A 57,671-nucleotide genomic window follows, 5' to 3' on the forward strand; every position below is an offset into this window, starting at 1 on the left:
CTTGGCGTTTTTTCTTATCGAACTATTTATTCGTGACCACGGTAGGATTCAAACCTACGACCGCTGGAGCCGAAATCCAGTGCTCTATTCAGCTGAGCTACGTGGCCAATTTATTTTATGAACTCAATTTTGCCTTAACAATGCCAGAAATGGTTTTCCCGTCAGCTTGACCGGCCAATTCCTTGGAGACAATCCCCATCACCTTTCCCATATCCTTCATTCCTTCTGCTCCCACCGCGTCTATAGTCTGTACCACTACTTTTTCAATTTCCTCTGCGGTTAATTGCTCGGGCAAGAATTTTTCGATGATCGCAGCTTGGGCCAATTCCGGCTCCGCCAAATCCTCTCTCCCTTGTTCTTGGAATATGGTAGCGCTATCCTTTCGTTGTTTTACCAGCTTTTGCACAAGTTTAATTTCGTCAGCTTCGCTAAACCCCTCGGACGCACCTTTTTCAGTGCTTGCCAACAACAATGCCGATTTAATGGCACGTAAAGCTTCCAAAGCAACAGTGTCTTTGGCTTTCATCGCGGCCTTCATCTCAGTCATAACTTGTTCCTGCAATCCCATTTCCATTTATTTTGGGCAGCGAAGATAAAAAATAAACCCGAAAGTTTCTTAACTAACGGGTCTATCATTTCCATTTAAAATGGATACCATTTAAACACTACTAATCAACATTATCGTGCAAAAAAGAGTTGTTGGATCGCAACTGCATTTCATCATTGCTATCCTCACTCAATGTGGTGCGTGATACTTTTTGCTCTTTCGGGCTGTCCTCCAAATCTACCCCTTGCCTTTTGTAGGCAGGCTGTTTTTCTATTTCATCAATGCTGTTTCGGTTGTTCTGAAACTTATAGTTGAAATTCTTTAGCTTTTTTCTTCGTTCATCGGCCCTATCTTTTAGCATGTCGCCAATGGAACTATTGGTAGGGTCCATATTCCCAGATGAAGCTCCATCTCCAGTGGAGGCTTCAGGGGCTATTGTTTTCTTCTCGAAAACCAATTCATCCTCGACCAGCTTGGGCTCATGGGTTTCGGCTACGGAACGGGCACCCGTCAATTGGGTTTCCAGTTCCATGTATTCTTCCAAATTGTATCGGGTCTCCCCTTCTTTATTGTATTCCAAAACGGGTTTAACCTCTACGAATTCCTGCACATCAATCTCCTTGATGGAATCATCATCCAAATCGAAGGTAATCGTATTTTGTGTTTCTTCCTCTTCAACTTCTTCAGCGTTCAGAGGCATATCAAAGGTCAAAGCAAACTGGTCTTCTTCAGCTTTTGGAGATAGCACTTCTGGATCTACTACTTCAATGTCGTTTAGAATACTCTTGGCTTCGATGATCACAAAGTCATCTTCCACATTTTCTGGCACCACTTCTTCGTAGAACACATTAAAATTCTTGATATAGTTGGTGGTCGGAATCAAATCGGATTCCGGTTCGTTGGAAACTATTTCAGGCTCATTTGGCTCCTCTTCCATTTCCAAAGTGTGGCGAACTACTTTCGGTTCTTCAGTTACTGGTGGTTTTTCCAGTTTAATTTCCTGTACCGATGTGGCCTCTGGTGTCAATTCCTGTTCCGCGGTTTGTTCGTCCTCGAGGGTATAGAACACTTTTTTGCTTTCCGTGTTAACGATGTGATCTTGTTGATCCACATTAAACCCCGTGGCAATCACCGTTACGGCAATGGCATCTCCCAAATTCTCGTCTTCCCCAACACCCATAATGATATTGGCTCCGTGACCAGCTTCTATTTGAATGTAGTCATTGATTTCACCGATTTCATCGATGGTAATTTCCTGTGTTCCAGAAACAATCAACAAGAGAACATTCTTGGCCCCATTGATTTTATTATCGTTCAACAATGGCGAATCCAAAGCCTTCATGATGGCCTCGCTTGCCCTAGCAGATCCTGAAGCAGTGGAAGAGCCCATTATGGCCGTACCGCTATTGGAAAGCACCGTTTTTGCATCTCTAAGGTCGATATTCTGGGTATAGTGATGGGTAATAACCTCCGCAATTCCCCTTGCTGCAGTTGCCAATACTTCATCTGCCTTGGAAAAACCGGCCTTGAACCCCAAATTTCCGTATACCTCGCGGAGTTTGTTGTTATTGATCACAATCAAGGAATCCACATTGGCACGCAGTTTTTCTATACCTGCCTGGGCCTGTTTATTCCGCATCGCCCCTTCAAATTGAAAGGGAATGGTTACAATCCCTACCGTAAGCACATCCATCTCCCTGGCCACCTTTGCAATGATCGGGGCAGCACCTGTCCCCGTTCCACCGCCCATACCTGCAGTAATGAATGCCATCTTGGTATTGGTTCCCAGCATGGCCTTAACTTCTTCCATACTTTCCAAGGCGGCTTGCTCTCCAACCTCCGGATTGGCCCCGGCACCCAAACCTTCCGTAAGGGAAACCCCTAACTGGATTTTGTTGGGAATGGGACTGTTCTGAAGGGCCTGTGCATCTGTATTGCAGATCACAAAGTCCACTCCATTGATTCCGGCCTGGAACATGTGGTTGATGGCGTTTCCACCACCTCCACCAACGCCGATTACCTTAATTACGTTGCTCTTGTTTTTGGGGAGATCAAAAGCGATGTTGTCAAATTCGGTGCTCTTACTCATGACAGTTGTGTTTCGTTTTAATGGGGTTATTATTCTGCGTTATCCAAAAAGTCCTTTAATTTCTCGGACCATTTGTCAAATATCGATTTGCGTTCTTTGTTCGCCGGGCTTCCTCCATGCTCCTGTCCTACCAACACTCGCTCCTCTTCCGGCACAGCGTCTTCTTCCTGCATAGTTTGCTTGTTCGTAGTTTCTAAGGCGTTCATCAAAAGCCCAACAGCTGTTGCATACAAGGGGCTGGCAATTTCCTCATCGGAATCTCCGGCCAAATGTTCGTTGGGATATCCAATTCGGGTGTCCATACCGGTAATATATTCCACCAATTGCTTTAAATGTTTCAACTGGCTTCCCCCACCTGTAAGGACAATTCCTGCAATCAATTTCTTCTTTTGATCTTCATGTCCGTAGTTCTTTATTTCTACATACACCTGTTCCACAATTTCCACCACACGGGCATGGATTATCTTCGACAGGTTTTTCAGGGTAATTTCTTTAGGCTCACGCCCTCTTAATCCGGGAATGGAAACAATCTCATTGTCCTTATTTTCTCCGGGCCAGGCCGATCCAAATTTTATCTTAAGCAGCTCCGCTTGTTTTTCAATAATGGAACAACCTTCCTTGATATCTTCGGTAATTACGTTTCCGCCAAAAGGAATCACAGACGTGTGACGAATTATACCATCCTTGAAAATGGCCAAATCAGTGGTTCCACCTCCTATGTCAATCAAGGCCACCCCAGCTTCTTTTTCTTCTTGGCTCAAAACCGCTTCTGCTGATGCAAGCGGCTCCAAGGTGATGTTTCCTAGATCTAGTCCGGCACTTTTAATGCATCTTCCAATGTTTTTGATGGATGAAACCTGTCCAACCACCACATGGAAATTGGCTTCCAGGCGACCGCCATACATGCCTTTGGGCTCCTTTATCTCGGATTGGCCGTCCACCTTGTATTCTTGTGGCAGTACATGGATGATTTCCTCTCCAGGCAACATGACCAATTTGTACACCTGATTACACAGTTTTTCCAAATCGTCGTCATCAATGACCTCTTCGGAATTGGGGCGGGTGATATAATCACTGTGTTGAAGGCTTCGGATATGTTGTCCGGCGATACCCACGACCACAGAACCGATTTTAAGTCCGGAGTTTAACTCCGCCTGTTCCACTGCTTGTTGGATGGAGGAAATGGTCTGGGTGATGTTATTGACCACGCCCCGATGTACACCCAAGCTTTTGGATCTACCGGTTCCTAAAATTTCTATTTTTCCATAGTCATTTTCCTTACCAATGATTGCTACGATCTTGGTAGTTCCAATGTCCAAACCAACCGAATAATTACCCTGTTCCATACTTTAAATTTTGGTACAAACCACTTGATTGCTGAATTCTAAACTTACTACTGCATACTTCTCCAAGGACTTGTCCTTGGCAGCTTTTGCATAAAAGGCCATAAAATTTTTAAACTTCTCGTTGAGGTTGTCCACCCCTCCCAAATTCACAACAAAATTCTCTAGGCGGAACTTGAGTTGGTATTTCCCTTCTTCCTCAATATGTATCCCAATGACATTTTTCCTGAGAAAATCGTCTTCGTTGATATAATTCAAAATAACATAGGCATCCTCTAGGGTCTTCCCAGTAATTTTACCTGTAATTATGGGCACCCTGGCGGAATGGTGTTTGGATAACGGCATGCGTTCCCCCAAATCATCCAAATAAAATTTGGAGACTCCCTCTACCCTTCCAATTGGTTTTCGCTGAACAATCTTGGATATAAGTTCTCCGTTTACAGTAAGATAGACTTGGGCATTTTTCACCATTTCGTTGGACTGTAGTACCTCCTCTATGGTATTCAAAACTAATTGTTCTTTGGGCCTATTTTTTACGGTGCCATAATTTTGTATTAACAATTTATTAACTGAGGCCTCGGTTAGATATAAATTGCTGTCTCCCAAAAATTTAATGGAAATATCTTCCACGTTTTTGTTGTTGCTCCTGTAATCGGCAAAACCGTAAAGGGCAACCACCACGAGGGACAAAAAAATCAATTTTACATTGTTCCAATTAACTCGCATAGGCCAATTCTTTTTTTATTTTGGGCACTTCCAAACCTATATCCCCTGCTCCCATAGTCACCAAAACATCTGTTTTACTTTGCTTTATCTCATGGATCAAGTCCGATTTTGAAACCAATTTCTTATTTGGATTTTCAATTTTGTCCAATAGCCATTCGGAATTGACCCCGGCAATAGGTTCTTCCCTTGCCGGATAAATTTCCAACAATAGGATACCATCAAACTTGGACAGACTTAAGGCAAAATCTTCCACAAAATCCTTTGTCCTGGAAAATAAATGGGGTTGGAAAACAGCGATTACCTCCTTGCTCGGATGCATTTCCCGAACCGCATCATGTACGGCATTGATTTCTGTAGGATGATGTGCATAGTCGTCTATAAACACAAAGTCCTTTTCCTTGATTTGATATGAAAAACGGCGTTGGACACCTTTAAAGCTTCCCAAAGCTTCGGCAAGACGGTGCGGAGGGGAACCAGCCTGCACCGCCATCGCAAAAGCCGCTAATCCATTGAGCAGATTGTGCCTGCCCGGTTTGTTAAAACGAACTTGCTTCAACACCTCTGCAGGTGTGACCAAGTCAAATAGGTAGGTCCCATGTTCAATCGTTATATTCTCTATTCGAAAATCCGAATCACCCCCAATTCCAAATGTGTTACCCTGTAATGGCAAACCGCTCTTGACAAACAATTTCCCACTCGGTTTCAAACATTCCGTAAAATCTCGGAAAGATTGATGCAATTCCTTCTCGGTTCCATAGATGTCCAAATGGTCGGCATCCATGGAGGTTATACAGGCCACATCCGGGGAAAGTTGTAAAAATGAACGGTCGAACTCATCAGCCTCAACAACGGAATACGCTGTGCCATCCAAGACAAAATTGCTGTTGAAATCCTCCGAAATTCCGCCTAAAAAGGCTGTAAATGGTGTACCTGTTTCCTTAAGCAAATGTGCTAGAATACAAGATGTGGTTGTTTTGCCATGAGTTCCGGCCACTGCGAAGCAGAAAGTGTCCCTAGTGATAATGCCAAGCACTTCGGAGCGCTTTTTGACCTCAAATCCATTCGCCCTAAAATAACTAAGTTGGGCATGGGAATCCGGTACTGCTGGTGTATAGACCACCAAGGTCTGCTCCGAATTCCTAAATGCAGTGGGAACCAAGTCCATGGAATCCTCAAAATGGACAGTAATCCCCTTGGTCTCCAAGGTATCCGTAATAGGGCTTTTGGTCCTATCGTAGCCAATAACTTCCTTCCCGACAAACTTGAAATAGCGCGCCAACGCGGACATACCGATTCCACCGATACCGATAAAAAAAACGTTATGTATGTCCTTCATATTCATTTTAGCAACTTCTCTATTTCATCAACAATATGTTCTGTGGCTTTTGGCAATGCCAGTTTTTTAATGTTCACACGCAGTTCAGCCTGTCTTTGTCCTGAATCCAGCACTTCCGAAAAGCTTGTTTCGAACTTGGCATCCAATTCGGATTCCTTCAATAAAATAGCCGCGTTCCTGGACGACAAGGCTTCCGCATTTTTGGTTTGATGATCCTCCGCTACATTCGGGGATGGAATAAAAATCACGGGCTTGCCCACCAAACAAAGCTCGGATACCGAACTTGCCCCTGAACGGGAAATAATAAAATCCGCTGCGCTGTAGGCATGATCCATTTGATTGATAAAGGCCACAACTCGAACCGAGTCCGAGTCGTACTTTTTATATTCATCGTGATACAATTTTCCGCATTGCCACAGCAGCTGTATGTTCTTGTTTTTAAAGAAGTCCAGTTCCTTTTCAATCAGCTGATTGATGCGTCTTGCACCTAAACTCCCTCCCAAAACCAGTACTGTCTTTTTCGCTTGGTCCAAGCCATAGGTGGTAAGGGCCTCATCCCTACCCACGTTTAAGTGGACCAAATCCTGGCGCACGGGATTTCCTGTCTTAACAATTTTCTCCTTTGGAAAGAATTTTTCCATACCTTCATAGGCCACACAAATGCTATGGGCCCTGCTAGCCAAGAGCTTGTTGGTTATGCCGGCAAAGGAGTTTTGTTCTTGAAGTACACAAGGCACCTTGGAGCCTGCTGCCATACGCAGTAATGGCCCACTGGCAAACCCTCCGGTGCCAATAGCTACATCAGGTCGAAACTGTTTTACTATGTTGCGTGCTCTCAACAAACTACTTATCAGTTTAAAGGGAAACATGAGATTTTTCAATGTCAGTTTCCGTTGTATTCCACTTATCCACAGCCCTTCAATTTTGTATCCGGCTTGCGGTACTTTCTCCATTTCCATTTTATCCTTCGCTCCAACGAACAAAAATTCAGCATCTGGGTGCCTTAATTTTAGCTCATTTGCTATCGCAATAGCTGGATAAATATGTCCGCCTGTTCCTCCTCCAGAAAGTATGAACCTATAATTGCCCACTCAATATTTCTAAAGGGTTCGTCTCATCTATTTCATGGGATTGCTCCTCCAAATTCTCTTTTTTATTGCTTGCGCTCAACACAATACCGATGGCCATACAGGTCATCCATATTGATGTCCCTCCCATACTGATCAGCGGCAAGGGCTGACCCGTTACCGGGAACAATTGCACCACCACTGCCATGTTGATGAAGGCTTGAAAAACTATCGGTAAGCCCACTCCTATGACCAGGAGTTTTGAGAATACCGTCTTGGCCGAATTGGCCACTACCACAATCCGAAACAGTAACAACAAATAGAAAAATAGCAGCGCTCCACCTCCCAACAATCCATACTCCTCGATAATGATCGCAAAAATGAAATCCGAGGTGCTTTGGGACAACATGTTCTTCATCACACTTTTTCCAGCTCCTTTGCCCACAACCCCGCCTTCGGCTATGGCAATCTTTGCTAAGGTAAGTTGGTGCAAATCGTCCTTATCTGCTTTTTCAGGGCTCCAAAAAGTCTCTATTCTCGATTTCCAGGTAGTCGCTCTTTGTCCCGGAATTACCTCCGGTGTCTTGAAAATGACAAACAGGAACATGGCCCCAAGAATCAATCCCGCCCCTACGATACTGAACAGGTATTTGAGCGGATATCCTCCTAAAAAACACAATACCAACACCAGAAAACAGATAATGGCAGCGGTTGAAAAGTTCTCGGGCAATATCAACAGCACCACCAAGGCCGAGGGCAGCCAAAGCGGCAAAATACTCTCCTTGAAAGTGATGGTCGTATCCTTGATCTTTGTGAGGTATCGGGCCACCCAAATCATCAATACCACAGAGGCCAAGGTGGACGTCTGAAAATTGACGCCTACGAAGGGAATCTTAATCCATCGGTTGGCCGTGATCCCGCCAATTTTAGTCTCTACCGTTAAGGTATAGGCCAATAAAATGAGTACGATGGGCATTGCAATTATCGACAGGCCTTTAAAGTAATGGGTAGGGATGCGGTATACCGCGTAGATTATCCCAAATCCAAGAAATAACAGGACCGCATGTTTCACCAAATGCCCAATCGTGGTACCATCGTCATTGACATAGACCAAATTGGTACTGGCACTATATACCGGTAAAAATGAGAAAAGGGCCAGCAGGGCCACGAGTCCCCAGATGGCTTTATCCCCTTTCAAATTTTTAAATACCGATAACATTCCTATAAGTTTTTAATTGCTGTTTTGAATTGATTTCCCCTATCCTCATAATTTTCGAAGAGGTCGAAGCTTGCACAGGCAGGTGACAACAGCACCGAATCTCCCCGTTCTGAAATTTTATAGGCCACTTTTACTGCTTCCTCCATGGAATAGGTTTCCACCATGAGCTCAATAACATTACCAAAGGCTTCTTTGAGCTTGGAATTGTCCATTCCTAAACAAATAATGGCCTTTACCTTTTCGCGTACCAGGGGCATCAATTCGGCATAATCGTTTCCTTTGTCCACTCCTCCAACAATCCAAACAATGGGTTTTTTAATGCCATCCAACGCATAGTATGTGGCATTAACATTGGTGGCCTTAGAATCGTTTACATACTCTACATGATTGATTTTCAAGACCTTTTCGAGCCTATGAGGAACACCTTGGAATGACTGGATGCTCTTACGGATAGTTTCCTTTCTCACATTCACCAATAGGGCGGCCAATCCAGCTGCCATGGTGTTTTTTACGTTGTGCTGGCCTTCCAAGGCCAAAATATCAGTGCTCATTTCCAAGGTTTTATGTTCTACGTTCAGTTTAATTATGTCCTTATCCAACCAAGCTCCTTCCTTTTGCTTCTCCCTAAGGGAAAAGGGTAACAATTTGGATTGAACAGGGTGCTTTTCCAACCACGCCGTGATTACGGCATCATCGGCATCGTAAATCAGGTAATCGTACTGATCTTGGTTCATCGCTATCCTAAATTTGGAAGCGATATAGTTTTCGAACTTATAATCATAGCGATCCAAATGGTCGGGTGTAATGTTGGTGATGATGGCAATTTTGGGTTTAAAATCCACGATACCATCCAATTGAAAACTGCTGATTTCCAACACATACTCTTCCCAATCCTGGTCAGCCACCATTTTGGCGAAACTATCACCAATGTTTCCTGCCATTCCTGCCTTCAATCCACCTTCCTTTAGCAAGTGGTGGGTTAGCATGGTGGTGGTGGTCTTACCGTTGCTACCAGTGATTCCAATAAGGGTTGCATTGGTATACTTTGATGCAAACTCAATCTCAGAAATTACCGGAATCCCAGTCTTAACCAACTGCTTAACCAAAGCAACTTTGTCCGGTATTCCCGGACTCTTCATCACTATATCCGCATCAAGAATCTTAGCTTCGGTATGCTTTCCCGACTCCCATTCAATCTCAAAATGTTCAAGAACCTGTTTATATTCTTCTTTGATTTCGCCTTTGTCCGAAACAAAAACCTCAAAGCCTTCTTTTATTCCCAAAATTGCGGTACCTACACCGCTTTCGCCTCCACCAAGTATCACCAAGCGAGCCATCTACCGAATCTTCAAGGTGACGATGCTCACAATGGCCAGAAATATTCCAATGATCCAAAAACGGGTCACTATCTTGCTTTCGTGGTACATTTTCTTTTGAAAGTGGTGGTGCAACGGAGCCATCAAGAACAAACGCTTTCCTTCTCCATATTTCTTTTTGGTGCGTTTGAAATAGCTCACCTGAAGCATCACCGACAGGGTCTCTGCAAAGAAGATTCCGCACAAAATGGGAATCAACAGTTCCTTTCTCACAATGATGGCAATCACCGCGATCACACCTCCAATGGTAAGGCTGCCCGTATCGCCCATAAACACTTGGGCAGGAAAGGCGTTGTACCATAAAAATCCAATCAAGGCCCCAACAAATGCCGCTATAAAAATCAAAAGCTCGCCTACCCGTGGGATATAAAAAATGTCCAGATAATCCGAGAATTCAATATTCCCGGATACCCAGGCAAAAATGCCCAGGGTTAATACAATTATTGCCGAAGAACCTGCCGCCAATCCATCGATACCATCCGTAAGGTTGGCCCCATTGGATACCGCGGTAATAATAAAGATCACTACGGGAATAAAAATGAGCCAAGCATAGCTTTCCATTCCTTCCCCGGCCCACGAAATCCATTCTGCATAGTCCAGTTCGTTATTCTTGAAAAAGGGAACATTGGTCATTACGCTCTTGGTCTCCTGGCCAAACACTTGCTCCACATTGAAGTCTTCGGTTATCCGGGTCGAGTCTTTTTCCTTGATGGTAACTTCAGGGTGGAAATACATAATGGAACCAACAATCAATCCAAGCACAACCTGCCCCATGATCTTAAATCGGCCTTTGAGTCCCTTTTTATCCTTTTTGAAGATTTTGATGTAGTCATCCACAAAACCAATGATTCCCATCCAAATCGTGGTGATGATCAACAAGATGATATAAATGTTCTTTATATCAGCGAACAACAATACAGGGATTAGGGTCGAGATGATAATGATCAGTCCGCCCATGGTGGGTGTTCCAGCTTTTTGTTGCTGTCCTTCTAATCCCAAATCGCGGATACTCTCCCCAATTTGCTTCTTTTGAAGAAAGAGAATGATACGCTTACCATAGACCATGGCAATCAAAAGAGACAGCATCACGGACATAGCGGCCCTAAAGGTGAGGAACCCAAAGAGTCCTGCTCCAGGCAGTTGGTATTGCTTCTCCAAATATTCGAACAAATAGTATAGCATTGCTAGACTTTAAACTATGGATTCAAGACAAAAGATGTTAGAATCAAGACGCTAATATTCTTAATTTGGAATCTTGTTTCTTGTCTCTTGTTTCTTGGTTCATTCCTGTTATTACAATTACTTTCCGAGGTCTTCGAGAGCCTCCTTTACTTCCTTGAAATCATCAAAATCAACGCGCACACCATCAGTTTCTTGATAGGTTTCGTGCCCCTTGCCGGCCACAAGGATAATATCGTTGGCCAAGGCAAGTTTACAGGCAGTTTTAATGGCCTGTTTCCGGTTTTCGATGGACAATACTTTTTTGGTGTTTTGAGCTTCGACCCCTGCTTCCATTTCCTCAATGATCGTGGTCGGGGACTCCGTTCTGGGGTTATCGGAAGTAAAAATGGCCTGAGTACTCATTTCTGAAGCGATATGACCCATAACCGGACGCTTAGACTTGTCACGATCACCACCACACCCCACTACGGTGATGACGTTTTCATTTCCAGTCCTCAATGCGTTGATGGTAACCAACACATTTTTTAATGCATCCGGTGTATGGGCATAATCAACAATTGCCGTAATTCTCTCTTTCGATATAAAATATTGGAACCTACCGTCAACGTTTTCCAGTTCACTGATAAGTTTCAAGGTTTCCATTTTTTCAAGGCCCAAAAGGTCCGCGGTGGCATAAATGGCCAAAAGGTTGTAGGCATTAAAATCTCCTATCAACTTGGACCAAAGCTCATTTTCATCAATCTTCAGCAGTTGCCCATTGAACTGTTTTTCCAAAATTTGGGCTCTGTAATCCGCGTAGCTCTTTAGGGCATAGGTCTGCTTTTTGGCTTTGGTGTTCTGTAACATCACCTTCCCATTCTTGTCATCGATATTGCTCAAGGCAAAGGCCGATTTTGGAAGGGCATCGAACAACTTTTTCTTGGTATCCCTGTATTCTGCAAAGGATTTATGATAATCCAGATGATCATGGGAGAGGTTGGTAAAAATTGCTCCGGCAAAATGTAATCCTTCCGACCTTTTTTGATGGATTCCGTGGGAGCTCACCTCCATAAAACAAAATTCCACACCCTCCCCGTTCATTTCGGAAAGGTGTTGGTTTATGGTCATTACATCTGGAGTGGTATGGCTTGTTTTATATTCCTTGTCATCCACCATAATTTTTATGGTTGAGATCAATCCTACCTTAAATCCGGCTTTTTTGAAAAGGTTGTACAAAAGGGTACTGACCGTTGTTTTTCCATTGGTTCCTGTAATTCCAACCAGTTTCAGGTTTTTGGAAGGGGAATCGTAAAAATTGGAGGCCAGTACTGCCAAGGCACTTGCACTATCCGGCACCTTTATATAGGTAACCCCATTGACCACCAATTCCGGTAGTTCTTCGCACACCACGGCTTTGGCTCCCATTTCAACAGCCTTTTGCAGGTACTGGTGCCCATCGGTTACCGTACCTCTCACCGCCACAAAAACATCGTCCATTTCCACTTTTCGGGAATCGAAATGAACCTGATTTACCATAACATTGGTATCTCCACTCACTGCAGAGAGGCTAACACCAAACAATATGTCCTTCAATAACTTCATGAAAGTTCCAGTACAATTTTTGTTACTTGACCAATGTCCGTTCCCTGGGTGACGGATTGAGCTTTAACTTTTCCATTTCCGCGTACTTCCACCTCAATACCCAGATTTTCCAACAGGGAAACCGCATCCATACCGCACATTCCCTTTACGTTGGGTACTTTGGGGTACTCCTTTTGGATGTGAGCATAGTATTGCTTGTATTTTTTATCCAGGATTTCCTCGTTAAAAGCCTTCCCTTGAACTTCATCGACAATTGGAGATGTGGCATATATTTTTTGCGCCATGGATTTAAATACCGGGCCGGAGACATCGGCACCATAATAACCTACGCTCTTATCTGGCTCGTGAATGACCACAATGCAGGAATATTTGGGATTATCCGCTGGAAAATAACCGGCAAATGAGGAGATATAGGCCAATTTATCGGGATCCTTCGCCACATAATTCTTTTGGGTGGTCCCTGTTTTTCCTGCCATGGAAAAACTCTTGGAGTACAATCCATGCCCTGTACCAAAGTCCTTCTCCACCACTTCCTTCATCAGTTGGCGAACTTTGTTCACCGTCTCCTGAGAGCATATTGAGGCATTGGTCACCTCCTTGTCAAACTTTTCGAGCACTTTGTTGCCTTCCTTAACTTCTTTGATGAGCCTTGGTTTTACGAATTCACCATTGTTGGCAATGGCATTGTAAAAGGCCAAGGTCTGCATTGGTGTTAGGGACACCTCATACCCATGGGACATCCACCCCAAGGAGATTCCTGACCAACCTGGGTCTCCCGGATAACGAATTACCGGCTTGCCTTCTCCAATGATCGGTAGATCCAATTTTTTATGAAGTCCCATATTCATCAATCGATTGACAAATTTTCCTGGGTCTTCCTTATAATTCTCATGAATCATTTTGGCAAAGGCAGTGTTCGAGGAAACGGCAAAGGCTTCGGAAACCGAAATTTTACCATACCCGCCCCACTTGGAGTCTTTGACAACCCTGTCATAGATGCGGTATCTCCCTTTTTTGGTATCGATTACCGTGCTGGTGTCCACCACCTTATCTTCCAACGCAGCCACAAGGGACATCAATTTAAAGGTAGATCCAGGTTCATGGGATTCACCTACTGCATAATTTAGTTTTTCATAATATTTGCCCTCGGAAGTCCTTCCCAAATTGGAAATGGCCTTAACTTCTCCAGTGGCCGTTTCCATAACCACAACACAACCATGATCTGCCTGATATTTTTCCAATTGGGCCAACAGTTCGTGGTGGGCAATATCCTGAATGTTGATATCAATGGTCGATACTACATCCAAACCATCTTGGGGCTCCACAATATTATCCAAGCCAACAGGTTTCCATTGTTCTTTGGCAATTTTCTGCTTAAGGCGCTTGCCTTCCTTCCCTCTTAGATATTGTTCGCCAAAGGCGCCGTCCAGTCCAACCCTGGTATAGTACCCATTTTCGTCCACACGCTCATAGCCAATGCTTCGGGCAGCCATTTTGCCCAATGGATATTCCCTCACCACTCGGTGCTTTTCAATAAATCCACCCTTGTACGGCCCTTTGCTAAAAAGTGGGAATTTTTTAATCCTTACATAATCCAAGTAATCCACATTACGGGCCACCAGTTTATAGCGGTTGCCATTGGCCCTTGCTTTTCTAAAAAGTTGCCGGTAATAGGACGATGGTCGGTTGAACATAAGCCCCAAAGAATCTGAGAGCGCACCAACGTGATTTTGAAAATCGTCTTCATCCACGGTTTTTGCATCAAACCGAATCTCATATTTAGGTACGGACGCAGCTAGGAGACTCCCATCGTCGGAATACAGATTTCCACGATTGGGCTCTATAGTGAACATTTTCTCGGTCTGACTCAGGGCAAGTTCCTTGTATTCCTCACCCTTAACCATCTGAATGTCCACCAACCGGACCACTACCGCTATGGCAAACACCAGTAAGCACCCGGCAATCAGGTACAAGCGATTCATGATATTTTTTTCGGTGATGGCCATTAATCCGTTGACTTTACTTTTATTTTTTGAGGTGGGTTTTCTGAAGGTTTAAGCCCTTCCAAAGCAACCGTTTCCCGAAGCGTGGATTCCAACTTGAGTTGTTGCACGGTGGAACGATGCTTAAAGAATTCACTTTTAAGCTTTCGCACCTCTTCGTTCAAAGCGGCGATCTCATGTACTTTTTTATCGGCATTATGGCTGCTCGAAATCATCATGGCCGCCAAAAAGGAAGCGAACAAAAGGAATATCCAATTTTTGGGAGCATCCCCGCTCACCAAAAACTTTCCTTTTAGTATGTCCAGTAATCCTTTTTTCATATTCTAGTCTCCATTTATCATTCCCGCGAAGGCGGGAATCCTAATGCTCATATTCTTTATCCCTGCTCCGTGCTCATTCCCAAGGTCAATCATCGGCTTGTCACGAATTCCACAAATACCCTTAACTGGGCATAAATCTTATATGCGTTCTGCAATGCGGAGCTTTGCACTTCGCGCCCTGTTGTTCCTGGCTATTTCTTCTGCTGATGGTATTATTAACCCGCCTACTTTTTTTAAAGGGACATTGATGTTGCCGTAAAAATCCTTTTCGGGCTCCCCCTCGAACTTTCCTGCCCGAATAAACCGCTTTACCAATCGATCCTCTAAGGAATGGTAACTGATCAGGCTCAACCTTCCCCCTTCGTTTAGCAAATCGGGAGTTTGAAGCAATAGCTTCTTTAACACCTCGATCTCTTGGTTGACCTCAATCCTGATCGCCTGATAGATTTGGGCCAAAATCTTGTTTTCTTTCATTTTGGGCAAAAACCTTTGCAACACAGTTTTTAACTGGTCCGTAGTCTTTATGGGCTCCCCAGTTCTTGACTCGACAATCGTCTTTGCCATGGCATTTGCATTGCGCAATTCACCGTATTGGAACAAAACCGATGCTAAATCTTCTTGGGAATACCTATTGACCACTTCGAAAGCAGAAAGGTCACTACCTCTGTTCATCCGCATATCCAAGTCTGCATTAAACCGAATGGAAAAACCGCGTTCCGCCTCATCGAACTGATGGGAAGAAACCCCGAAATCAGCCAAGATTCCATCAACTTTCCGAATGCCATAGAACTTTAAATACTGTTTGAGAAACTGGAAATTTTGGTTGATCAATTGAAATCGTTCATCATCAATGGCATTGGCCAGTGCGTCCTCATCTTGATCAAAGGCAAACAACTTACCTTCGTTACCCAGCCTTTTCAATATTTCTTTGGAGTGTCCCCCGCCACCAAAAGTGACATCCACATAAACTCCATTTTCTTTTATGTTCAACCCGTCCACCGATTCTTGCAGTAAAACGGGATCATGGTATTGACTACTCATCTTCAGCAAAAATCTCCTCCGCCAAGTCGGCATAGTCCTTCTCACCTTCAGCCAAGACCTTTTCGTACCTGTCCTTGCTCCAAATCTCAATTTTGTCGAATACGGCATTGAGCACCACTTCTTTTCCGATGCCCGCATAGTCCACAAGATTTTTTGGAATTTGGAGCCTCCCCGTATCCCCATCAATAGATACCTCCTTCATCCCTGCCACAAAGTTTCGCACAAAGGCATCGTACTTGCGACTGATCTTGCTTTTCTTCATCACCTTCTGCATCAAAACATCAAATTCCTGTTTTGGATACAGCTCCAAACACTGCTGAAAAACAGACCTTTTGATTACAAACCCATCCTTCAAAACAGGCAAAAGCTGGTTCTTTAAGGATATAGGCAAAATCACCCTACCTTTGGTATCAGCTTTACAATCATGTTGTCCTATGATATGGGTCACTAGAAATCAATTAGTTATAAACCATAACTCAAATATATAGATTTTATTTCCACATTTCTCCACCAAAATCCACTTTTGTTAATAAATTCTCCACTTTTTAGATGAAAAGCGGAAATCTGGGTATGAAATCATACCTAGAATCTATTTTACCTGTTCTACGATCAAAACCCGTTCTTGAATTGCTCATTTCAGCAGGGTGTCCAAAGTCCAATTTTGTGTGGTCTGAATTGTCTATATTTGCCTACCAAGGACCAACGGACTATAGATGGAAGACCAAATCATTAAGGAAGGTAAATTCAGGTATATTGAAATAGGCGAAGGCACCCCAATGATCATCTTGCATGGCTTGATGGGTGGATTGAGCAACTTCCAAGGGGTTTCTGAGTACTTCCCCTCCAAGGGATACCAAGTGCTGATTCCCGAACTTCCCATCTACGATATGCCCATGCTGAAGACCACCGTGAAAAACTTTGCCAAGTTCTTGGAGGAATTCATAGAGTTTAAAGGGCTTAAAGATGTTATCCTTTTAGGCAACTCCTTGGGCGGGCACATTGGACTACTGCATACCAAATTGTTTCCTGAAATGGTAAAGGCCTTAGTAATTACAGGTAGCTCTGGGCTTTACGAGAGTGCCATGGGAGACGGATACCCGAAACGCGGCGATTACGAATTCATAAAAAAGAAGGCACAGGACGTTTTTTATGATCCAGCCGTTGCTACCAAGGAAATTGTGGATGAAGTATTTGCAACGGTCAACGACCGCATGAAACTGGTAAAGACCTTGGCCATTGCCAAAAGTGCTATTCGCCATAACATGTCCAAAGACCTACCCCACATGAATACCCCTACTTGCATTATTTGGGGCGAAGACGACTCCGTTACCCCACCTAATGTGGCCAAGGAATTCCATGAACTTCTTCCAGATTCCGATTTGTTCTGGATAGAAAAGTGTGGTCATGCTCCTATGATGGAACATCCGGATGAATTCAATACCATCTTAGAGGCTTGGTTGCAAAAAAGGGACTTCTAGGGGCTATTTTAGTTAACAGTTTACAGCTTTTAGTTTACGGCATACCGTTTTCAATTCTTGGTAATTGTTAATTGATCATTGGAAATTGGTTATTGGTTATTGGTTATTGGTTATTGGTTATTGGTTATTGGTTATTGGTTATTGGTTATTGGTTATTGGTTATTGGAATTTGGAATTTGGAATTTGGAATTTGCTTAAAGTATGCATAGCTAAAATCTACCCAACCCTTGCCTTTATATCTCCTTAAGTCCTATTCCCCACCAGTCTTGTATCTTTGCCCTTGATTTTTAAATCTTGAAATGAAAATTACCTCCGCCGAGTTTGTAATGAGCAATTCCAATGTGGCCAAATGTCCGAACGAGCCCTTGCCGGAATATGCCTTTATTGGTCGTTCCAATGTGGGAAAGTCCTCCTTGATCAATATGCTAATGGACCGCAAGCATTTGGCAAAGACTTCTGGCCGGCCCGGTAAAACCCAGCTCATTAATCATTTTAAAATCAACAAAAATTGGTTTTTGGTTGATTTGCCCGGATACGGCTATGCCCGCGTTTCCAAAAAGGACAAAAAGACTTTTCAAAAGTACATTACGGAGTATTTTCTAAAACGCAAACAGTTGGTATGCGGTTTTGTTCTTGTGGATATTCGACATGAACCCCAGCCTGTAGATGTTGAATTCATGGAATGGTTGGGAACCAACGGGATTCCTTTTTCCCTTGTGTTCACCAAGGCGGATAAGCTGAAACCAGGGGCGATTGACAATTATGTCAAGACCTATCTCAACAAACTTTTGGAAGGTGCCTGGGAAGAAACCCCTCCCCACTTTGTCACCTCCTCTTCAAAGCACATGGGGCGTGAATCACTGTTGGGTTATATAGACAACATCAACCAAGAGTTTTTTGCCTCCTAAAATGGCATTTAGATTCGCTCCTGAATTAATCCAATAAGCTCCTCTGCGTTGTTAAGCCTGTTGAGTTCTTCGGATGATATCAATATATCCAAACTTTCATCTTGCCTTGTATAAACGGAAGGGAAATTAAACTGTGGGCCATACTGTTGGATAAATTCATCCCTATGGAGGAATTCCATCTCCAAACCGCGCTCCCTCCTGAATTTATTCCAAACCTTGTTTTCGGAAACTTTTCCAAAAGTAATATCACATAGACTACACTGATAGGTGGAAGGGCTTAGCACCTTGTGCATACTATCCAAGATTGCATTGCGGATACCTGAATCGGCATTGTACACAAACAACAGATGGGTCGGGCTCGTTTTCATTGATTTGTTTCGTCTTAAGCGATCTACACTCCTTACACCCATGTTTGCACATATGGGTATAGCTTATCAGATTAAGGCTATGCAACTTACGACCATTTACTTTCTTGAGTAAACAAACTCATCCACATTCCCTTGCTTTACAGGAAAGAGGGCACTGAATAGCACGCCCCCGATTACGCAGGTAGGGATTGCGATCAAGGGATAAATATAAAAGTTGATGGATGTATTATATTTTACAAAAGCGAGGACGGCCACACTCAAAAGGGCTCCGGCCAAGGTACCTTTCCAGTTGGCCTTTTTAATGAAAATCCCAAGGATAAAGATTCCCGCGATAGCGCTTCCCAATAAGCCCACCACTTCTTGAAAAAAGAAAAACAGGGATTTAACCGGGAACGCTGCCATTAAGCAGGCAATTGCCGTTCCCAGGGTGCCCACAAAAACTGTAACCCATTTTGCCAAATTCAAACCTTTGACCTCCGAGTATTTTTTGGAAAATCGCTTGTAAAAATCAACAGTGACCACGGTGGATACACTATGCATGCTACTATCCAAACTCGACATGGAGGCGGAATAAATGCCTGCAATCACTAGTCCAGCGACTCCCGGGGGTAGGTGTTTGGTGATAAAAAGCGGAAAAATACTATCGTTTTGCATGCCTATGGACAAAAACTCAGGATGTTCCTTGAAGTAGACGTACAGAAAAGTTCCCATACAAAAAATCAGTATCCCAGCTGGAATGGCCATGATACCATTGAGCCAAATACTTTTCCTGGCCTCTTTTTCATCCGCAGTGGTCATGTAGCGCTGCACTACGGCTTGGTCTGTGGTATAAGGTGCAAAATTGAGTGCAAAAGAGCCCAAAAACAATGACCAAGTCACCACTTCGGTAAAACTTAGTCTAAAATCGAACAATTTCATCTTGCCGTCGGCAATTGCTGTCTCAAAGATGTACCCGACATCCCCAATCTCCAATGCAATAAAAATCAAGCCAGCGACCAATCCCAAAATAAGCACAATTACCTGAATCACATCAGTCCAAATCACAGCCTCCATTCCCCCCAAATAGGTATACACAATGGCCAATATGCCCATAATTACGATCGCTAAATATATATCCATTCCAACCACAGTGGACAGCGCCAGTGCCGGCAGATACACCACAATCCCCATCCGCACCAGTTGAAACAGCACAAAGGAGACACTACCAAACATTCTAATAACGATGTTGAAACGCTTTTCCAGATATTCGTAGGCCGTTGTAACCTTGAGCTTCCTATAAAATGGCAGGTAGAAGGCAACTACAACCGGTACCATAAGCAAAATGGCAAAATATCCCAAGTAGGTCTGCCAGTCAAAAGCATAGGCGAGTGCAGGTTGGGATAGGTAAGTGATGGCACTCAACATGGTGGCATAGATACTTAGGCCTGCCGCCCACCATGGAATTCTACCGCCACCCAAAAAGTAGTCGTCGGTTGTTTTATTTCTCCGGGAAAAATACCATCCCATTAAGATCATCAATACCAAATAGGTTACCAACGTGATGTAATTTGCAGTTCCAAAACTGGCCTGATAGGGCCTGAATGCCCCCACCATAATTTCATTGGTACGCACTCCGGGGCTTACTTCCCCTCCAGGAATTACAATAGCTCCATTCCAGTCCAAAGCATTTGTCACGACTTTAGTTTGTGGGAGATTCCCGCGTTGGGTCCAAGTATCTGTTATAGTGTGATAAGCCCAAACGGATGTTGAAAAGGCAGTTGTTCTCAATAATTCTCTTGCCCGGTTTTTTAAAGTGCTTAATCGAAGATTGATGGAATCATTACGGTCCGTGGTGGATTCCAGTTCTCGAATTTGGCGTGAGATATCCAAGCGTTTGGCCAAATGTTGTTGTGCGCCACCCGCTCCCCCAAAAATCAAAATATGTGAGTCGCCTTTTTTTATGGCCGGCGCTGCGGCCAAATATCCGCCTTGGATTCCGGGTGTCCCATTGCTGGGAATCCTTTCTTTTTGCGTCCACTTTTCTTGATGTGGGTCAAACTGATACACATCGTCCAGCATGGCTATTTCGGGTGATTTGGATGGATTTATCTCCAATCCGCTAAAGACGTAAAGACAATCTTGGTGCCCATTACTTTGTCCGATAACCACCGGTTGTATTCGAGCTATTCCCGGAAACTCGTCCAACTCCTTCCAAGTGTGAACTGCTCTTCCCAAAGAAGGTGATAGGTTGAACGATAAAAACGTTTGTGAGGAAGGACCTCCCTTTGTGCTTTGCCCACCGACCAGGTACAAGTTGTCGCCTACCACTGCCCCGCCCATTCCAGCCAAGGGCACGGGCATGGATGGTAATTCGTTCACCACAACTTGCTGCAATACGGAATTCCAACGCAGTTGAAAAACAGCATTGAACACTTCCCCTGCATTGTCACCCCCAAAACAATACACTCCTTGAGCTGTACTGATGGAGACCCCATTGGCCATCGGAAACGGTAGTTCAACAGTCTGATCTATCCATTGTTTTCCATTGCCGTTGTCCACCAACACATAAATGGATTTATACCATCTTTTTTCTCCACCTTCCCAAACAGCTTCTTCGGGAAAATTAGTGCCCCCGGCAATAATCAAGGCATTGTTATGGATTCCGGTGAAAGCCCCATTAAGACCAACTTTGTTTGGGATATAGGCTTCGTTGGACCAATCCAAAATGCTATCATCCTCCTGAGTAAATCCATTTAGGACTGATATAACGAGCAATAAAACTGTAGTTACATATCTCATTTGGTGAATTTTGAAGCTAATATAATTGAAAAATATTGAATGTATTATGTTATACATATTAATATTTGACTCAGTGAATTGAATTCAATTATATATAGGCCGCTCATTTGGAAAAAAACTATTCGGAACGCAAGGGACTCTTGTATTGAAGCCCTATCAGTTTGGCACCTTAAATCTTTTTGTGAATATTCCTTCATACGGATTCTCCAATCCAGCTTCGAATACCACCAGAATTTCATTGTTGGACAATTGGGCTAAATCTGAATAGGCAGCGGCTCCCTCAAATATTGGAATTCTTTCATTCCAAGACCTACCCCCATCCCTGCTCAATGAAACTGTCATGTTTACTCTTGAAATGCTATCGGAAGGATTGCTGAACAGCAAGATATGTTCTTCGCCCCTTTCTATATCCAAAAGCGCGCCCTGGCAAACCGGTTCGGGTAGTTCTGCCATAATATGTTGGTTTTTCCATGTGGCACCCCCATCATCGCTATACGCCACTTGTCTTCCCTTAATACTGTCACGGGCATAATTTCTCATATTTAAGACGAGGTCTCCATTTTTGAGTTCTGCAACGGCACACTCATTTACCTGATCGTTTGGTGATATGCCTCCCAACTGCCAGGTCATCCCGTGATCGTCGGAATATATGGAATGGGAATACATTTTCCTGGATTCGGCCCGTATATGATCACAGGCAACCAATAATCTTCCCTTGTTGGGTTCCTTCTTTTTTTGAATACCATGTACAGGACCCGTTGCATACCAGGTCCAGTCGGGTAGCTTAACAGCTTTGGTAATGTTTTTTGGGTTGCTCCAAGTTTCCCCATTGTCCTCCGAAACCATATGAAAAACTTCTCTGGTCCCCTTGCTTGTTCCAGCGATGATTTCGGATTCGTGATCTTCCCCCAAATTCCTGGTAAGCAACAAATGAATATTCCCGGTGGTTTCATCCAGTACAGGCGCCGGATTACCGCATACATTGTTGCCATCGTCCCAGATAACGCTTATCGGTCCCCATGATTTTCCGTTATCGTCGGATTTTCGCATCACCAAATCAATGTCCCCAGTATCTGAACAGCTATTTTTTCTTGCTTCCGCAAAGGCAAGTATACTCCCATTTTTGCCAGGCACTACGGCTGGAATCCGAAAACAGTTGTAGCCCTTGTCCCCTTTTTTAAACAGGGTATCCATCACCGCTTCTGCCTTTTGGGGTTCCTGGGATTTCTCGTTCGATTTATTTGAGCTGTACGGTTTACAACAGATTAAAAAGACGGAAATCATTAAAATTATCGGGAAGGATATTGGCTTTTTCATTCGTTTCTCTTGGACAGTTATCTTGCCCATAAAAATACAAAGGTCTGTTTTACAAATCCACTCGCGAACTGGGGCAAGGATTTACTGCTGAAGACCCAAAAGTTGGGGCAGTGGTACCAACTGATAACCCTTACCCTTTAAACTGGAGATCAGACCATCCATTCGGTCATAGAATTTATCCGTACGATCAGGATGGGTTCCCAAATGGGAAAGCAACATAAACCCATTTAATCCTTGCTGTTCCTCAAAAGACGAAATGGACTTTAATATAACATCACTATCCCGATAGATTTCCATTTCCGGGATGGTGTAATCCGCATGTGACAAGGTTCCTGGGGTATAATTGATCATGGTTACACCCATTAGGTCTGCCCATTGCGTAATTACTTCGTCATTCCATTCATAAGGGGGTAAAAAATAAGGCGCCTCTTCTTTTTTTATACCAAACTTTTCCATTACTGCATAATTGGCCGCCAAATCCGATTGGAATTCTTCCTGACTCACCAATCTTTTTTTATCCTCACCCCAATCGTTGTAGAGCAGGTGTTTATCTGAATGCGCCCCTAGGTAATGCCCCCGAGCCTTGGCTTCAGAAATGAAAGCATTAAAATCACTGTTTCGATAGAAATTCCCTGTAAAAAAGAAGGAAGCCTTGACTCCGTGTTTTTCCAACACCTCAAGAATCACATCTGCGCCATCCCCAAATTCATCCGCGGAAAACATAAGGTTGATTTGCTTCTCCGTCGTATCACCACGGATTATAGCCCCTGTGTTATCGTATTCCAAGAATCTCTTTTTACGCCCTTTGGACAAGCTTTCATGTTCCAAAGTGGAAAGGTAATAGACGAGACTTGCCGTTCCATCCATGGTAGGTTCATTTGTGGAATAATCTCCCACATCGTCGTGGTACACGACCAAATCCGACTGAAACTCCGCATATTCATCAGGCTCAATTAGCTCAAGCCCAATTAAACTGTTGAAAATAGAACCATAAACAGGGCCATCCACGAGACCGCCGTTGGTTGGATATCCTTCCAATACTGTTAGTGAAGAGTGGGGCGCGATTGGATAATCCGCATGTTCTGGTAGCCCTACGATCATACTGGTTCCCCATGGATTGGTTCCAAAGAGCCAATCGCGGAGGGCGGCCTCCATTTCCAGGTACGTATCATCTCCGGTCAACTTGTGGTACAACCTACTTTGTGTTACTGCGGCCGTAACAAAATTATTGGAGCACCAAACAAAGGGGACTCCCATAAAGAATGGATTGTCCTTGCCCCTTTCATGCAATTTTTCCAATCCCTGCCGATAATAATCCGCGACCGTTTCACCATTAGCTTCATCCTTTATGGCATCTGCTATTTGATAATGCCCCACATTCAAAAAGGGGTAATACTGGTAGTGCCTCACAGTATCACGTCCAATCCAAGGGGTTGTCTTTTCTTCGGAGGCATAGAACAAAGCGTCTTTTTTGAATCCATCTTCTTGGGTAAGTTTGTACAAGGTACCTGCAGCAAGTTCCATATCGTCCACCCAATTTTCTTCCTCATAAAAATAGGGAGCCTTACAAGGAGCTGTTTGGCTAACCCCTGGATTTTGCTTGCCATATTCATATGCCGCCTTGGCCCGTGCGGGTAAATCCCCCGTATATGCTTCGGGAAAGAAATCCTTGAGAACAACCGAACCTAGCGCAAAAGCGGAGGCGTATTTTCCCGCTGTATTGGCTACACCCGTGGACCTGTTTTGGTACTTTTTAAGGCCCTGTCTTTCAGCAGAAGCAAGATAAACCGGCCTACCTTTTTGATTGGGGTCATATACCACCGTGTCCTTATTGGGAAGACGATAACCGGAATGATCCCTGTCGTCTGCAATCTGGTTGTAAAATTCAGTCGATGATGGATTCATTTTCTTTAACCAATCCATACCCCATTTCGCCTCATCAATGACATCTGGAATGCCATTAGGTCCGGGTAAACCATTAGCCCCGTATGTATCTTCGAATGCTCCTGGGTTTTGTTGATAGGCGAATAAAAGTTGATATACCGCATTGGCAGATGTCGCGGTATATTGGAGATAATCCGTAGCATCGTGCCAACCACCGGTTACATCCAAACGTTCCCCGGTCTTGGTAGGATGGTAGAGGATAAATCCGTCATCCAAATGGCACGAATCGGCAAGATAGGGATTGTACCCACAGCGCTGTTGCCGCATGTATTCCAGAAGAAAATCGGCAGTCCGGTCATAAACATCTGCATTTATGCGAAAGACCTTGGATTTCACCCCGTTGGCCATGATATAATAGGAACCCGGGGTTTGCAAGTCGCTAAAGTTTAGACGGAAAGAAGATTTGAAAGGTCCGTACGCTCCCTTGGACTTTACTTTATCTGTATGAAAAACCGCTTCGCCAGTGGATTGGTCATGAACGGTAAATTCGGTAACTTCTTTAGTTCCAAACGACCCAAAAACCGCTACTTTTTTTGCTTGGGGCTGGTACCCCAACAGGTTGGTCCTGATTACGGCATTTTCCTTTTCCGAACTACAGGAAATCAACGCAAAAACCGCAATTGCGACACTCAAAATATTCTTCATGGTTCCATCCATTTTATTGTTGAATTATCCTTGGGAACAATTTCTTGGTTTCAAGTTGTTTTGAACTAATTGATTAAAGCTCACTGGGTTTATCTGATACGTCTCCATATTTTCAAATATCCTCTGAATATGTTCGATATCACGTTCCCGTTCCTTGTTTAAACTGGAAGGGCAAACAGGGTCGTATGTTCCTGGATGAAATACCAATTCGGAGTATTGCGCTGGCTCCAGGTCCCTAAGCCAAGCATCTATGGGGTTAAAGGAATCCAAAGTACCAAAAAAGTACTTCTTACAGGTTGTAGACACTCCATCATAAACAGTTCCATGGTTTCTGAATGGCAGCTGCTGTTCTTTGCAAAACCCTGCTACTACCTCATGATAATTGGTGTGCAAATGCTCCTTATGAATATCCAGATGTGAAGGAGTTTGGTCAAAAATCCGGCTAAACTTTTCAAACTGGTTTTTTACCTGCTCCAAGTGCCTATCATACGTAAACTCTACATGGAGTCCGACACTTATCTCTGAATCTCGCATGAGATATTTTAAGTGCTGTACTTGTACCTCTTGATAATCACTTATCCGGTCGACCATTACTGTAGTTGAAGTAATTTTACGTTCTTCAAGAAGTTTGATTATGGTCTGATTGAACTTTTTGCTCAATCCAAAATCATCAGCATTGATAATCAATTTGGCCATGCTATCCGGAGTTTATGATGTAGTAAGTCTTCGTTTATATTCCCCAAGTGCATCCGCCAGGCGTTGTTTGGAAGTTGAATCCCCAGGAACATTATGAGACGGATGAATATGAAGTTGCACCCCACGATCAGCCAGAATTTCAGCCACCGTGGTCACCGTCATCCACACAGCGGTTACAAAAGCCATGGTAGAGACGGGACCAACTTTGTCGATATGGTTTTTTAAGGGTACCGAGGCATCTTCGGAGGGAGCGCAGGTGTCCACAACCAAGTCTGCCAATTCAAACAAGGTTTTGCCGCAAGAGTGTTTAGTAGTCTTGCCTTTGGCTTCGGCCGCCGAACCAAATACTACGACCTTCATCCCCTTATCCTTGGCTTCTAAAGCAATGTCGATGTTCACCTCATTTACCCCGGTATGGGAGAATAACCACATGGTATCCCTGGTATCAAAATTATGGCTTTTCATAATTTCACGACCGTAGCCTTCCACCCGCTCCAAAAATATAAATTGGTCCACGCCCATCTGCCCTGTAATGTTGGTGAAAAAGGTAAGAGGTAACTCCACTATGGGATGGAATCCGACGAACCCGCCAATTCTAGGATACATTTCTTCTATGGGAAGTGTAGCATGGCCACAACCAAAGGTGTGTACCCATCTACCCTTTTCAATGGAATCTGCCATAAGGGTAGCAGCCTTGGTTATATTTTCCATTTGTGTGGCCTCTATTTTGTCCATCACGCTCCTTGCGTTGTTCAGCCATTGTTTTGCCAGCATGTTTTAAATTTTATTGGTTTTTAAATGATATCTATTCTTGACAGTAAAAAGTAGTAGCAGAACTGCCACTATAAATGCGGTCATAAAATAGGGGAGCACTTTTACCCCGTAATGTTGCGATACTTGCCCCATAAAGTAGTTGGCCAACACATTGCCCAACAAGGCAATGGTAATGGCGATGCTAAAGGCAGTTCCTGCCAATTTTGTGTACAACTGCCCAATATATCCAAGAATAACAGGGAATACTGCTGCTATGCCAAAGCCAATTATGGACATCCCTGTTATCAGTGAGATTTCTGTGGAACCATAAAGCACAATGATGCAACCAAGCAGTGCACCTACCAAACCTATGGCGGTGACCTTAAAGGGGTCAAATACGCGAAGAAATTTGCCCAACATTAATCTTGCCAAGGTTATTCCGGCCACGAAGGAGGATAATATAAACAGTGCTTGGGACGACTCCACTTCCTTGATCTTTTCCAAATAGGTGGTGGTCCAGTTATTGGTCAACCCTTCAATCCCACTCTGAAAAAAAAGTAGCAAACCAAACAGCAATAAGGTTGTGTCTTTAAGCATGGCCAGGCCATCTTTAAGAGGGAATCCCATGGCTTGGGCAGATTTTGGAAATGCAATGACCGTAAAGAAAACAGTGGCGAGCAATACAAAAACCCCAATACTGCCAAAAACGACCTCGAAGGGGTAAACATCCTTTAATAACCCTAAAAGAACCGGTGTTCCCAAGGCACCCACTCCAAAAAACACGCCCAAAAGGCTAAGGTTTGCCGCATGGTTGGTTTCGCTGATTTCAGAAACCAAGGCATTCGTAAGTCCATTCAGAATACCTCCGCCCATACCAATGGCAAAAACCGAAAGATGCAACAAGGTAGCCGCATTGGAAAACACGATACCCTCTAGTCCAACAAATGTCAGCAGACTTCCGGTGATCAAGATTCTTTTATAGGAAAGCCAATCAACCAAGGGTCCAAACACCAAGGATCCCGCCAAAATACCAGAGGGTAACAAAGTCAACAATAATCCTGTTTTTGCATCATTCAATTTGAACTTGTCCGTCACCTCCGGGAGAATGGAGCCGAGAGAAATCATAACAATGCCGAACAGTAACATCCCAATACAGGCTGCCGCGAACACCAATCCTTTGTTATATCCTTTAACTTCCATTTGTGGTTTTGGTTATTTCTTGAATCGCCAGGTAGGCCGCACCAAAAAGTCCAGCATTGCCACCTAAATTGGAGGCCTCCAGGGACATTTCCTGCATGGATATGGGTTGCGCCCATTTTTTGGCTTCCTCCAGAATCTGATCAAAGAATTGTATCGCCGGACCAAACACCCCTCCGCCAAATATCACCTTCTCTGGATTAAAAATGCTTACCAAATTGGCAACCGCCATTCCCCAGTACAAAATAGCTTTGTTTATGACCTCAATGGCCACGCGGTCTTGGTTCTCATAAGCCTTAAATATATCTTGTGCGGTAAGTTGCGAGCGGGTTATTTCCCTAAGGGAACTTCCCTTCCCAACGGGTTTGTCCATTACTTCTATAGCGGACCGGACAAGTCCATTCCCAGAGGCGTAAAATTCAAAATTGCCACAGGATTGATAATGCTCCGAAAATGGGGGTTCCATGCCCAACCAGCCAATGGCACCTCCAACCCCGCTTGCACCACTTATTATCACATTTTTAGATAAGATTCCAGCCCCGATTCCCGTCCCAACAGCAAGAAAAATAGCATCAGAACAGCCCTTTGCACAACCTTGCCAAACTTCACCAAGAATATAGCAAGACCTATCACTTTCAATAATCAAATGGATGGAGGGATCTTCAATGAGCTCGGTAAGCTCATCCCAAAGTGGAATCTGGTCCCATTCGGGAATGTTGGGTGCCCAAACCGTTTTTTTTGAAGGATTGTAAATCCCAGGAACGCAAGCTCCTATTGCATTTACCTCATAATTGTTATCTCTCGCAATGCTGATAAGGGACAAGGCCATTTCGGCAATTTTACCAATCAGCTGTTTCCCTTTTTTTTGGCCCACTGGTTCAATCTCCTGCTTTAAAATGGAGCCCCCAAACTCAAAAAGGGCTGCGGAGACCTTGGTTCCACCAATATCAATACCAATTACGGCGAAATTTTGTTTCATTTTTGCAGTAGTTCGAACTAAAAATAACTATAAATGAATTAAAAAGGCATTATTTTATACAATGCATGCAGGTTTCATGCAATTTTAATCAAGACGTCTTAACGCGACAAAGGGTTTACCTGTTGCGCAGTTATACCCGTGGCGACAAGAACAATCAGATCAAATGGATACCTAGATCCTTATATGGGGATAATTTGGTGTCTTTTGGATTAAGTTCCGTGACCAAAACATCGATTTGCTTTGGCTTACATATGGTAAAAGCTTGTTTTAAACCCAATTTTCCTGAAGTAGTCAAGGATATCACCTTGTCCGAAGCTGAAACCACGGCCCTCTTAATAAGCGAAACATCGTAGGAGCCCTCGGTAATTCCTTCCTCATGGCCAATGCTCCCAGTGCCTAAAAAACACATGTCAACATGAAGGTTGGAACACCTCTCAACCACATCCGCGCCAACAGCCACCATTGATTTTTTATGGATTTTTCCACCCAACAGAATAATTTCAATCAGTGGATGATCGGTGAGTTCCATGGCAATGGGCAGGCAGTAGGTAAAAACCGTGGCCCTTAAATCCTTTGGAATGGCCCTGGCAAAAGCAAGATTGGTGGTGCCGTCACTAATAATCATAGTCATTCCATCCTTTATTAAGGGAATGGCCTTTTTGGCAATCAAGTTCTTCTCTTGCTGGTTTTTGACGACATTGTCGTTATAGTAGTAGAGTTTTTGGATTGAGGATACTGCACCTCCATGAACCTTGGCAAGCAATCCCTTTTGGGCCATTTCATTCAGGTCCCTTCGAATGGTATCCTCGGATACCAATAATTCATCCGCTAACTGTTGGGTAGAAACTTTTCCTCCCAACTGGAGTTTTTCTAGAATAGAGTCCTGCCTTTTGTCTTTCTGCATTTGGGAATTTATGGTGTTCCAATTTACAAATTAGCGCGAATATGTTATTGGCAATCCCAAAATTCCTGGATGACAGTAGGATTTACTGCAATATAAAGGGAGGTCCATAGCCTTCAAATTAGCCTAATAAAGTTTGTCCTTGCCGTCGGTCAGCCAGTCAAGCGAAAAACTTGTAAACACGTTCTGGGAATGTTCGTCTTTTTCAAAGACAAGTCCAATTTCGCCATTTTCCAAAACGGTTAACGTGGAATAAGCGGAACTTCCTTCATAGATAGTTTTTCCCTCGGTCCAAGTTTTTCCTTCGTCATAACTCACCCGAACGGTCATATTGGTGCGCCCTTTTTCGGATTTGGCATTGGAAAACAGTAAGCGGTTGCGCTTAAAACCATCTTTTTTGGACGTATATCTGATAATGCTGGCATTACAACCAGGGTCAATTAGGGTGGAGTCTGGTTTGGATTGCCATGTCTTGCCTTCATCATTGGAAGTGTGCACATAGCGCAATCCACCTCCATTGACCCTGGCGTTGATCATCCAGGACCCATTATCCAATTCAACAATTTTGGACTCGTTGGCCGGTTGGATGGGGGTATTGATTAAAAACCATGATTTCCCGTGGTCATCACTTCCAAAAACATGCATGCCACTATCCAAATTCACCATGCAATGCACCAATTTTCCGGTACTGGTTTGTATACCTCGACCTGAGGTAATGAACTTGAAATCGTTTTTCCAATCCGGTTTGGCAATTTGGGTGGTAATATCTTCTGGTTGACTCCAGGTTAACCCATTGTCCGAACTTTTTATCACATGTAGGTAATACACGTCTTTTTCCTTATCCAGGTCCATGTAATTGTAGAACATAAAAATTTCATTGGTCTCCCTATCTACTATCATTGAAGGGTCTGAGGCGGACTGGCCTAATGGATAGTCAATAATAGTTGTAGTGGGTGACCAAGTCTTGCCATTATCGGAACTTCTTCGAACAACAATGTTGATATCCTTGCTCCATTTTAGGTCTCCACAAGAAGGTACCCGCTCATCAATGGCCACCACCAGGTCGTTGTTTGGAGCCGTTACCAATGCCGGTATCCGATAGCATGAAATTTCATCATTTTGGGTAGCATCAAATAGGTTCTTGAAACTAACCTCTTCCACCATCTTGCTTTTTGAGGATGCTGTTTTTTTAGAGTTTGATTTGTTTGATTCCATACATGAGGAAATAAGAACCATTCCGATTGAAAGAATTACCAAGTTTTTTATTACCATTGCAATATTAATTATGTCCTACATAATGCAAAAATAAAAATTATATTTTTGCTCATGATATTTATTGGAACTTTTATTTGACAGATGAAAAAACTAACCAAAATAGCGCCCATTGAAAACTTGTCCTTAGTGGATAAAGTGGAATTACGCCTAAAGGAATACTTTAAAGAGAACAATCTTAAAATAGGTGACTCCATACCCAAAGAACTAGAATTTGCCCAGGCCATGGGGGTTAGCAGAACATCTGTTCGTGAGGCCCTACTGCGGTTAAGGACCATTGGAATCATCGAATCCAAAAAACATAGGGGCATGGTGCTTACCCAACCCGATATCATTCGAAATTTTGAAAAGGCCATTGATTTCAATTTATTGGGCGATCAAACTTTGAAAGATATTTTTGAGCTACGCCTAATTCTTGAAATGGGAATGGCCGACCTACTGTTCGCGAGAAAAACGGAACAAGACCTCAAAATCTTGGACAAAATTGTAAGTAAACAGGAAAAAGAGGAGAAGAATACCAACTTTTTCAGCTTGGAAAATGAGATTACCTTCCATGGCAAGTTGTATCAAATGTCCAACAATTCCACCTTGCAACGTTTTCAAGATTTGTTGTTACCCGTGTTTCAATTTGTACATGACAATAAGTTGCCTGAAGCCAAAAACTTCAAGTATTCGTCTGGAAAGTTTGTGACGCATCGCGATTTATTGAACATTTTGGACAAGGGTACTCCTGATGCGTTTAGGGAAGCCATGCGAAAGCATTTGGAGCCACATTTTGAGCAAATTTTGGAAGCATAGACCCTACTTAGCGCTTGAAACTTGTTTCAACTGCTAAACATTTCGCGTTTTAAACCAATAGCATCAAATTGGGCACTTAATACGTCTAGATCCATATCGGAAAGTGTGCTATGAGGGAACCTGCTAGGGCCACATTCAACCCCTAAAATCTTCATAAAACTTTTGGCGGCTCCGTTATACCCTCCATGGTTTTGTAGCATTTCCACAAACTTAATGGCTTTCGACTGCAGTTCCATGGCTTGTTCCATTTCACCTCCTTCAAACTGTTCCATGATTTTGTGGTAAAGTGGGGCCAGATGGTTGTACGTACTCCCCACCCATCCTTTTGCCCCAACCGGCAAACTATTTAGGAAGAGTTCGTCGTAGCCAAATAAAATATTGAACTTACCGTTCTGCGATTTTTTGCATTGACCAAAACCAATTAAATCGTTGTCCGTAAACTTAATTCCAGCCAAATTGGGAATCTGCTGTGCTCCCATTTCCAAAAAGGCTTCCATATTTAGCCGGGCTCCCGACAAGGCCGGGATATGATAGTAGTAAAATGGCAAGTTGGGAGCGCTCCTGGCTATTTCTCTGCAATATGCTATCAACTTTGCGACACTATCCAACTTAAAATAATAAGGAGCAATGGCGGCAATGGCATCTACCTTATCGGAAGCATGGGTGGCCATCTCCTTAGCTTCTTCCAAATTGGTGTGTCCAACGTGGTCTATAATCTGGAGATTTGGAGAACGATGTTCAGACCAGGCCTTTGTGATTTGCTTCCGTTCTCCTACGGACAAGGAGGTGAAATCCCCTGTGGTCCCATTGATAAAGGCCCCATTCACCTTGTTCCTAACCAAGAAATCCCTATATCCCGATATGGCCGATGTGTTTATGGTTCCATCCCCGTGCATGGGAGAATAGGTTGCTGCTATTAAGTTTTTGATCATCATATTTTTTTATAAAAAATAAAAAAAACCACCATCCTTGGTCCTAGCTTATTTGAGCATTATGACATACATAAGTCAATATTATATGAAAATCATAGAACGCCAAAATTTTTAACCAAAAAGTCAAGATTGGATAGTTTTGATATTGAAGGTTCAACATTTCAGTTACGCTGTTGAATTTGGAGTGTTCCTACCAAATTGGTATTGGAGGATTAAGCTTGATTTGACTACCAAGCCATTAGGTAATACCATATCGATATACTATCTTAATCCCATGACTTTCGCGCTAATTTTGGTGGCCCATTGGGTAGGGGACTACGTATTTCAGACCAGTAGAATGGCTATGGAGAAAAGTTCCAAACTCAAATGGCTTTCTCTCCATGTGCTTATGTATATGGTTACCCTAGGCGTATTTTCAGCTTTTCTTTTTCCGGCAAAGCAGGCTGTTACCTATGTGGTTGCAAATGGTCTTTTGCACTTCGTAACAGATTTCTTTACCAGCAGGCTGGCTTCAAAATATCAGGACAACCCCAGAATCTTTTATCCGGTACTCGGTTTTGACCAACTGATTCATGGCCTTTGCCTGTATCTAACATTCATTAACTTAGAAAACCTAATTTAACTAAATGGAAAATAACAGTCAGGCAACTCCCAACGGTTTCATTAAAACATTAACCATTATCCATCTAGGTTTAATGGCTGGCCCAACCATTTTTGGTTTTATTGCCTATTCCCAAGCCGAGAATTCCGTTTTGGATTATTCCAACACAGAGGATGTCTTCATATTCGTAGTTCCCATTTTTGCCTTGACTGGGATTTTTGTGGGCAATCTTATCTTTAAACAAACCATGAACGCTGCCAGTACCATAGAGGGGCTTCGTGCAAAATTGACCCGCTTTCAAACGGCATCCTTGGTTAAATATGCCCTTGTTGAGGGTCCGGCCCTTTTAGGGTTTGTGGCCTTTTATATTTCCGAAAACCTTACCTATCTATATATAGGAGCTGTTCTGATTCTTTACCTGTACTTGCTCAGGCCCACCAAGGACAAGATTGAAAGGGGTTTGGGACTTAGGGGCCAGGAAAGAGATCAATTTAACAGGCTAAACCAGCCAATTCCTTAATTATTCTTTCTTGAGTTCCAGTTTTTCAGCAAAATAATCGCAGAAATCCCGCATGGTTGCAGTCATCTTTTCGTCTTGGGTGGCCTTCATAAAAGTATCGGCCATGGTGACCAAGGTTTGATGAAAAAACACTTTCATCTCGTCAACAGGCATATCCTTGGTCCAAAGGTCAATTTTTAAAGATTCCTTATGCTTGCTGTCCCATACCGAAAGCATCATGGCCTTTGCCTCCTCATTTTCGATTCCGCCATCTTGGGCCGACCAGTTCAATGCTTCAGGTACTCGATTTTCATCAAGCCCAACTGTTAATTTTATTTCAGAAGTATGTGCTACTGCCATCTATTTTTTCGGTTTGTAGTTTGATTTTTTAAAAATTTCATCCGCTGGTATAGCCAACATTTGTTCCAGGGTCACCTCGTTCTTGTCCATAAATGCCCTAACAATCTGCCACCCCATATACCTGCCCAATCTTCCAGGGGAATCCCGGTCCAATTCCAATTGAAACTTGGAAAAGGGTGCCGGATCCAGAAAACGCCTATCCAGTTTGGCATCCGTACTGTATAGTAATTCATTTTCTACAAAATGTCGCCAAATTTGGGATTCGCTGTCACGGGCCCAGGCGAGGTCTTCTGGAGAATAACCAATTTTCTCCCCATCGGTTGCATTGGGCAACAATTTGTCCTTGAGGTACAGCTCTTTACCATAATATACCATTCGAGCCAAGAATGTCCGATTTCTAGGGAACTTCAACACCTGTTTGGAAAAAGCACTTGCCACATCTGAGCACAGGTATCTTTTATCCAGGCCTTCCGCTATATACCTTTGGATGCTCCCATAAAAATGATGGTCCGGTCCCAAATAGTTGTCCAGACCCAAAAGCAATAGGGTATCCGTAAGTATAACCCGATCATTGTATCTAACGTCCGAAGTTACCGTGACCACCTTGGGCACCTTCCATTTGGGAAAGTAGTATTTGATGTGTTGGAAAAGGGATTTTAAATCTTCCGTCTCTTTATCAAAATTGCCAAAAGCCTTATCTACTTCTTCGGACAGCTCTGTTTGGATGGTATCCGAAAACTTGGCCACCCACATGCTATCCGGAAATTGGGAAGGGAAAAGGTAAGGATATCTTTTCTTCAATCGCGGTAAATCTGCGGGACTTGCATCCGCAAAATCCCGATCAAACCTGGAAACGGAAAGTTCTAGGGGAATCTTGGAGATCTCATCTGCCTTTTTATCTCGATTATCACAACCGATTACCAGAAACAGCAGTCCAAGCAAAATAAGGCCACTTCGCGATAGAATTCCAAAGTATTTTGGGAAGCTCTTTATTATTAGCACGTCAGCATTTAAATTTACAGGGCACAAAGGTAAATTATAGAAACTAAAAACTAGGAAATGCAAACTGAAAAGGTGATAGAACATATTGTTGATTGGTTAAAGGACTATGCCACAAAAGCAAACTGTAAGGGGTTTGTGATAGGTGTATCCGGAGGGATAGATTCTGCGGTCACCTCTACCCTTTGTGCCAAGACAGGGTTAGATCTTTTATGTCTGGAAATGCCCATCCACCAAGGTAAAAACCAAGTTACCAGGGCAGATAGACACATCGCTTGGCTCATGGAACATTTTCCCAATGTAAACCGGCAAGAGGTAAACCTCACCCCGGTTTTCGATAGTTTGGTTGACGCACTCCCAGGGGTTGAGAAGGAAGAAGACCGATTTATGTCCTTGGCCAACACCCGGGCACGACTTCGAATGACGACCTTATATTACTTCGCAGCGCTCAAGGGCTATTTGGTTGCTGGTACGGGGAATAAAGTGGAGGATTTCGGTATAGGATTCTACACCAAATATGGTGATGGAGGTGTAGACTTAAGCCCAATTGCGGATCTATTGAAGACGGAAGTATATGAAATTGGGGGAGCACTGGGAGTTAACCAAGATATTATGGAAGCCGCCCCAACAGATGGTCTCTGGGGAGACCATAGAACCGATGAAGATCAGATAGGAGCCAGCTATCCAGAATTGGAATGGGCCATGCAAATGAACGAGGAAGGAAAGACAATTGACGACTTTTCTGACAGACAAAAGGAAGTTTTCGTTATTTTTAAAAAGTTTAATACTTCCAACAAACATAAGATGATTCCGATACCTATTTGTGAAATTCCTGAGGCCTTAAAATGACGTTTTGACCGAAAAACCCCAACTTAAGACGAAAAAAACCCCAGAAATTCTAAGGTTTTAAGAAAAAAATTACAGTTTTACGTTCTCAATTTGTTAACTTGCCTGCTACGCCACGTAAGGATTTAAGTACTAAACAACGTAAAACTCAAACCAAATGATTAAAGTATTAATAGCTGACAACCATCCCATTGTTCGCTTGGGCCTTAAATCGGTCCTGGAACATAGTTCAGATATTGAGGTCATTGCCGATGTTTCCACAACTTCAGAGCTTTTTGAAACATTGGAGGATGTTTCCCCGGATGTAGTCATGTTGGAAATGGACATTCCAGAAATAAACGGAATTGCCACCTTAAGAAAACTGAAACAAGATTTTCCTGCCGTAAAAACCTTGATGTACAGCGGACAGTCTGAAGATGTGTATGCCCTGAGCACCATTCGGGCAGGAGCCTTTGGCTACCTTTCCAAAAGTGCAGATCTGGACTACATTATCACTGCCGTTAAAAAAGTAAGTCAGGGGAACATGTTCATTACCAATGAGCTGGCACAACGCTTAGCCTTTGATGAAGGAACCCAAAAACCAAGAAGATTCTTTAGAAAACTATCTTCAAGGGAAGTGGAAGTCCTTAAACTTCTCGCCAGCGGAAAAAGAAACAAAGAAGTTGCGGAAGGATTGAACTTGAACGAAAAAACGGTTAGCACCTATAAAGCACGTTTGATGAAAAAACTAAACGTGGACAACTTGGTAGACTTATTACAGCAGGCCAAAGCGCTGGAACTGTACTAGACTGACCCACATATACATTTCAGAATCCCGGACTATGTTCCGGGATTTTTTGTTACGAGAGCACGCGGTTCAATTTGGCATTCAGCAGTTTGTTCAGTTGGAGGTAATTCACAATTTCTTCCAGAACTTCGCTATTGTCGCCATTATTGTCCTCGGTATCTTTTTGGAGTTTTTTGATCCTGCCCTTGATAAGATTGCAGCGCAAGGTTAAGATGGTTTCAGCTACCAATTGGGCCACACCCTGATTCTTTGCTTTGGGATAAATGTCCTTTCGTTCCCAATCATGCAGCGTATAGCGTTCCTCTTCCATTAAAATTGAAGAAACCTGATTGACCATTCCTTGATCTAAGTTGGCCAAAAAAGAGTTGGTGGTAAACTCTTCTTTTTCATTTAAATCCTCGATAAGTTTATAATAAATAGTACGAAATTGTTCATTGGTAAGTTCAATTTCATCCTCCTGAAGGTCTAGATAGACTTTTTCGTACACCTTGGCCTCCACAATTTCAGGTTCCAAAACCAAATCCCCTTCTTCATTTTCCTTCAGCACCAAATCTTCGAACTCCTGTTTTTGACTTCCATAAAGCAGCAGCAATTCGATGATCTGTTTTTCCAGTTCGTACTGCACATCCACCTTTTGGGTCGTCTGCTCAGACTTGACCACTTCAAAAGCCTTTTGCTCTTGCTTCCGTTTTTTGGTGGCATCAAGTACATCCTTTTTATTGATTTGAGCCAGGGTATTGTAGAGCACCTCTTCCGAAATCTGCATGATCTTTGCACATTCCTGAATGTAGATTTCCTTTTTGATCTGGTCGGGTATCTTGCTTATGCTATTCACGATATCCCTCACCGTATCCGCCCTTTTTATGGGGTCGTTCGCAGCTTCCTTGGCCAACAACGAAGTTTTGAACTGGATAAAATCCTTGGAATTTTCTTCCAGGTACAGCACCAATTCCTCATAGGTGTTGTTTTTGGCAAAGCTATCGGGGTCTTCCCCTTCGGGGAAGGTACACACCTTAACGTTCATTCCCTGTTCCAAGATCAGGTCAATGCCCCGCAGTGAAGCCCTTAGACCTGCAGCATCCCCATCGAAAAGTACCGTAATATTTTTGGTTAGCCTATTGACCAACCTAATCTGCTCAGGGGTCAGTGCGGTACCACTTGAGGAAACCACATTCTGCACCCCCCTTTGGTACAACTGGATCACATCGGTATAGCCTTCCACCAAGTAACAGTTGTCCTCTTTGGCAATGGCCTGCTTGGCATAGTAAATCCCGTAGAGTACCTTGCTCTTATGGTAAATCTCACTTTCGGGTGAGTTTAGGTATTTGGCAGCTTTTTTGTCATTGGTCAAAATTCGGCCTCCAAATCCCAATACCCTTCCGCTCATGGAATGGATGGGAAACATGACCCTACCCTTAAACCGGTCAAATTTTTTGGACTCTCCTGAAGTTTGCTCCTTAACGATGGTAAGTCCCGTTTTTTCCAAAAACTCCACTTGGTATCCTTGTTCTTGGGCTTCTTTGGTAAAAGCCTCCCATTCATCCAAACTATATCCAAGGGCAAATTTCTTGATGGTCTCGTCCGAAAAGCCCCGTTCCTTAAAATAGGTTAGCCCGATGGCTTTGCCGGGTTCTGATTCCCAAAGGGTCTCAGAAAAGTATTGCTGGGCATATTCGGAAACCAAGTACATACTCTCACGTTCATTGGCTTGTTCCTTTTGCTCATCTGTCTGCTCGGTCTCCTCTATTTCAATATTGTATTTCTTGGCCAAGTATTTTATCGCCTCTGGGTAGGAGAAATGTTCGTGCTCCATTAAAAAAGCAACCACATTGCCTCCCTTGCCACTACTAAAATCCTTCCAAATCTGCTTTACCGGGGACACCATGAAACTCGGGGTGCGCTCATCGGTAAAAGGGCTAAGACCCTTAAAATTGGAACCCGATTTTTTCAATTGTACAAAGTCCCCAATGACCTCTTCAACCCTAGCGGTCTCGTACACTTGATCTATGGTGGTCTTGGAAATCAAATTTTGGATTTAAACAGGCTTTAAAGGTAGCGAAAAAACGAAATTTTTAGTGAAATACCCCATACGTCAATTGAAAAGGGGCATCCGTCAACCCAACCCCTTGAATTTTACATCCTTGACCTACTTTATGGAAGTTGATTGGAGACCAGAAACCACAAACGGGGCGGAACCGAAAAGCCATACGAGTAGGACAACCAACAAAACATAAATATGAATTGGTATTTAAAAGTATTAAAACAATATGCAGATTTTAAAGGAAGGGCAAGACGTAAGGAATTTTGGATGTTTGAGCTGTTCCACATGATTTTCATGGTGATTGCCATATTCTTGGATGTTGTACTGGGGTTGGCAGATACCGGCGTCGGTATTCTTTACCCCATTTATCTGCTGGGTACTTTTGTTCCCACCCTCGCCGTAACTGTAAGAAGGTTGCAAGATATTGGAAAAATTTGGACATGGATATTTATTGGCCTGGTTCCAGCAATAGGCGGGATTTGGTTACTTATCCTTTTGGCTAAGGACAGTGATCAAGGTGAAAACAATTATGGGATAAATCCTAAACTGGCAGCCGCTTAGTATCCTTGATCAACCTCCCCTCCTTTTACAACATAACCCTAAACAAGAGAAAATGGAATGGTATAAATACTGCACAAATTATAAGAGCATTACCCATAATAAATACATTTATAAATGACTAGAAAAGATTACAATTCAAAAAATATACAATATGCGAGTTTTACAACTAGGATTGGAGCCATGATTTTGGATTTTTTAATCGCCTTTTTTATCGCAATAATTCTAGTCACCCTTGTTCTCGTTCCAATTGCACAAAATTATACTGGTTTAAATGAAGAGCTAGATAAATCGATTGTGGTAACTCTATTACTCGTGTATTTTTTTGGAGTTCCAATATTAGGAATACTCTATAGGTCTTTATTTGAATGTTCAAAACTGCAAGGAACTCCTGGAAAGGCAATCTTAGGTGTTTTGGTTGTCGACGATGAATTTAGGAGAATTTCGTTGGGCAAGGCCCTTATAAGGAATTTTGTTAAAATATTTTCATCATTGATTTTTTATGTTGGATACCTGGTAGCCGCAGGAAATGAAAAATGTGTAACATGGCATGATTCAGCGGCAGGAACATTTGTTATAAAAAAATAAAATGGAATGGTATTTACAAGTTCTAAAAAACTACGCAAATTTTAAGGGCAGGGCCCGCAGGGCTGAATATTGGATGTTTACCCTGTTCTGCCTGTTCTTTAGTCTATTTGCCGTTGCCCTGGACAATGTTTTTGAAATTGCCATAACAAATTTAGGTTTTGGCCCACTCTATATATTGTATGTACTAGCAGTTTTTCTCCCTGCCCTTTCTGCCACAGTAAGGCGTTTACACGATGTTGGAAAAAGCGGATGGACCCTTTTGGTATTGGTTATTCCAATTGTAGGGGTTCTTTGGGTTTTTATCCAGTTGATAAAGGACAGCGAACTTTATGATAATCCTTATGGGCCATGTCCCAAGGAATTTTAGAAAGCTCCATCTTTAAGGCGTCAGGCGCATCTGGGAAATTTGTAAATTCCCTTAAAAATGACATGTTACTCTTCTTCGGAACCAGACCGGGCAAAAAAGAAACCAAGGTTTTAGCCGAGGTCCAATGTCCGCATTGCGGACAAAATGGAACTTTGACCGCCGTTTCCCAAGCCAACTACATTCATCTATTCTGGATTCCCTTGTTCAAAATTGGTGTTTCCCAATTTGCGGAATGCACGCATTGCAAAAGGGGTTTTTATAAAGAAGAGTTTTCCAAGGAAATGGAAGGGGCCATGTAAATACTTGACCCCACCGTCCTTCGGACACCTCCCCTATCTTCAAAATTTTAATTAGTGTCCAAAACAAGAGAGGAGTACTTCAGGGCTATAAATCGAACCTGAGACCCAAAGAAATATTGTGTTGTTCTACCACGGCATCTTTAAAAATGGGATTCAAATCATATTTTACATATAGAAGAATCTCATCGAAACCTATATACCCGCTAATCCCATATATCAAATCGCTGGTGTTATAATCCCGTTTAAATTTGTCCTTTACGTTTTCTCCGTCACGTGAATATTTGAGCTTCTGCCGTGTTCCCAGATTAATTCCACCATAACCTCCAATACCCAATCGAAATTGGTTATGAATGGAGTAACGGATACTCTTTTCTGTTTCCCGAAATCGGGACGGGCCAAATTCAAAATGTACTGGAAAGACCAAATTGTCCATCCGAAGTTTGGATTTATCCAATTCGGACTCAAATTCCTCCAAAACCGTTTGATCTCCATTTTGGACAAACACTTGATTGTCATCAGGCTTTAGACCATTGAACTGAAAGGAAAATCCATAGTTAAAACGTAACCAATTGGTATTCTTAAATACCCGTGTACGCCACTGCCACCCCATCTCAAAAAAGCGACTGCCTCCTATTTTATAGGGGGAGTCATCTAAGGATTGACCATCAATCAAAGCATTGTTAAGCCCAATCGCAAAAACGGGGTCGGAATACGTTCTGCGATCATATTTAATATCATCCTTCCATCTTCTAGAGTTGGTAAAGAAAATAGGCTCCCCATCAATTCGAATTGAAAACCCATCCTCATCCTCCCATCGGTCCCTCTCCTCTGCAATGGTCAAGGTCTCCCCTTGATTTCGCTCCAAAAGTGAAATTTGATGGTCTATTATGGCCACTCTATTTTCAATATTCAATGCCCTTTTTTTAGCTGCTTCCGTTTTCAATAATTTCGCCTCCTCAACATTTAAATCCCCCTTTTCCAGTCGCTTATTGATACTCTCAACCTCTTCCTTTAGAGCCTCCTTCTCTTGCTTGGTAATTTTTTCCTTTTTTTCCCTTAAGTCTTCAATTTTTCGCTGATAAGGTTCTTGTCCGACAAGATTTTGTGATAGCAACAACAATACAAATGCTACCAGGTAAAAAGTAATTGTTCTCATGATTGATTTGATTTACCCCTCTTAATCTCCCCTCCCGTGTAATTCCGGGAGTGGGAAACTAAAAAGGTATTTTGATTGATGAATAAGTTCTAGTTGTTTCTGTCTGCCACTGCGGTTCGTAATTTGAAATACCCATCCTTGAGCGCATCAAAGATTTGATCCCTAAAAGATCCGTCCAGTTCGTCTTCGACTTCGGTTAACAGGGCCATGGCGTCGACTTTACCATTTTCGACAAACAATTTTTCTTTGAGGATATCATTCTGGGCGGCCCGAAGCAAGGAGTCCACTTCGGCATCGCTCACCTCGGTGTTCACAGCTTCCAAAAGCGCTACCTGGGCCATTACTTGATTTATTTTTTGAGCGATTAGCGGGTCGGTTTCTTGTATAAGATTACTTTGAATGGATTGTTTGGAAGCTACTTCCGTTTCATCCAAAGGCATGGATTTCAAAGTTTGATTCTCCATTCCTTGCTCTTGCAAATTTTCGGTGCCATTTTCAGTAACCACCAACTCGGATTCAGTCCCATTCTCATCCACAAATTCTGTTTGCCCTTCCAAAGCAGGGATCACGGGGCGCAAAAGGGAATTTTCATCAACCACCTGGGTGGGCTCATTGTTTTCACCTGATGCAAAAAAGAAAACGGATGCCAAAAGCAAACCCACAAACCCTGCCGCAATGGCATATACATATTTTCTATTGGATTTCGTGGCGACAGGCGTATCCAACTGGCTTGAAATTTTTTCCCAAGCCCCTGGAGATGGCTTGATCTCACGATTCCCCAGTTTGTCCTTGATGTGTTTTTCCAATTTCTCCATAACTCCTTCTATTTTTGTCTTGTCTGAGCTCGACTTGTCATTCCCTGTAACTTTAAATTTTCTTGAAGCATCTTTCGAGCCTTGAACAATTGTGATTTTGAAGTGCCTTCTGATATTTGCAGCATTTCTGCTATCTCATGGTGCTTATAACCTTCTATAGCATACAACAAAAACACCATTTTATACCCTTCTGGCAAATTATCTATCAGCTGCTGTACATATTCCACATCCAAAATAGAGGATTGCTCTTCCGATTTTTCCATCTGCTGGTAAGCCTCATCATCATAAACCACGAACTGCTTTTTTCTCAAAAAAGAAATACTTTCCCTCACCATAATTTTTCGAATCCATCCTTCAAAACTTCCCCGGTGTTCAAAGGAATCCAGATTGCGAAACACTTTCACAAATGCACTGATCATTACGTCCTCCGCAAATTGCACATCCTTAATGTACTGACGGCAAACGCCCAACATTTTAGGTGCAAACTTTTCATAAAGCAACTTCTGATAATGTGGGTCACCAGAAATGGATTTTTTGATCAGCTGCTTCTCATTAGTATATAAGGAAACGATTTTCAACAGTGGTTCTCGTTTAGTTTGTTATAAAGATAGACGTGGTGGTTCTTAAAATGGTTGCCTCTTGGGAAAATTTAATGGGATATAGGTGCTGAACGAGCACTTTAACCCATCTAGCATCTAGTATCTAGTATCTAGTATCTAGTATCTAGCAAAATCTATTTTTTACGATCAACCACGTAGTTGACCATTAAGGTAAGTGCACTTTTATATTCCGAATCTGGATAAGAATCAAGCAAGGACAAGGCTTCGTCCTTAAAGGCAAGCATCTTGGTGACCGCATATTCCAAGCCTCCCATTTCCTTAACGTAGGCGATCACTTCCTTCACCCTTTTCTTGTTCTTATTGTGTTTTTTGATGGAGTTTATGAGCCATCGCCTTTTTTCCTTGTCACTTTGGTTTAAGGCATAAATAAGGGGTAGGGTCATCTTCTGTTCCTTGATATCAATTCCGGTGGGTTTGCCTATTTTTTCCTCTCCATAATCAAACAAATCATCTTTGATTTGGAATGCCATTCCACAGAGTTCCCCAAAGCGTCTAAAAGCTTCAACCGCTTGGGAATCAGGATTTACGGAACAGGCACCCATACTACAACAGGCTGCTATAAGGGTAGCTGTTTTTTGTCGGATAATATCGTAGTAAACTTCCTCCGTAATATCCAAAAGGCGGGCCTTTTCTATCTGAAGGAGCTCGCCTTCGCTCATATCCCTGACAGCATTGGATATGATATGCAAAAGATCATAGTTTTTGTTTTCCAGAGCCACCAAAACCCCTTTTGAGAAAAGAAAATCTCCAACAAGCACGGCTATCTTGTTTTTCCAAAGGGCATTAATGGAGAAAAAGCCTCTTCGCTTGTGGCTGTCGTCCACCACATCATCATGAACCAAACTGGCGGTATGGATCAACTCAATGATGGATGCGCCGATATAGGTCCGCTCGTTAACATGCCCATTATTGATCAACTTGGCGGTAAGAAAAACAAACATCGGTCGCATTTGTTTTCCCTTCCGGTTTACGATATAGTAGGTGATCCTATTGAACAAGGCCACCTTAGAGGACATGGATTTGAGAAATTTCTCCTCAAAAAGCTGCATTTCCTGCTCAATGGGTTCCCTAATCTGCGAAACTACCTTCAATACAATCCCTTTGGTTAACTTGGTTTTGGAAGCCTAAAAGTAGGGAAAATGCTAGAGTTGGTCATCGGAAGTTTCCAGTTTTAAGATGGGCGGCCTAAAGCGTCGACCAAATACAGTTAACAATTAACAATGACCCTTGAACATTGTTAACTGTTTATTGTCCATTGTTCATTGTTTATTCGCCAATTGTCCGCAGGCCGCATCAATATCCTTGCCCCTTGATCTTCTGATAGTCACGGTGATATTGTTTCGTTCCAAGGTGCGCTTATACATTTCCACTGCTTGGTCCGAAGCTTGTTGGAAATCACCATCATCTATGGGATTGTATTCGATAAGGTTGACTTTGGACGGTGCAAAGCGGCAAAACTTTACCAAGGCGTTGGCCGCCTCTTGAGTGTCGTTGATCCCCTGCCAAACCACATATTCGTAGGTGATTTTATTCTTGGTTTTGGCATACCAATATTGCAGGGCCTCCCTCAAATCTTTAAGTGGAAAAGTAGCATTGAATGGCATTATGGAGGTCCGCACCTCGTCGATGGCAGAATGCAAGGAAACGGCCAGTCCGAACTTCACCTCTTCATCGGCCATTTTCTTGATCATCTTTGGGACACCCGAAGTTGAGACCACAATTCTTTTTGGTGACATTCCCAGTCCCTCTGGAGAGGTGATTTTTTCTATGGCTTTTATAACGTTGTTGTAATTCATGAGGGGTTCTCCCATCCCCATAAATACAATATTGCTCAACGGGCGACCAAAATACAATCGGCTCTCATTGTCTATAGCTACAACCTGGTCATAGATCTCATCTGGATTAAGATTGCGCATTCGCTTTAATCGTGCCGTGGCGCAGAACCTACAGTCCAAACTGCATCCCACCTGACTGGAAACGCAGGCCGTAGTTCTTGTTTCCGTTGGTATCAGCACCGATTCCACCACTAGCCCATCATGAAGTTGGACGGCATTTTTGATGGTCCCATCCGCACTGCGCTGCATTTGGTCCACCTTAATGTGGTTGATCACGAAGTTGTTCTCCAACATCTGTCGGGTTTCCTTGGAAATGTTGGTCATGGCCTCAAAGGAATGGGCAGACTTTTGCCAAAGCCATTCGTATACCTGGTTCCCTCGAAAAGCCTTGTCTCCCTGTGCAACAAAAAAGTCACGCAGTTGTTCCTTGGTCAATGCCCGTATGTCCTTCTTTTTGATTTCCACCTTTTAAAGATAGTCAAGAAAAATCCCGAATGGCCAAAGCCAGACGGGATCATAATGTTCTGATTCCTTCAATTTGGGAATCTATTTTTTAGATAACCAACATAGCGTCACCGTAGGAGTAAAATCTATATTGCTCCAAAATGGCTTGCTTGTATGCTTTTTTCATCAAATCGTGCCCAATGAAAGCCGAAACCATCATCAATAAGGTAGATTTAGGCAAGTGAAAATTGGTAATCATACAGTTCGCAATACTAAAATCGTAGGGAGGAAAAATGAACTTGTTGGTCCATCCCTCAAAAGTATTCAACGTATGTTCCGATGATACGGCACTTTCCAAACCGCGCATTACCGTGGTGCCCACCGCACAAACTTTTCTTTTATTGGTCTTGGCATTGTTCACCACCTCGGTAGCCCTTTCATCAATGACCAATTCCTCACTGTCCATTTTGTGCTTGGACAAATCCTCTACCTCAACCGGATTAAAGGTTCCCAATCCTACATGGAGGGTCACTTCTGCAAAATCAATCCCTTTGATCTCCAACCTTTTCAACAAATGCTTGGAAAAGTGCAAGCCTGCAGTTGGGGCCGCCACTGCACCTTCGTACTTGGCGTATATGGTCTGATATCGCTCTTCATCTTCTGGTTCCACATCCCGTTTGATGTATTTGGGAAGCGGGGTCTCACCCAATTCTCTCAACTTTCTTCTAAAATCCGTATAGGATCCGTCGTATAGAAAACGTAGTGTTCTACCTCTAGAGGTGGTATTGTCTATTACCTCAGCAACCAAGCTCTCGTCCTCTCCGAAATACAGTTTATTCCCAATTCTAATCTTTCTTGCCGGGTCCACAAGAACATCCCAAAGGCGTTGCTCCTGGTTCAACTCACGAAGCAAAAACACTTCAATTCTTGCCCCGGTCTTTTCTTTGTTTCCATAAAGTCGTGCTGGAAAAACCTTGGTATTGTTCAACACCATTACATCGCCCTCATCAAAATAGTCGATAAGGTCCTTGAACATTTTATGTTCAATTTTTCCGGTTTCCCTATGAATTACCATCAGTTTGGATTCATCCCTGTTTTCGGCAGGGTATTCGGCCAATAGTTCTTTGGGTAGTTCAAAATTGAAGTTTGATAATTTCATGTAGACTTTTTTTGGAAATTTTTAAAGAGCGCAAATATACAATCTCGATATAGGGGATGTCAAGTAATTTGGTGATTAAATGCCAATTACACGGACTCTACTTGAAAACCAAGCTTTTCCAGGTCGTTCCAATAATCGGGGTATGACTTGGAAACCACTTCTGCTTCGTTGACAAGCAACTGGGTCTTCATAGCCAAAGGCCCAAATGCCATGGCCATTCTGTGGTCGTGGTAGGTATCTATGGCAACACCGGACAAAATGCTTCCTGAAGGTTCAAGAGTTAGACTTTCATGGTCTATGGCCACGGTGGCCCCCACTTTCTCCAATTCCGTTTTCATGGCTCCCAATCTGTCGGTTTCCTTGATCGGCAAGGTATGCAATCCGGTAAGGTGGCATCCCATGCCCAGTCCAAAACAGGTCACCGAAATGGTTTGGGCAATATCGGGTGCATTGGCAAGGTCATAATTGACCGTTTCCAAAGCACATTCCTTAACCTTGAAAAGGGTAATTGTATTATCGGAAAAACTGGTTTCCACTCCAAAATCTTGATAAATTTCAGCCAACACACTATCGCCCTGCAAGGAGTTTTGTTTGTAGGCAGAAAGTTGGATTTTGGATCCGACATCGCACAATGCCGCTATACTGTAAAAGTAACTGGCAGAACTCCAATCAGACTCGACCACCAATGTAGTATCCCCCACTTTTTCCTTAGGAACCACCTGGATAAGATTCCCTTCAAAATGCGTTTCCACGCCTAATTGTTGGATTAAAGACAAGGTCATTTTAATGTAGGGAACCGAGGTAATCTTGCCCACTAGTTCCAATTCCAATCCATTGGCCAGACTGGGTGCAATCAATAACAGCGCCGAAATATACTGACTGCTAATATTGGCTGGTAGGGAAACCTTGCTTTTGGTCAAGGTCTTTCCCTTTATTTTGATGGGTGGGTACCCTTCATTTTTTACATAGTCGATTTCTGCCCCCAACTCGCGTAGTGCATCAACAAGTACCTTAATGGGTCTTTCCTGCATCCTGGAAGAGCCGGTCAAAACCACTTCTTTTCCGTTTTGGGAAGCAAAATAGGCCGTTAAAAAACGCATGGCCGTTCCCGCATGGTGGATGTCAACCTCGCCATGCGAAGTTGCCAATCCCTTTTGCATGACTTCCCCATCATCGGAATTGGAAAGGTTTTCGATGACCACATTGGGAAAAAGGGCCTGAAGGAGCAATGACCTATTGGTCTCGCTTTTGGAACCTGTAATTGCTATGGATTTATCTAAGGTACTACGTTGTGGAGCGGACAATTTGAGTCTCAAAATCTTGGTATTTGGTTGAAAGACCAAAACTAGAAAAAACACCTCTAAAGTCCCTGTGCTGGAGTAACTTTATTTGAGCTTTTTGTTATTCTGATGACGATCGTGGTCGCGCTTGGCCTTTATATCCAGTTTTTTATCAAAAGCCTGCTGTAGGTTCACTCCTGTTTGGTTGGCCAAACATAGGACCACAAAGAGCACATCGGCCAATTCTTCGCCCAAATCCTTGTCCTTGTCGGATTCCTTTTCACTTTGTTCCCCGTAGCGGCGGGCTATGATTCGGGCAACTTCTCCCACCTCCTCTGTCAATTGAGCCATATTGGTGAGTTCGTTAAAATAACGTACCCCGTGATTCTGGATCCATTCGTCTACAGCTTTTTGTGCATCCTTAATATTCATTATTCTTTATTTTTTGTATCAATCGTTATTGTTACAGGGCCATCATTGAGCAAATCCACCTTCATATCCGCACCAAAAACCCCTGTGCCCACATTCTTGCCCAAATGCTGTTCCAGCAGCGACACAAATTTTTCGTAAATGGGAATGGCAATTTCCGGTTTGGCTGCTTTTATATAGGAGGGCCTGTTTCCTTTTTTTGTAAGTGCATGGAGTGTAAATTGGCTCACTACGATCATATCTCCGTTCTCATCCAGCAAGGAACGGTTCATCACCCCTTCGGAATCGTTAAAAATGCGAAGGTTCACTATTTTTTTGGACAGCCATTCCATATCCTCCTGATCATCTGCATCTTCTATTCCCAATAGCACCAACAGCCCATGCCCAATCTTGGACACCACTTCGCCCTCCACCGTAACGCTGGCTCTGGAAACCCTTTGAATTACAGCCCTCATGAATTATTCTTTGTATATATCAACCCTATAGTTCTCATCTTCGCCCGTAATCATTTGTACATAGCTTCTGTATCTGCTCCATGAAACCTCATCATTTTCCAACCCATTTTTTATGGCGCACTTGGGCTCATCCAGATGTAGGCAATTATTAAACTTGCATTGTGATTTTAATCTAAAAAATTCAGGAAAATAATCCCCAATCTCATCTTCTTCCATATCCACAATACCAAACCCTTTTATACCAGGAGTATCTATGATTCTGGCGCCAAAAGAAAGATCGTACATTTCTGCAAAGGTGGTGGTGTGCTGTCCTTGTAAATGCTGTTCAGAAATTTCGGCTGTCTTTAATCGCAATCCAGGCTCAAGGGCATTCACCAAAGTAGATTTTCCCACTCCAGAATGACCGGCGAACATGCTGGTCTTGTCCAACATCAATTCCTTAACCTGGTCTACATTGGTTCCTTCCTTGGCAGCAATCTCAAGACAGTGGTATCCTATTTCCCTATAGAGTTGTACCAAATACTCCACTTCTACCATTTCATCCTCGTCATATCCGTCCATTTTGTTGAAGAGTAAGACCACTGGAATGTCGTAGGCCTCAGCTGTGACCAAAAATCTATCGATAAAGCTGGTAAATGTTGGAGGATTGTTCAGAGTGACCAAAAGAAATACCTGATCCAGATTAGCGGCGATAATATGGGTTTGTTTGGAGAGATTGACCGATTTTCGGATGATATAGTTTTTTCGCTCCTTGATCTCGATAATTGTGGCAACGGTCTCATCTCCAATTTCCTGTAAATTAAAAACCACCTCATCCCCAACGGCAACAGGGTTGGTACTTTTAATGCCCTTGATTCGGAACTTGCCCTTGATACGACACTCATAGAAAGTATCTTCCGATTTAACGGTGTACCAACTTCCCGTGGATTTATAAACAGTTCCTTGCACTAATTGCTCATTTTTTCCATACAAAGAAACAATAATCCTTTAATTGGCACGTATATTGTAAATTGTTAGTTGAAACTAAAAACAATCATAATCATTATGAAAAAAATCCTTTTTATCGCTTTTATAGCGTTAACCGCGACCTTAGAAATGAACGCACAGCAGTTCAAGGTAGTTACCAGTGTGGAATCCATTGTCCCCAACGGGCTTGGACGTTCCAGAATTGTAAACGCTCTTGAAGACAAAGACTACAGAGAGTACACAAGTGTACAGACCGAGGAGGACAACACCCGAAACAAATCCAAAAGGGGAGAAATCAGAGTTAAGAATTTTGAGGAAACCAAACTTTTGAATTTCTACAATTTGGGAGGAATCCGTTTTCAGAACATTGCAGCCAATGATGCTCTGATCACTTCCATGATCAACGATATGGTCGCCAACGGCTGGGAACTGGTTTTCGTGAACAGTGCTGTTGAGAGTGAAGGTGGCAAGGGAGACGGACAAGGTATTTTTATTACCCGATATATTTTCAAAAAATAGGAAAACTCCACCAATAAAAAAAGCCCCAGATCATTCTGGGGCTTTTTTTATTTTCGTTCCTAGCTAATCCAAAACGCGTATTCTACCACCAGCAAAGGTGTTTTTATAGACCTTTTTTGGTTTTCCATACACATGAACATCCCCACCTGCGCGTACATTGATATCTACCACTTCTGAGGCAAACACTTCAGCTTCGCCACCTGCGGAAATCTTTATGTCCGTTTTGGAAGTCCGTAAGTCCCTTCCATCGAAAATACCCCCGGTATTTAATACTATGGATTGGTTGCTGGCCAAACCTGAAGCTTCTACAATACCGCCTGTGACGGCACGGATGTCGACATGGTCCACATCCATCCCAATTCGGATTCTGGCCCCTTCCTGGGCCCTAAGTTCCAAGCTGTTCTTTTTTACCAGTTCGTTGCAGGTAATTTGGGCGCCCTCGTTTCCATCGATCACATCCAAATCGGTATAATAGACCTCGATTAAGGTATCTTCCCCAGTAAATTTCTTGTCTAACTGCATTCGAAGTTTTAAAACCCCATTTTTGTTCATCCATTTAATATCGTCCACATTCCTGCCTTTGATCACAATCCTGTTTTCGTCGGATTGGATCAGATTGACTTCGATGAGATCAAAAACCTTGATTTCATTAAAATCCCCAACCTCCGTATCTATGGTTCGTTGTGCAAAAAAGGTAGTGGAAACCAAGGCAAAGCCGAGTATGAGTAGTTTTTTCATGTCTATTGGTGTTAACTTCCTAAAAGATAACGGCTTTTGTGGATTGTTACAGTTCTACAAATAAAAAAATGCCATTTGAGCAGGGAATAATCCCCTTCAAATGGCATCTCAATCAAATAGTTTAAAAACTATGCGTTGATAATCTTCTCTTGATGGTTTATGGATTCTTGGTGAATTGCTTTGAACATTCTCAAAACAAATTCCTCGCTAAGTCCTTGAGACTCCCCTTCCAAGATCATTTTACCCAAAATGGCATTCCATCTGTTGGACTGAAGCACAGCAACGTTCTTTTGTCTTTTTAGCTCACCGATTCCATCGGAAACCTTCATTCGCTTGCCAAGAATATCGATCAGTTGGTTATCGATAACATCAATTTGCGCTCTAAGATTACTCAACTTGCTGTTGTATTCGGCCTCTGCATCGGTTTCCTTTCTAATGCGAAGATCCTTCATAATCTGAATCAAACTATCCGGAGTTACCTGCTGGGCAGCATCACTCCAGGCATTATCAGGATCATGGTGCGTCTCGATCATTAATCCATCAAAATTAAGATCCAAAGCGGTCTGGGAAACATCAAAGATCATATCACGCTTACCGGTTATGTGGCTAGGGTCGTTGATGATGGGCAAATCCGGAAACTTGGATTGCAATTCAATGGCCATTTGCCATTCAGGAATGTTTCTGTACTTGGTTTTTTCATAGGTTGAAAAGCCCCTGTGTATCACACCCAATTTTTTGATGTCGGCTGAATAAAGACGTTCTACGGCACCCAACCACAATGACAAATCCGGATTTACCGGGTTCTTGATCAAAACGATCTTGTCCGTTCCCTCCAAGGCATCGGCAATTTCTTGAACAATAAATGGGCTTACGGTAGATCGGGCACCAATCCACAAGAGGTCCACATCGTGCTCCAATGCAAGATCCACGTGTGCCCTGTTGGCCACCTCGGTCGCGGTTTTTAAACCGGTCTCTTCTTTGACCTTTTGCAGCCACTTTAGACCAATGGCCCCTACCCCTTCAAAGTTTCCGGGCCGGGTTCTTGGTTTCCAGATACCAGCACGGTAGTAGTTTACATCCGTATCCTTTAAATCGTGTGCAATTTTTAACACCTGATCTTCCGTTTCGGCGCTACAGGGTCCGGCAATTACCAGTGGATGTGGTAGATCCATGTCATCCAGCCATTTTCTCATTTCTTTATTGTTTTCCATAATCAATGCTAACTTTTTGTGAGGGGAATCCCCTTTAATATTTGTTTTATTCTGTTGGTATTATTCATTTCTTGGTATACATCATCAAACTCGTTGTCCAAAAGCAGTTGCTTAAACGTTTCCAAATTTTGGATATACTCTTGGAGCGACTCCACCACATTCTCCTTGTTCTGTTCAAAAATGGGAGTCCACATATCTGGCGAACTTTTGGCCAATCGCACTGTGCTCTCAAAACCACTACCTGCGAGGTCAAAAATATCACGCTCATTTTTTTCTTTTTCAATAACCGTTTTTCCCAACATAAACGAACTGATATGTGATAAATGGGAAACATAGGCTATGTGCTTGTCATGCGCCTGCGGGTTCATGTATCGAATGCGCATTTTCATCTGCTGAAAGAGCTCCAAAGCCCGCTCCTGAAGTTTAAAGGCCGTTTTTTCCACTTCACAGATAATATTGGTCTTTCCTTCGTACAAGCCATTGATTGCAGCCGAAGGCCCTGAAAATTCCGTTCCTGCAATGGGGTGGCACGCCAGAAAATTTCTCCGTTTGGGATGATCATTGACCACCTCGCAAATCAATCCCTTCGTAGAACCGGCATCCATCACCACGGTATCATCCCCAACAGCATCGAGAATTTTTGGTAATTCAACCATAAGTGCATTCACGGGAATACTTACAAAAACCACATCTGCAGAAGCCAGGACATCATAATCTCCTTTTTCGTCTATGATTCCCAATTCCAGAGCTTCATCCAAATGGGATTCGCTTTTATCGATTCCTATGATATGGGCATCCGGGTGGATTTTTTTTGCATCCTTGGCAAACGATCCCCCAATCAACCCTATTCCTATGACAACTAAGTTCATCTAACTAGATTTTAGAAAATAGTATTGAGATTTCAGATTTGAAATTTCACAAGCTTCAGAAATACAATCCAGTTCCAACATCCCTCTACTCAAATCTGTTAATGGCTTCCTGAATTTTTTCCTCTTTCACGCAAAGAGAAAATCGAATATATCCTTCCCCATTGCTCCCAAAAATGGTTCCTGGGGCAATAAAAATGTGTTTCTCTTGCAATACGGTATCTATGAATTCCTCTGAAGGCACCGAACCCTCCGGTAGCTTCGACCAAACAAACATGCCTACCGCATTCCGATCATAGGTACATCCCAATTTTTCAACGAGCTGAAACATCAACTCCCTTCTTTTGCTATACACCTCATCCAAACCATTAAACCATTCTTGTCCGCTTTGCAAGGCGGCAATGGCACCCTTTTGGATGCCGTAAAACATCCCAGAATCCATATTGCTCTTTACCTTGAGCACCGCATTTATATGTTCTTTGTTCCCCAACACCATGCCTACACGCCAGCCAGCCATATTAAAGGTCTTGCTCAAACTGTTTAGTTCCAGGGCACAATCCTTTGCTCCCGGAATGGACAGGATACTGGTTGGATTGTTGGATAAAACAAAGCTGTACGGGTTATCATTGATCAACAAAATTTCATGGGCTTTGGCAAAATCTACCAGAGCCTTGAGTTTTTCCAAACTAGCTGTTGCCCCAGTTGGCATGTGCGGATAACTCACCCACATCAACTTTACTTTCGACAGGTCTGATTTTGACAAGGCTTCCAAATCTGGGAACCACCCGTTTTCTTCCTTTAGGTCGTAGGTCTTGGGTACGGCACCTATTAATTTGCTCACCGAGGTATAGGTAGGATAACCCGGGTTGGGCAACAACACTTCGTCCCCTTCATTTAAAAAGGCAAGGCCAATGTGCATGATTCCTTCCTTGGACCCCATTAAAGGGAGTATTTCGGTGGCCGAATCCACGGTAACCCCAAACTTTTCGTTGTAAAAGTTGGCAATGGCATCACGAAGCTCAGGTAATCCCTGATAACTTTGATACTGATGTGCGCCGGTATCGGCTATTGCACTTTTCAGGGTGTTCAAAACTTCTGGGGACGGTGCCAGGTCAGGGCTTCCGATTCCCATATTGATAATGGGTTTCCCATCGTTGATCAATCCCCTAACTTCCCTAAGTTTTCTAGAGAAGTAATATTCCTGTACGGTATGTAGCCTATTGGCTGTAATCATGGCAACAACGCATTTTTATATTCCCCGAGCAACCTAAAATCCTCAGACATAATCTCTAGCAATGACTTGGCCTTGGCAAAATGATTGTATTCCTCAAAGGTGACGTCCACAAAAAAGGCATATTTCCAAGGTGTATCTATCACGGGGAGGGATTGGATTTTGGTCAGGTTAAGGTTGCAATCGCTCATTACATTTAAAACTGTTGCCAGACTTCCGCGTTTGTGATCAGTGATAAATCGCAACGAAGCCTTGTTGATCTCCTCTTTCGGCAGCACCTTGTTCCTTTTCTTGAGAATGATAAACCGAGTGGCATTGTTCTTAATGGTCTGAATTTCTGGAGCAATGATATCCAAATTATATAAATCTGCCGCGACTTTTGGAGCAATGGCAGCAATATTAGTCAATTGACCTTCTTTGATGCTTTTGGCCGTCTCTGCGGTGTCCACATCCTCTACCAATTTTATATGGGGATATTGCTTTAAAAATGTTTTACATTGGAGTAAGGCCATCGGATGGGAACGCACTTCTTCCACATCTTCAATCTTGGTTCCCTTCAGGGCCATTAGATTGTGATGAATGCTCAAGTAATACTCCCCAATGATGTGGATTTCGTTATGGTATACCAAATTATAGTTGGGGATAATGGAACCCGCAATCGAATTTTCTATGGCCATGATTCCCTTATCGGCGGTACCGGCACATAAATGTTCGATCATCTTATCGAAAGAAAGACATTCAACAAGTTCAATCTTCTCGCCAAAGTATTCTTTCGCCACTTGATGGTGGTTAGATCCCTTAATTCCTTGGATAGCTACTTTTAAATCCATTGTAAAAAAAAAGCCCCGATCTACACCGGGACTTTATCTGTTTTATACTTAAATGTATACCTAGAACAGTCCCGTTCCTCTCCTAAAAAAGAAGTAGAAATAAAACCCGTTCCAGAAATACGTTTTGGTCATTTTTTTAAAATCTCAGGCTAAGATAGCCATTCAGTTGAAATCCCGTTACTATAGCAGAATTTTTTTTGATTTATTGCTGAACCCTATCTTTTTTTGAATATTACTCGCTTAAATTCTCTTTTCTTTAAGAATTTTCAATATTGTGAATCTGGGCAAATCCCCTACAAGAAGTTATCTAAAGCTGTATTTTTGGGTTCAAATCCAAATTCATGTCCATCACTGTAAATAATATCACCAAGGTCTTTGGAAAGCAAACAGCTTTAAACAAGGTTTCCTTTTCCATTGATAAAGGGGAAATTGTGGGCTTTTTGGGACCCAATGGGGCCGGCAAGTCCACCATGATGCGGATTTTGACCACCTATTATAAGGCTGATTCCGGGGATGCCGAGGTCAACGGGTTTGATGTGCTGGAAGCTGAAAGTGACGTGAAAAAGTGTATTGGGTATCTACCGGAGCACAATCCCTTGTATCTGGAAATGTATGTAAAGGAATATTTGGCCTTTAATGCAGATGTTTATAAGGTATCCAAAAATAGGATTGAAGGGGTCCTGGAACAAACGGGACTAACTCCCGAATCGCATAAGAAAATAGGACAGCTTTCCAAGGGTTACCGACAACGCGTTGGATTGGCCGCCGCACTTTTGCACGACCCGGACGTATTGATCCTGGATGAACCAACAACAGGTCTTGACCCCAATCAGCTAATTGAAATTCGAAAATTGATCAGGGAGATTGGCAAAGAAAAGACCATTTTATTATCCACCCACATCATGAAAGAGGTTGAAGCCGTATGTGATCGGGTCATCATTATCAATAAAGGGGAATTGGTGGCCGATAAAAAACTCGAAGAACTCCGTGAAAACAACGAACAGATCATTGAAGTAGAGTTTGATTACAGGGTGGAAGACGTGCTGCTTCAAAAGTTACCGCATATTACCAAGGTCAAGAATATTGGCGGTTTTGTGTATGAGCTTACCTTTTCCACAGACAAGGACATGCGGCCTTCCGTTTTTGACTTTGCCCATGACAACGCACTCAAAACACTCCAATTGAGTAGAAAAAATAAGAACTTGGAAAGTCTATTCACGGAATTGACGGATAAGTAGTTTCCCTATTCCAAGAGCGGATAGCCCAATTTATCCATGTCCCTTTCAAACACAGTTAGTTCCTGGGCATAAAAATCATTGTCCTTGTTTTCAGAAAGCATTTCCAAGCATCTCCTATAGGCATAGCAATCAGATAGGATGTCATCAATTTTGATGTTTTGCATTTTTCTGGACAACCCTGCGTAGTATTGCAGCCTTTGTTGATATACCCCTTGAAGTTTTTTGTACAAGGCACGGGCCTTTTGTGTTTCGCCAACTTTGTAATAACTATCTAAAAAAGGTTCCACAAACATGTAGTATCCATAATGTTCAAATGGTATTTGCTTCATTGCCAGGTCTATGATTTCGCCTGCTTGGACCACCTTGCCCTCTTCAATCAACTGTTCCGTTAAGCGGGCCAAACAAAGCCGGAAGGTGACACCAAACTGCTTCCGGGTTTGGGGGTCATGGTATATCGAATCGCTACCCGAGTTGCCCCAGTCCCATTTTTTTATGATATCCAATGAGACGTCAGAATCTATCCTCCCCATGTCCATTCCTCCCTCGTACGCTGTTTTGATTGGCACCAATTTATAGGCCAGACCATCCAACTGTAAATAATCTTTCATCCAGAGATAATCGGCATCATCAAAACTTCCACCGGAAAAATAAATGGGACGGCTCCAATCGTTGTTGGCTAAAAGGTCCAACATCAATATTCTGTTTTTGTACAACACATTGGGCAGGTCGATATCTATATAATCCACGATGAGATGTTCGTCGCTTGTACTCACAAGCCCACTTTCCAGTACTTTTTCCTTATTCACCGGAACCCTAATTTTATTGGTTGGATAAAAGACAAGATTTAATTCGCTTTGGGAAAACCTACTGATATCCAAGCCCTGTTGTTCAATAAGTTTTTTTCTTTTTGTTTGGGGATGGTCACTGGCTATCCATTTTACAAAATCGTTGATATCCCATCGCTTATCCGTTAGGGGTTGGTGGTACACATAATCCCTTGTCCCATAACTATAAAGTTCATGGGGGAGTTGGGAGGGAATGGGGTCACTTGCATAAGATTTCCGCTTCATTTGGTCGATGTACCAGTCTGTTGCAAAATAACCTGCGACAATTACCCTGACATCGGTCCGGTATTCCT

General features: G+C 42.9%; 57 protein-coding genes and 1 tRNA gene (1 of these 58 running past the window's edge). 13 read left to right on the forward strand and 45 right to left on the reverse strand.

Going from position 1 to position 57,671, the window contains the following annotated elements; all coding sequences use genetic code 11:
• Positions 1 to 33 precede the first annotated feature (33 nt).
• The 15 genes from M3P07_RS16270 to M3P07_RS16340 form a co-directional block, all read right to left on the reverse strand.
• Positions 34 to 107 (reverse strand) — tRNA-Arg (locus M3P07_RS16270).
• Between the two features lie 8 nt (positions 108 to 115).
• A complete protein-coding gene (locus M3P07_RS16275) occupies positions 116 to 568 on the reverse strand; it encodes a GatB/YqeY domain-containing protein (RefSeq protein ID WP_249970985.1) in 453 nt (150 codons plus the stop codon).
• Positions 569 to 668: 100 nt separating this feature from the next.
• Positions 669 to 2,636 (reverse strand): cell division protein FtsZ, encoded by a 1,968-nt coding sequence (gene ftsZ, locus M3P07_RS16280; protein WP_249970986.1) that lies wholly within the window; start codon positions 2,634 to 2,636, stop codon positions 669 to 671.
• Between the two features lie 29 nt (positions 2,637 to 2,665).
• The gene (gene ftsA / locus M3P07_RS16285) at positions 2,666 to 3,982 is read right to left on the reverse strand and encodes a cell division protein FtsA (RefSeq protein ID WP_249970987.1); all 1,317 of its coding nucleotides are present in this window, start codon (positions 3,980 to 3,982) and stop codon (positions 2,666 to 2,668) included.
• Positions 3,983 to 3,985: 3 nt separating this feature from the next.
• On the reverse strand, positions 3,986 to 4,705 hold the full coding sequence (locus tag M3P07_RS16290) for a cell division protein FtsQ/DivIB (RefSeq protein ID WP_249970988.1): 720 nt from the start codon (positions 4,703 to 4,705) through the stop codon (positions 3,986 to 3,988).
• Complete coding sequence (murC, locus tag M3P07_RS16295; RefSeq protein ID WP_249970989.1) at positions 4,695 to 6,047, reverse strand: UDP-N-acetylmuramate--L-alanine ligase; 1,353 nt, start codon at positions 6,045 to 6,047, stop codon at positions 4,695 to 4,697. The genes M3P07_RS16290 and murC overlap by 11 nt, the downstream gene beginning before the upstream one ends.
• Complete coding sequence (gene murG, locus M3P07_RS16300) at positions 6,044 to 7,132, reverse strand: undecaprenyldiphospho-muramoylpentapeptide beta-N-acetylglucosaminyltransferase (RefSeq protein WP_249970990.1); 1,089 nt, start codon at positions 7,130 to 7,132, stop codon at positions 6,044 to 6,046. Before murG ends, murC begins: the two co-directional genes overlap by 4 nt.
• Complete coding sequence (locus tag M3P07_RS16305; RefSeq protein ID WP_249970991.1) at positions 7,119 to 8,327, reverse strand: FtsW/RodA/SpoVE family cell cycle protein; 1,209 nt, start codon at positions 8,325 to 8,327, stop codon at positions 7,119 to 7,121. The genes murG and M3P07_RS16305 overlap by 14 nt, the downstream gene beginning before the upstream one ends.
• A 2-nt stretch (positions 8,328 to 8,329) precedes the next feature.
• Positions 8,330 to 9,664: a UDP-N-acetylmuramoyl-L-alanine--D-glutamate ligase gene (gene murD, locus M3P07_RS16310; RefSeq protein ID WP_249970992.1), complete on the reverse strand. Its 1,335-nt coding sequence runs from the start codon at positions 9,662 to 9,664 to the stop codon at positions 8,330 to 8,332.
• Complete coding sequence (gene mraY, locus M3P07_RS16315) at positions 9,665 to 10,885, reverse strand: phospho-N-acetylmuramoyl-pentapeptide-transferase (protein ID WP_249970993.1); 1,221 nt, start codon at positions 10,883 to 10,885, stop codon at positions 9,665 to 9,667.
• A 117-nt stretch (positions 10,886 to 11,002) separates the two neighbouring features.
• Entirely contained in the window at positions 11,003 to 12,466 is a 1,464-nt protein-coding gene (locus M3P07_RS16320) for a UDP-N-acetylmuramoyl-L-alanyl-D-glutamate--2,6-diaminopimelate ligase (protein ID WP_249970994.1), read from the reverse strand.
• A complete protein-coding gene (locus M3P07_RS16325; protein ID WP_249970995.1) occupies positions 12,463 to 14,472 on the reverse strand; it encodes a penicillin-binding protein in 2,010 nt (669 codons plus the stop codon). The genes M3P07_RS16320 and M3P07_RS16325 overlap by 4 nt, the downstream gene beginning before the upstream one ends.
• On the reverse strand, positions 14,472 to 14,789 hold the full coding sequence (locus M3P07_RS16330) for an FtsL-like putative cell division protein (RefSeq protein WP_249970996.1): 318 nt from the start codon (positions 14,787 to 14,789) through the stop codon (positions 14,472 to 14,474). The genes M3P07_RS16325 and M3P07_RS16330 overlap by 1 nt, the downstream gene beginning before the upstream one ends.
• A gap of 138 nt (positions 14,790 to 14,927) precedes the next feature.
• On the reverse strand, positions 14,928 to 15,830 hold the full coding sequence (gene rsmH, locus M3P07_RS16335) for a 16S rRNA (cytosine(1402)-N(4))-methyltransferase RsmH (protein WP_249970997.1): 903 nt from the start codon (positions 15,828 to 15,830) through the stop codon (positions 14,928 to 14,930).
• Positions 15,823 to 16,278 (reverse strand): division/cell wall cluster transcriptional repressor MraZ, encoded by a 456-nt coding sequence (locus M3P07_RS16340; RefSeq protein ID WP_249970998.1) that lies wholly within the window; start codon positions 16,276 to 16,278, stop codon positions 15,823 to 15,825. The genes rsmH and M3P07_RS16340 overlap by 8 nt, the downstream gene beginning before the upstream one ends.
• Before the next feature lie 265 nt (positions 16,279 to 16,543).
• Here M3P07_RS16340 and M3P07_RS16345 point away from each other — a divergent pair, with 265 nt between their 5' ends.
• Complete coding sequence (locus M3P07_RS16345; protein ID WP_249970999.1) at positions 16,544 to 17,308, forward strand: alpha/beta fold hydrolase; 765 nt, start codon at positions 16,544 to 16,546, stop codon at positions 17,306 to 17,308.
• 299 nt (positions 17,309 to 17,607) lie between these two features.
• The gene (gene yihA / locus M3P07_RS16350) at positions 17,608 to 18,216 is read left to right on the forward strand and encodes a ribosome biogenesis GTP-binding protein YihA/YsxC (RefSeq protein ID WP_249971000.1); all 609 of its coding nucleotides are present in this window, start codon (positions 17,608 to 17,610) and stop codon (positions 18,214 to 18,216) included.
• An 8-nt stretch (positions 18,217 to 18,224) separates the two neighbouring features.
• Here yihA and M3P07_RS16355 read toward each other — a convergent pair whose 3' ends face one another.
• The 10 genes from M3P07_RS16355 to M3P07_RS16400 all read right to left on the reverse strand — a co-directional run bounded on the left by M3P07_RS16355 (position 18,225) and on the right by M3P07_RS16400 (position 31,009).
• On the reverse strand, positions 18,225 to 18,584 hold the full coding sequence (locus tag M3P07_RS16355) for a GTPase (protein WP_249971001.1): 360 nt from the start codon (positions 18,582 to 18,584) through the stop codon (positions 18,225 to 18,227).
• Positions 18,585 to 18,680: 96 nt separating this feature from the next.
• Complete coding sequence (locus tag M3P07_RS16360) at positions 18,681 to 21,362, reverse strand: sodium:solute symporter family protein (RefSeq protein WP_249971002.1); 2,682 nt, start codon at positions 21,360 to 21,362, stop codon at positions 18,681 to 18,683.
• 156 nt (positions 21,363 to 21,518) lie between these two features.
• A complete protein-coding gene (locus M3P07_RS16365) occupies positions 21,519 to 22,679 on the reverse strand; it encodes a sialidase family protein (protein ID WP_249971003.1) in 1,161 nt (386 codons plus the stop codon).
• Positions 22,680 to 22,760: 81 nt separating this feature from the next.
• Positions 22,761 to 25,268, reverse strand: coding sequence for a bifunctional glycoside hydrolase family 9 protein/polysaccharide deacetylase (locus M3P07_RS16370; RefSeq protein WP_249971004.1), 2,508 nt, complete (start codon positions 25,266 to 25,268; stop codon positions 22,761 to 22,763).
• Positions 25,269 to 25,292: 24 nt separating this feature from the next.
• Entirely contained in the window at positions 25,293 to 25,964 is a 672-nt protein-coding gene (locus M3P07_RS16375; protein WP_249971005.1) for a ChbG/HpnK family deacetylase, read from the reverse strand.
• 12 nt (positions 25,965 to 25,976) lie between these two features.
• Positions 25,977 to 26,738, reverse strand: a complete 762-nt coding sequence (locus M3P07_RS16380) for a sugar isomerase domain-containing protein (protein ID WP_249971006.1) — start codon at positions 26,736 to 26,738, stop codon at positions 25,977 to 25,979.
• 3 nt (positions 26,739 to 26,741) lie between these two features.
• Positions 26,742 to 27,917 carry an MFS transporter gene (locus tag M3P07_RS16385; RefSeq protein ID WP_249971007.1) on the reverse strand — a complete coding sequence of 392 codons (1,176 nt, stop codon included), beginning with the start codon at positions 27,915 to 27,917 and terminating at the stop codon, positions 26,742 to 26,744.
• Complete coding sequence (locus M3P07_RS16390) at positions 27,907 to 28,893, reverse strand: ROK family protein (protein ID WP_249971008.1); 987 nt, start codon at positions 28,891 to 28,893, stop codon at positions 27,907 to 27,909. The genes M3P07_RS16385 and M3P07_RS16390 overlap by 11 nt, the downstream gene beginning before the upstream one ends.
• A gap of 154 nt (positions 28,894 to 29,047) precedes the next feature.
• Entirely contained in the window at positions 29,048 to 29,797 is a 750-nt protein-coding gene (locus M3P07_RS16395) for a DeoR/GlpR family DNA-binding transcription regulator (protein WP_249971009.1), read from the reverse strand.
• Positions 29,798 to 29,920: 123 nt separating this feature from the next.
• On the reverse strand, positions 29,921 to 31,009 hold the full coding sequence (locus M3P07_RS16400) for a sialidase family protein (RefSeq protein WP_249971010.1): 1,089 nt from the start codon (positions 31,007 to 31,009) through the stop codon (positions 29,921 to 29,923).
• Between the two features lie 141 nt (positions 31,010 to 31,150).
• Here M3P07_RS16400 and M3P07_RS16405 point away from each other — a divergent pair, with 141 nt between their 5' ends.
• A complete protein-coding gene (locus M3P07_RS16405) occupies positions 31,151 to 31,864 on the forward strand; it encodes a FadR/GntR family transcriptional regulator (protein ID WP_249971011.1) in 714 nt (237 codons plus the stop codon).
• A gap of 26 nt (positions 31,865 to 31,890) precedes the next feature.
• Here the strand turns inward: M3P07_RS16405 and M3P07_RS16410 are convergent, their stop codons facing one another.
• Positions 31,891 to 32,799 (reverse strand): dihydrodipicolinate synthase family protein, encoded by a 909-nt coding sequence (locus M3P07_RS16410; RefSeq protein WP_249971012.1) that lies wholly within the window; start codon positions 32,797 to 32,799, stop codon positions 31,891 to 31,893.
• A 271-nt stretch (positions 32,800 to 33,070) separates the two neighbouring features.
• Between M3P07_RS16410 and M3P07_RS16415 the strand changes: the two genes are divergently transcribed.
• Together M3P07_RS16415 and M3P07_RS16420 are read left to right on the forward strand one after the other, a co-directional pair.
• Entirely contained in the window at positions 33,071 to 33,418 is a 348-nt protein-coding gene (locus tag M3P07_RS16415; RefSeq protein ID WP_249971013.1) for a DUF3307 domain-containing protein, read from the forward strand.
• A gap of 4 nt (positions 33,419 to 33,422) precedes the next feature.
• A complete protein-coding gene (locus M3P07_RS16420; protein ID WP_249971014.1) occupies positions 33,423 to 33,917 on the forward strand; it encodes a hypothetical protein in 495 nt (164 codons plus the stop codon).
• Here M3P07_RS16420 and gldC read toward each other — a convergent pair whose 3' ends face one another.
• Together gldC and gldB are read right to left on the reverse strand one after the other, a co-directional pair.
• Complete coding sequence (gldC, locus tag M3P07_RS16425; RefSeq protein ID WP_249971015.1) at positions 33,918 to 34,256, reverse strand: gliding motility protein GldC; 339 nt, start codon at positions 34,254 to 34,256, stop codon at positions 33,918 to 33,920. It lies immediately after the preceding gene.
• Positions 34,257 to 35,249, reverse strand: coding sequence for a gliding motility lipoprotein GldB (gene gldB / locus M3P07_RS16430; protein ID WP_470299697.1), 993 nt, complete (start codon positions 35,247 to 35,249; stop codon positions 34,257 to 34,259).
• 66 nt (positions 35,250 to 35,315) lie between these two features.
• On the opposite strand from gldB, the gene nadE reads away from it, so the two are divergent.
• The gene (gene nadE, locus M3P07_RS16435; protein ID WP_249971017.1) at positions 35,316 to 36,104 is read left to right on the forward strand and encodes an NAD(+) synthase; all 789 of its coding nucleotides are present in this window, start codon (positions 35,316 to 35,318) and stop codon (positions 36,102 to 36,104) included.
• A gap of 154 nt (positions 36,105 to 36,258) precedes the next feature.
• On the forward strand, positions 36,259 to 36,888 hold the full coding sequence (locus M3P07_RS16440; RefSeq protein WP_249971018.1) for a response regulator: 630 nt from the start codon (positions 36,259 to 36,261) through the stop codon (positions 36,886 to 36,888).
• Positions 36,889 to 36,940: 52 nt separating this feature from the next.
• Here M3P07_RS16440 and dnaG read toward each other — a convergent pair whose 3' ends face one another.
• Positions 36,941 to 38,914, reverse strand: a complete 1,974-nt coding sequence (gene dnaG, locus M3P07_RS16445) for a DNA primase (protein ID WP_249971019.1) — start codon at positions 38,912 to 38,914, stop codon at positions 36,941 to 36,943.
• Positions 38,915 to 39,124: 210 nt separating this feature from the next.
• On the opposite strand from dnaG, the gene M3P07_RS16450 reads away from it, so the two are divergent.
• From M3P07_RS16450 to M3P07_RS16465, 4 genes are all read left to right on the forward strand, one after another.
• The gene (locus tag M3P07_RS16450) at positions 39,125 to 39,490 is read left to right on the forward strand and encodes a DUF805 domain-containing protein (RefSeq protein WP_249971020.1); all 366 of its coding nucleotides are present in this window, start codon (positions 39,125 to 39,127) and stop codon (positions 39,488 to 39,490) included.
• Between the two features lie 114 nt (positions 39,491 to 39,604).
• Positions 39,605 to 40,075, forward strand: coding sequence for an RDD family protein (locus M3P07_RS16455; protein ID WP_249971021.1), 471 nt, complete (start codon positions 39,605 to 39,607; stop codon positions 40,073 to 40,075).
• A gap of 1 nt (position 40,076) precedes the next feature.
• The gene (locus M3P07_RS16460; protein ID WP_249971022.1) at positions 40,077 to 40,442 is read left to right on the forward strand and encodes a DUF805 domain-containing protein; all 366 of its coding nucleotides are present in this window, start codon (positions 40,077 to 40,079) and stop codon (positions 40,440 to 40,442) included.
• Positions 40,424 to 40,741, forward strand: coding sequence for a zinc-ribbon domain-containing protein (locus M3P07_RS16465; protein ID WP_249971023.1), 318 nt, complete (start codon positions 40,424 to 40,426; stop codon positions 40,739 to 40,741). The genes M3P07_RS16460 and M3P07_RS16465 overlap by 19 nt, the downstream gene beginning before the upstream one ends.
• A gap of 85 nt (positions 40,742 to 40,826) precedes the next feature.
• On the opposite strand, the gene M3P07_RS16470 is transcribed toward M3P07_RS16465, so the two are convergent.
• The 10 genes from M3P07_RS16470 to rsgA form a co-directional block, all read right to left on the reverse strand.
• A complete protein-coding gene (locus tag M3P07_RS16470) occupies positions 40,827 to 41,897 on the reverse strand; it encodes a tropomyosin (protein ID WP_249971024.1) in 1,071 nt (356 codons plus the stop codon).
• An 89-nt stretch (positions 41,898 to 41,986) separates the two neighbouring features.
• Entirely contained in the window at positions 41,987 to 42,712 is a 726-nt protein-coding gene (locus M3P07_RS16475; protein WP_249971025.1) for a hypothetical protein, read from the reverse strand.
• A gap of 8 nt (positions 42,713 to 42,720) precedes the next feature.
• The gene (locus tag M3P07_RS16480; protein WP_249971026.1) at positions 42,721 to 43,290 is read right to left on the reverse strand and encodes an RNA polymerase sigma factor; all 570 of its coding nucleotides are present in this window, start codon (positions 43,288 to 43,290) and stop codon (positions 42,721 to 42,723) included.
• A 155-nt stretch (positions 43,291 to 43,445) separates the two neighbouring features.
• A complete protein-coding gene (locus M3P07_RS16485) occupies positions 43,446 to 44,423 on the reverse strand; it encodes a polyprenyl synthetase family protein (protein ID WP_249971027.1) in 978 nt (325 codons plus the stop codon).
• 168 nt (positions 44,424 to 44,591) lie between these two features.
• Positions 44,592 to 45,632 carry a dual-specificity RNA methyltransferase RlmN gene (gene rlmN / locus M3P07_RS16490; RefSeq protein ID WP_249971028.1) on the reverse strand — a complete coding sequence of 347 codons (1,041 nt, stop codon included), beginning with the start codon at positions 45,630 to 45,632 and terminating at the stop codon, positions 44,592 to 44,594.
• Positions 45,633 to 45,720: 88 nt separating this feature from the next.
• A complete protein-coding gene (gene queA, locus M3P07_RS16495; RefSeq protein ID WP_249971029.1) occupies positions 45,721 to 46,770 on the reverse strand; it encodes a tRNA preQ1(34) S-adenosylmethionine ribosyltransferase-isomerase QueA in 1,050 nt (349 codons plus the stop codon).
• Positions 46,771 to 46,856: 86 nt separating this feature from the next.
• Positions 46,857 to 48,086: a 3-phosphoshikimate 1-carboxyvinyltransferase gene (locus tag M3P07_RS16500; protein WP_249971030.1), complete on the reverse strand. Its 1,230-nt coding sequence runs from the start codon at positions 48,084 to 48,086 to the stop codon at positions 46,857 to 46,859.
• A gap of 69 nt (positions 48,087 to 48,155) precedes the next feature.
• Complete coding sequence (locus M3P07_RS16505; protein ID WP_249971031.1) at positions 48,156 to 48,482, reverse strand: nucleotide pyrophosphohydrolase; 327 nt, start codon at positions 48,480 to 48,482, stop codon at positions 48,156 to 48,158.
• Positions 48,482 to 48,934: a D-aminoacyl-tRNA deacylase gene (dtd, locus tag M3P07_RS16510; protein WP_249971032.1), complete on the reverse strand. Its 453-nt coding sequence runs from the start codon at positions 48,932 to 48,934 to the stop codon at positions 48,482 to 48,484. Before dtd ends, M3P07_RS16505 begins: the two co-directional genes overlap by 1 nt.
• Positions 48,935 to 48,937: 3 nt before the next feature.
• Positions 48,938 to 49,882: a ribosome small subunit-dependent GTPase A gene (gene rsgA / locus M3P07_RS16515; protein WP_249971033.1), complete on the reverse strand. Its 945-nt coding sequence runs from the start codon at positions 49,880 to 49,882 to the stop codon at positions 48,938 to 48,940.
• 96 nt (positions 49,883 to 49,978) lie between these two features.
• Here rsgA and M3P07_RS16520 point away from each other — a divergent pair, with 96 nt between their 5' ends.
• Positions 49,979 to 50,419, forward strand: a complete 441-nt coding sequence (locus M3P07_RS16520; protein ID WP_249971034.1) for a hypothetical protein — start codon at positions 49,979 to 49,981, stop codon at positions 50,417 to 50,419.
• A gap of 63 nt (positions 50,420 to 50,482) precedes the next feature.
• On the opposite strand, the gene M3P07_RS16525 is transcribed toward M3P07_RS16520, so the two are convergent.
• The 5 genes from M3P07_RS16525 to M3P07_RS16545 form a co-directional block, all read right to left on the reverse strand.
• The gene (locus tag M3P07_RS16525; RefSeq protein ID WP_249971035.1) at positions 50,483 to 51,157 is read right to left on the reverse strand and encodes a head GIN domain-containing protein; all 675 of its coding nucleotides are present in this window, start codon (positions 51,155 to 51,157) and stop codon (positions 50,483 to 50,485) included.
• 128 nt (positions 51,158 to 51,285) lie between these two features.
• Positions 51,286 to 52,368, reverse strand: a complete 1,083-nt coding sequence (locus tag M3P07_RS16530; protein ID WP_249971036.1) for a bifunctional 3-deoxy-7-phosphoheptulonate synthase/chorismate mutase type II — start codon at positions 52,366 to 52,368, stop codon at positions 51,286 to 51,288.
• A gap of 8 nt (positions 52,369 to 52,376) precedes the next feature.
• Positions 52,377 to 53,237, reverse strand: a complete 861-nt coding sequence (locus M3P07_RS16535) for a prephenate dehydrogenase (RefSeq protein ID WP_249971037.1) — start codon at positions 53,235 to 53,237, stop codon at positions 52,377 to 52,379.
• A gap of 85 nt (positions 53,238 to 53,322) precedes the next feature.
• Entirely contained in the window at positions 53,323 to 54,468 is a 1,146-nt protein-coding gene (locus M3P07_RS16540; RefSeq protein ID WP_249971038.1) for a pyridoxal phosphate-dependent aminotransferase, read from the reverse strand.
• Positions 54,465 to 55,295, reverse strand: coding sequence for a prephenate dehydratase (locus tag M3P07_RS16545; protein WP_249971039.1), 831 nt, complete (start codon positions 55,293 to 55,295; stop codon positions 54,465 to 54,467). The genes M3P07_RS16540 and M3P07_RS16545 overlap by 4 nt, the downstream gene beginning before the upstream one ends.
• A gap of 341 nt (positions 55,296 to 55,636) precedes the next feature.
• On the opposite strand from M3P07_RS16545, the gene gldA reads away from it, so the two are divergent.
• Positions 55,637 to 56,533 carry a gliding motility-associated ABC transporter ATP-binding subunit GldA gene (gldA, locus tag M3P07_RS16550; RefSeq protein WP_249971040.1) on the forward strand — a complete coding sequence of 299 codons (897 nt, stop codon included), beginning with the start codon at positions 55,637 to 55,639 and terminating at the stop codon, positions 56,531 to 56,533.
• A 5-nt stretch (positions 56,534 to 56,538) separates the two neighbouring features.
• Here the strand turns inward: gldA and M3P07_RS16555 are convergent, their stop codons facing one another.
• Positions 56,539 to 57,671: the 3' portion of a glycosyltransferase family 117 protein gene (locus M3P07_RS16555; RefSeq protein WP_249971041.1), read on the reverse strand. 2,113 nt of this gene lie beyond the right edge of the window; only the last 1,133 of its 3,246 coding nucleotides appear in the window; its start codon lies beyond the right edge, outside the window; its stop codon occupies positions 56,539 to 56,541.

The sequence above is a fragment of the Flagellimonas myxillae genome (genome assembly GCF_023502235.1).
Classification (GTDB): Bacteria; Bacteroidota; Bacteroidia; order Flavobacteriales; family Flavobacteriaceae; genus Flagellimonas; species Flagellimonas myxillae.

What these genes read in the sequence shown, in the direction of transcription:
- M3P07_RS16275 (WP_249970985.1), bottom strand. Translation starts at nt 568, where the DNA reads ATGGGATTGCAGGAACAAGTTATGACTGAGATGAAGGCCGCGATGAAA.
- ftsZ (WP_249970986.1), bottom strand. Translation starts at nt 2,636, where the DNA reads ATGAGTAAGAGCACCGAATTTGACAACATCGCTTTTGATCTCCCCAAA.
- ftsA (WP_249970987.1), bottom strand. Translation starts at nt 3,982, where the DNA reads ATGGAACAGGGTAATTATTCGGTTGGTTTGGACATTGGAACTACCAAG.
- M3P07_RS16290 (WP_249970988.1), bottom strand. Translation starts at nt 4,705, where the DNA reads ATGCGAGTTAATTGGAACAATGTAAAATTGATTTTTTTGTCCCTCGTG.
- murC (WP_249970989.1), bottom strand. Translation starts at nt 6,047, where the DNA reads ATGAATATGAAGGACATACATAACGTTTTTTTTATCGGTATCGGTGGA.
- M3P07_RS16305 (WP_249970991.1), bottom strand. Translation starts at nt 8,327, where the DNA reads ATGTTATCGGTATTTAAAAATTTGAAAGGGGATAAAGCCATCTGGGGA.
- murD (WP_249970992.1), bottom strand. Translation starts at nt 9,664, where the DNA reads ATGGCTCGCTTGGTGATACTTGGTGGAGGCGAAAGCGGTGTAGGTACC.
- mraY (WP_249970993.1), bottom strand. Translation starts at nt 10,885, where the DNA reads ATGCTATACTATTTGTTCGAATATTTGGAGAAGCAATACCAACTGCCT.
- M3P07_RS16320 (WP_249970994.1), bottom strand. Translation starts at nt 12,466, where the DNA reads ATGAAGTTATTGAAGGACATATTGTTTGGTGTTAGCCTCTCTGCAGTG.
- M3P07_RS16325 (WP_249970995.1), bottom strand. Translation starts at nt 14,472, where the DNA reads ATGGCCATCACCGAAAAAAATATCATGAATCGCTTGTACCTGATTGCC.
- M3P07_RS16330 (WP_249970996.1), bottom strand. Translation starts at nt 14,789, where the DNA reads ATGAAAAAAGGATTACTGGACATACTAAAAGGAAAGTTTTTGGTGAGC.
- rsmH (WP_249970997.1), bottom strand. Translation starts at nt 15,830, where the DNA reads ATGAGTAGTCAATACCATGATCCCGTTTTACTGCAAGAATCGGTGGAC.
- M3P07_RS16345 (WP_249970999.1), top strand. Translation starts at nt 16,544, where the DNA reads ATGGAAGACCAAATCATTAAGGAAGGTAAATTCAGGTATATTGAAATA.
- yihA (WP_249971000.1), top strand. Translation starts at nt 17,608, where the DNA reads ATGAAAATTACCTCCGCCGAGTTTGTAATGAGCAATTCCAATGTGGCC.
- M3P07_RS16355 (WP_249971001.1), bottom strand. Translation starts at nt 18,584, where the DNA reads ATGAAAACGAGCCCGACCCATCTGTTGTTTGTGTACAATGCCGATTCA.
- M3P07_RS16360 (WP_249971002.1), bottom strand. Translation starts at nt 21,362, where the DNA reads ATGAGATATGTAACTACAGTTTTATTGCTCGTTATATCAGTCCTAAAT.
- M3P07_RS16365 (WP_249971003.1), bottom strand. Translation starts at nt 22,679, where the DNA reads ATGAAAAAGCCAATATCCTTCCCGATAATTTTAATGATTTCCGTCTTT.
- M3P07_RS16370 (WP_249971004.1), bottom strand. Translation starts at nt 25,268, where the DNA reads ATGAAGAATATTTTGAGTGTCGCAATTGCGGTTTTTGCGTTGATTTCC.
- M3P07_RS16375 (WP_249971005.1), bottom strand. Translation starts at nt 25,964, where the DNA reads ATGGCCAAATTGATTATCAATGCTGATGATTTTGGATTGAGCAAAAAG.
- M3P07_RS16380 (WP_249971006.1), bottom strand. Translation starts at nt 26,738, where the DNA reads ATGCTGGCAAAACAATGGCTGAACAACGCAAGGAGCGTGATGGACAAA.
- M3P07_RS16385 (WP_249971007.1), bottom strand. Translation starts at nt 27,917, where the DNA reads ATGGAAGTTAAAGGATATAACAAAGGATTGGTGTTCGCGGCAGCCTGT.
- M3P07_RS16390 (WP_249971008.1), bottom strand. Translation starts at nt 28,893, where the DNA reads ATGAAACAAAATTTCGCCGTAATTGGTATTGATATTGGTGGAACCAAG.
- M3P07_RS16395 (WP_249971009.1), bottom strand. Translation starts at nt 29,797, where the DNA reads ATGCAGAAAGACAAAAGGCAGGACTCTATTCTAGAAAAACTCCAGTTG.
- M3P07_RS16400 (WP_249971010.1), bottom strand. Translation starts at nt 31,009, where the DNA reads ATGGAATCAAACAAATCAAACTCTAAAAAAACAGCATCCTCAAAAAGC.
- M3P07_RS16405 (WP_249971011.1), top strand. Translation starts at nt 31,151, where the DNA reads ATGAAAAAACTAACCAAAATAGCGCCCATTGAAAACTTGTCCTTAGTG.
- M3P07_RS16410 (WP_249971012.1), bottom strand. Translation starts at nt 32,799, where the DNA reads ATGATGATCAAAAACTTAATAGCAGCAACCTATTCTCCCATGCACGGG.
- M3P07_RS16415 (WP_249971013.1), top strand. Translation starts at nt 33,071, where the DNA reads ATGACTTTCGCGCTAATTTTGGTGGCCCATTGGGTAGGGGACTACGTA.
- M3P07_RS16420 (WP_249971014.1), top strand. Translation starts at nt 33,423, where the DNA reads ATGGAAAATAACAGTCAGGCAACTCCCAACGGTTTCATTAAAACATTA.
- gldC (WP_249971015.1), bottom strand. Translation starts at nt 34,256, where the DNA reads ATGGCAGTAGCACATACTTCTGAAATAAAATTAACAGTTGGGCTTGAT.
- nadE (WP_249971017.1), top strand. Translation starts at nt 35,316, where the DNA reads ATGCAAACTGAAAAGGTGATAGAACATATTGTTGATTGGTTAAAGGAC.
- M3P07_RS16440 (WP_249971018.1), top strand. Translation starts at nt 36,259, where the DNA reads ATGATTAAAGTATTAATAGCTGACAACCATCCCATTGTTCGCTTGGGC.
- M3P07_RS16450 (WP_249971020.1), top strand. Translation starts at nt 39,125, where the DNA reads ATGAATTGGTATTTAAAAGTATTAAAACAATATGCAGATTTTAAAGGA.
- M3P07_RS16455 (WP_249971021.1), top strand. Translation starts at nt 39,605, where the DNA reads ATGACTAGAAAAGATTACAATTCAAAAAATATACAATATGCGAGTTTT.
- M3P07_RS16460 (WP_249971022.1), top strand. Translation starts at nt 40,077, where the DNA reads ATGGAATGGTATTTACAAGTTCTAAAAAACTACGCAAATTTTAAGGGC.
- M3P07_RS16465 (WP_249971023.1), top strand. Translation starts at nt 40,424, where the DNA reads ATGTCCCAAGGAATTTTAGAAAGCTCCATCTTTAAGGCGTCAGGCGCA.
- M3P07_RS16470 (WP_249971024.1), bottom strand. Translation starts at nt 41,897, where the DNA reads ATGAGAACAATTACTTTTTACCTGGTAGCATTTGTATTGTTGTTGCTA.
- M3P07_RS16475 (WP_249971025.1), bottom strand. Translation starts at nt 42,712, where the DNA reads ATGGAGAAATTGGAAAAACACATCAAGGACAAACTGGGGAATCGTGAG.
- queA (WP_249971029.1), bottom strand. Translation starts at nt 46,770, where the DNA reads ATGAAATTATCAAACTTCAATTTTGAACTACCCAAAGAACTATTGGCC.
- M3P07_RS16505 (WP_249971031.1), bottom strand. Translation starts at nt 48,482, where the DNA reads ATGAATATTAAGGATGCACAAAAAGCTGTAGACGAATGGATCCAGAAT.
- dtd (WP_249971032.1), bottom strand. Translation starts at nt 48,934, where the DNA reads ATGAGGGCTGTAATTCAAAGGGTTTCCAGAGCCAGCGTTACGGTGGAG.
- M3P07_RS16520 (WP_249971034.1), top strand. Translation starts at nt 49,979, where the DNA reads ATGAAAAAAATCCTTTTTATCGCTTTTATAGCGTTAACCGCGACCTTA.
- M3P07_RS16525 (WP_249971035.1), bottom strand. Translation starts at nt 51,157, where the DNA reads ATGAAAAAACTACTCATACTCGGCTTTGCCTTGGTTTCCACTACCTTT.
- M3P07_RS16530 (WP_249971036.1), bottom strand. Translation starts at nt 52,368, where the DNA reads ATGGAAAACAATAAAGAAATGAGAAAATGGCTGGATGACATGGATCTA.
- M3P07_RS16535 (WP_249971037.1), bottom strand. Translation starts at nt 53,237, where the DNA reads ATGAACTTAGTTGTCATAGGAATAGGGTTGATTGGGGGATCGTTTGCC.
- M3P07_RS16540 (WP_249971038.1), bottom strand. Translation starts at nt 54,468, where the DNA reads ATGATTACAGCCAATAGGCTACATACCGTACAGGAATATTACTTCTCT.
- M3P07_RS16545 (WP_249971039.1), bottom strand. Translation starts at nt 55,295, where the DNA reads ATGGATTTAAAAGTAGCTATCCAAGGAATTAAGGGATCTAACCACCAT.
- gldA (WP_249971040.1), top strand. Translation starts at nt 55,637, where the DNA reads ATGTCCATCACTGTAAATAATATCACCAAGGTCTTTGGAAAGCAAACA.